General features: G+C 54.1%; 44 protein-coding genes, 2 tRNA genes, 2 pseudogenes and 1 riboswitch (1 of these 49 cut by a window edge). Of the genes and pseudogenes, 36 read left to right on the forward strand and 12 right to left on the reverse strand.

The features are described from left to right. Positions 1-202 carry the 5' portion of a hypothetical protein gene (locus AC6CHM_RS11330; RefSeq protein WP_115052056.1) on the reverse strand. It extends 125 nt beyond the left edge of the window, so the window shows 202 of its 327 coding nt (coding positions 1-202); its start codon is at positions 200-202; its stop codon lies beyond the left edge, outside the window. A 232-nt stretch (positions 203-434) separates the two neighbouring features. Here AC6CHM_RS11330 and AC6CHM_RS11335 point away from each other — a divergent pair, with 232 nt between their 5' ends. The 3 genes from AC6CHM_RS11335 (at position 435) to AC6CHM_RS11345 (ending at position 4,656) form a co-directional block, all read left to right on the forward strand. After that, positions 435-1,358 (forward strand): hypothetical protein, encoded by a 924-nt coding sequence (locus AC6CHM_RS11335; protein WP_498173211.1) that lies wholly within the window; start codon positions 435-437, stop codon positions 1,356-1,358. 79 nt (positions 1,359-1,437) lie between these two features. Beyond that, a complete protein-coding gene (locus AC6CHM_RS11340) occupies positions 1,438-3,717 on the forward strand; it encodes a phosphocholine-specific phospholipase C (protein WP_498173212.1) in 2,280 nt (759 codons plus the stop codon). Between the two features lie 117 nt (positions 3,718-3,834). Further along, complete coding sequence (locus AC6CHM_RS11345) at positions 3,835-4,656, forward strand: DUF1499 domain-containing protein (protein ID WP_498173213.1); 822 nt, start codon at positions 3,835-3,837, stop codon at positions 4,654-4,656. 98 nt (positions 4,657-4,754) lie between these two features. Here AC6CHM_RS11345 and AC6CHM_RS11350 read toward each other — a convergent pair whose 3' ends face one another. Continuing rightward, positions 4,755-5,657 carry an MBL fold metallo-hydrolase gene (locus AC6CHM_RS11350; protein WP_498173214.1) on the reverse strand — a complete coding sequence of 301 codons (903 nt, stop codon included), beginning with the start codon at positions 5,655-5,657 and terminating at the stop codon, positions 4,755-4,757. A 95-nt stretch (positions 5,658-5,752) separates the two neighbouring features. Between AC6CHM_RS11350 and AC6CHM_RS11355 the strand changes: the two genes are divergently transcribed. The 8 genes and pseudogenes from AC6CHM_RS11355 (at position 5,753) to uraH (ending at position 13,351) form a co-directional block, all read left to right on the forward strand. Continuing rightward, a complete protein-coding gene (locus tag AC6CHM_RS11355) occupies positions 5,753-6,340 on the forward strand; it encodes a biotin transporter BioY (protein WP_115052049.1) in 588 nt (195 codons plus the stop codon). Between the two features lie 6 nt (positions 6,341-6,346). Continuing rightward, a pseudogene (gene puuE, locus AC6CHM_RS11360) lies at positions 6,347-7,249 on the forward strand (allantoinase PuuE); the annotation flags it as partial. Continuing rightward, positions 7,233-7,733: an ureidoglycolate lyase gene (locus AC6CHM_RS11365; protein ID WP_498173215.1), complete on the forward strand. Its 501-nt coding sequence runs from the start codon at positions 7,233-7,235 to the stop codon at positions 7,731-7,733. The pseudogene puuE and the gene AC6CHM_RS11365, both read left to right, overlap by 17 nt. Positions 7,734-8,025: 292 nt before the next feature. Next, positions 8,026-8,325, forward strand: coding sequence for a GIY-YIG nuclease family protein (locus tag AC6CHM_RS11370; protein WP_498173217.1), 300 nt, complete (start codon positions 8,026-8,028; stop codon positions 8,323-8,325). Between the two features lie 245 nt (positions 8,326-8,570). After that, positions 8,571-9,986, forward strand: a complete 1,416-nt coding sequence (gene xdhA / locus AC6CHM_RS11375; protein WP_498173218.1) for a xanthine dehydrogenase small subunit — start codon at positions 8,571-8,573, stop codon at positions 9,984-9,986. Further along, positions 9,983-12,301 carry a xanthine dehydrogenase molybdopterin binding subunit gene (gene xdhB / locus AC6CHM_RS11380; RefSeq protein ID WP_498173219.1) on the forward strand — a complete coding sequence of 773 codons (2,319 nt, stop codon included), beginning with the start codon at positions 9,983-9,985 and terminating at the stop codon, positions 12,299-12,301. Before xdhA ends, xdhB begins: the two co-directional genes overlap by 4 nt. 161 nt (positions 12,302-12,462) lie before the next feature. After that, positions 12,463-12,981, forward strand: a complete 519-nt coding sequence (gene uraD, locus AC6CHM_RS11385; RefSeq protein WP_162802431.1) for a 2-oxo-4-hydroxy-4-carboxy-5-ureidoimidazoline decarboxylase — start codon at positions 12,463-12,465, stop codon at positions 12,979-12,981. Positions 12,982-12,994: 13 nt separating this feature from the next. Further along, a complete protein-coding gene (gene uraH, locus AC6CHM_RS11390; protein ID WP_307283436.1) occupies positions 12,995-13,351 on the forward strand; it encodes a hydroxyisourate hydrolase in 357 nt (118 codons plus the stop codon). A gap of 165 nt (positions 13,352-13,516) precedes the next feature. Here the strand turns inward: uraH and AC6CHM_RS11395 are convergent, their stop codons facing one another. Beyond that, the gene (locus tag AC6CHM_RS11395) at positions 13,517-14,701 is read right to left on the reverse strand and encodes a DUF2793 domain-containing protein (RefSeq protein ID WP_498173221.1); all 1,185 of its coding nucleotides are present in this window, start codon (positions 14,699-14,701) and stop codon (positions 13,517-13,519) included. A 175-nt stretch (positions 14,702-14,876) separates the two neighbouring features. Here AC6CHM_RS11395 and AC6CHM_RS11400 point away from each other — a divergent pair, with 175 nt between their 5' ends. Then, entirely contained in the window at positions 14,877-16,712 is a 1,836-nt protein-coding gene (locus AC6CHM_RS11400; protein WP_498173309.1) for a polysaccharide biosynthesis protein, read from the forward strand. A gap of 12 nt (positions 16,713-16,724) precedes the next feature. Here AC6CHM_RS11400 and AC6CHM_RS11405 read toward each other — a convergent pair whose 3' ends face one another. Further along, complete coding sequence (locus tag AC6CHM_RS11405; RefSeq protein WP_498173223.1) at positions 16,725-17,720, reverse strand: MraY family glycosyltransferase; 996 nt, start codon at positions 17,718-17,720, stop codon at positions 16,725-16,727. A 166-nt stretch (positions 17,721-17,886) separates the two neighbouring features. Here AC6CHM_RS11405 and AC6CHM_RS11410 point away from each other — a divergent pair. Both AC6CHM_RS11410 and AC6CHM_RS11415 read left to right on the forward strand, forming a co-directional pair. Further along, positions 17,887-17,961 (forward strand) — tRNA-Gln (locus AC6CHM_RS11410). A 91-nt stretch (positions 17,962-18,052) separates the two neighbouring features. Beyond that, a pseudogene (locus AC6CHM_RS11415) lies at positions 18,053-18,178 on the forward strand (helix-turn-helix domain-containing protein); the annotation flags it as partial. Positions 18,179-18,215: 37 nt separating this feature from the next. Here AC6CHM_RS11415 and AC6CHM_RS11420 read toward each other — a convergent pair. Further along, the gene (locus AC6CHM_RS11420) at positions 18,216-19,013 is read right to left on the reverse strand and encodes a glycosyltransferase family 32 protein (protein ID WP_336440796.1); all 798 of its coding nucleotides are present in this window, start codon (positions 19,011-19,013) and stop codon (positions 18,216-18,218) included. A gap of 348 nt (positions 19,014-19,361) precedes the next feature. Here AC6CHM_RS11420 and cysD point away from each other — a divergent pair, with 348 nt between their 5' ends. The 3 genes from cysD to cysQ are packed head-to-tail and all read left to right on the forward strand — an operon-like array spanning position 19,362 to position 23,047. Continuing rightward, complete coding sequence (cysD, locus tag AC6CHM_RS11425; protein ID WP_498173311.1) at positions 19,362-20,267, forward strand: sulfate adenylyltransferase subunit CysD; 906 nt, start codon at positions 19,362-19,364, stop codon at positions 20,265-20,267. After that, the gene (gene cysN, locus AC6CHM_RS11430) at positions 20,267-22,216 is read left to right on the forward strand and encodes a sulfate adenylyltransferase subunit CysN (protein ID WP_337353715.1); all 1,950 of its coding nucleotides are present in this window, start codon (positions 20,267-20,269) and stop codon (positions 22,214-22,216) included. Before cysD ends, cysN begins: the two co-directional genes overlap by 1 nt. A 12-nt stretch (positions 22,217-22,228) precedes the next feature. After that, a complete protein-coding gene (cysQ, locus tag AC6CHM_RS11435; protein WP_115052028.1) occupies positions 22,229-23,047 on the forward strand; it encodes a 3'(2'),5'-bisphosphate nucleotidase CysQ in 819 nt (272 codons plus the stop codon). 131 nt (positions 23,048-23,178) lie between these two features. On the opposite strand, the gene AC6CHM_RS11440 is transcribed toward cysQ, so the two are convergent. From AC6CHM_RS11440 to AC6CHM_RS11450, 3 genes are read right to left on the reverse strand one after another with little or no spacing between them, the layout of a single operon-like run. After that, the gene (locus tag AC6CHM_RS11440) at positions 23,179-24,192 is read right to left on the reverse strand and encodes a FecCD family ABC transporter permease (RefSeq protein WP_498173225.1); all 1,014 of its coding nucleotides are present in this window, start codon (positions 24,190-24,192) and stop codon (positions 23,179-23,181) included. After that, positions 24,193-25,140 (reverse strand): ABC transporter substrate-binding protein, encoded by a 948-nt coding sequence (locus AC6CHM_RS11445; RefSeq protein WP_498173227.1) that lies wholly within the window; start codon positions 25,138-25,140, stop codon positions 24,193-24,195. Next, positions 25,140-25,946 carry an ABC transporter ATP-binding protein gene (locus tag AC6CHM_RS11450; protein ID WP_498173229.1) on the reverse strand — a complete coding sequence of 269 codons (807 nt, stop codon included), beginning with the start codon at positions 25,944-25,946 and terminating at the stop codon, positions 25,140-25,142. The genes AC6CHM_RS11445 and AC6CHM_RS11450 overlap by 1 nt, the downstream gene beginning before the upstream one ends. Before the next feature lie 270 nt (positions 25,947-26,216). After that, positions 26,217-26,430: riboswitch (cobalamin riboswitch) on the reverse strand. Between the two features lie 542 nt (positions 26,431-26,972). On the opposite strand from AC6CHM_RS11450, the gene AC6CHM_RS11455 reads away from it, so the two are divergent. The 9 genes from AC6CHM_RS11455 to AC6CHM_RS11495 all read left to right on the forward strand — a co-directional run bounded on the left by AC6CHM_RS11455 (position 26,973) and on the right by AC6CHM_RS11495 (position 40,226). Then, positions 26,973-30,308 carry a transglutaminase family protein gene (locus AC6CHM_RS11455; protein ID WP_498173231.1) on the forward strand — a complete coding sequence of 1,112 codons (3,336 nt, stop codon included), beginning with the start codon at positions 26,973-26,975 and terminating at the stop codon, positions 30,306-30,308. A gap of 166 nt (positions 30,309-30,474) precedes the next feature. Then, a complete protein-coding gene (locus tag AC6CHM_RS11460; protein WP_498173312.1) occupies positions 30,475-32,889 on the forward strand; it encodes a circularly permuted type 2 ATP-grasp protein in 2,415 nt (804 codons plus the stop codon). A gap of 15 nt (positions 32,890-32,904) precedes the next feature. Further along, on the forward strand, positions 32,905-33,783 hold the full coding sequence (locus AC6CHM_RS11465; protein WP_115052019.1) for a transglutaminase family protein: 879 nt from the start codon (positions 32,905-32,907) through the stop codon (positions 33,781-33,783). A 168-nt stretch (positions 33,784-33,951) separates the two neighbouring features. Continuing rightward, positions 33,952-35,070 carry a pyridoxamine--pyruvate transaminase gene (gene ppaT / locus AC6CHM_RS11470; RefSeq protein ID WP_498173232.1) on the forward strand — a complete coding sequence of 373 codons (1,119 nt, stop codon included), beginning with the start codon at positions 33,952-33,954 and terminating at the stop codon, positions 35,068-35,070. Positions 35,071-35,082: 12 nt separating this feature from the next. Beyond that, the gene (locus AC6CHM_RS11475) at positions 35,083-36,696 is read left to right on the forward strand and encodes an ABC transporter substrate-binding protein (RefSeq protein ID WP_498173233.1); all 1,614 of its coding nucleotides are present in this window, start codon (positions 35,083-35,085) and stop codon (positions 36,694-36,696) included. Between the two features lie 191 nt (positions 36,697-36,887). After that, positions 36,888-37,868 carry an ABC transporter permease gene (locus AC6CHM_RS11480; RefSeq protein ID WP_498173235.1) on the forward strand — a complete coding sequence of 327 codons (981 nt, stop codon included), beginning with the start codon at positions 36,888-36,890 and terminating at the stop codon, positions 37,866-37,868. Continuing rightward, positions 37,865-38,659, forward strand: a complete 795-nt coding sequence (locus tag AC6CHM_RS11485; RefSeq protein WP_336440808.1) for an ABC transporter permease — start codon at positions 37,865-37,867, stop codon at positions 38,657-38,659. The genes AC6CHM_RS11480 and AC6CHM_RS11485 overlap by 4 nt, the downstream gene beginning before the upstream one ends. Next, a complete protein-coding gene (locus tag AC6CHM_RS11490; protein ID WP_354346761.1) occupies positions 38,656-39,450 on the forward strand; it encodes an ABC transporter ATP-binding protein in 795 nt (264 codons plus the stop codon). Before AC6CHM_RS11485 ends, AC6CHM_RS11490 begins: the two co-directional genes overlap by 4 nt. After that, entirely contained in the window at positions 39,447-40,226 is a 780-nt protein-coding gene (locus tag AC6CHM_RS11495; protein ID WP_307283492.1) for an ABC transporter ATP-binding protein, read from the forward strand. Before AC6CHM_RS11490 ends, AC6CHM_RS11495 begins: the two co-directional genes overlap by 4 nt. 6 nt (positions 40,227-40,232) lie before the next feature. Here AC6CHM_RS11495 and AC6CHM_RS11500 read toward each other — a convergent pair whose 3' ends face one another. Both AC6CHM_RS11500 and AC6CHM_RS11505 read right to left on the reverse strand, forming a co-directional pair. Continuing rightward, positions 40,233-40,595, reverse strand: a complete 363-nt coding sequence (locus AC6CHM_RS11500) for a DUF427 domain-containing protein (protein WP_498173237.1) — start codon at positions 40,593-40,595, stop codon at positions 40,233-40,235. A gap of 79 nt (positions 40,596-40,674) precedes the next feature. Further along, positions 40,675-41,868 (reverse strand): ROK family protein, encoded by a 1,194-nt coding sequence (locus AC6CHM_RS11505; RefSeq protein ID WP_498173238.1) that lies wholly within the window; start codon positions 41,866-41,868, stop codon positions 40,675-40,677. Between the two features lie 116 nt (positions 41,869-41,984). Here AC6CHM_RS11505 and AC6CHM_RS11510 point away from each other — a divergent pair, with 116 nt between their 5' ends. From AC6CHM_RS11510 to AC6CHM_RS11550, 9 genes are all read left to right on the forward strand, one after another. Next, positions 41,985-42,722, forward strand: a complete 738-nt coding sequence (locus AC6CHM_RS11510; RefSeq protein ID WP_115052008.1) for a glucosamine-6-phosphate deaminase — start codon at positions 41,985-41,987, stop codon at positions 42,720-42,722. Beyond that, positions 42,719-43,735, forward strand: coding sequence for an N-acetylglucosamine-6-phosphate deacetylase (locus AC6CHM_RS11515; protein WP_307283499.1), 1,017 nt, complete (start codon positions 42,719-42,721; stop codon positions 43,733-43,735). Before AC6CHM_RS11510 ends, AC6CHM_RS11515 begins: the two co-directional genes overlap by 4 nt. Positions 43,736-43,766: 31 nt before the next feature. Next, positions 43,767-44,963, forward strand: a complete 1,197-nt coding sequence (locus AC6CHM_RS11520; RefSeq protein WP_370878813.1) for an extracellular solute-binding protein — start codon at positions 43,767-43,769, stop codon at positions 44,961-44,963. 217 nt (positions 44,964-45,180) lie between these two features. Continuing rightward, positions 45,181-45,267 (forward strand): potassium-transporting ATPase subunit F, encoded by an 87-nt coding sequence (locus AC6CHM_RS11525; RefSeq protein WP_115052002.1) that lies wholly within the window; start codon positions 45,181-45,183, stop codon positions 45,265-45,267. Between the two features lie 171 nt (positions 45,268-45,438). Continuing rightward, positions 45,439-47,148, forward strand: coding sequence for a potassium-transporting ATPase subunit KdpA (gene kdpA, locus AC6CHM_RS11530; protein WP_498173240.1), 1,710 nt, complete (start codon positions 45,439-45,441; stop codon positions 47,146-47,148). An 11-nt stretch (positions 47,149-47,159) separates the two neighbouring features. Then, the gene (kdpB, locus tag AC6CHM_RS11535; protein ID WP_498173241.1) at positions 47,160-49,208 is read left to right on the forward strand and encodes a potassium-transporting ATPase subunit KdpB; all 2,049 of its coding nucleotides are present in this window, start codon (positions 47,160-47,162) and stop codon (positions 49,206-49,208) included. An 11-nt stretch (positions 49,209-49,219) separates the two neighbouring features. Continuing rightward, on the forward strand, positions 49,220-49,789 hold the full coding sequence (kdpC, locus tag AC6CHM_RS11540) for a potassium-transporting ATPase subunit KdpC (protein ID WP_115051996.1): 570 nt from the start codon (positions 49,220-49,222) through the stop codon (positions 49,787-49,789). Between the two features lie 13 nt (positions 49,790-49,802). Next, a complete protein-coding gene (locus AC6CHM_RS11545; RefSeq protein WP_336440817.1) occupies positions 49,803-52,493 on the forward strand; it encodes a DUF4118 domain-containing protein in 2,691 nt (896 codons plus the stop codon). Next, positions 52,490-53,176: a response regulator gene (locus tag AC6CHM_RS11550; RefSeq protein ID WP_115051992.1), complete on the forward strand. Its 687-nt coding sequence runs from the start codon at positions 52,490-52,492 to the stop codon at positions 53,174-53,176. The genes AC6CHM_RS11545 and AC6CHM_RS11550 overlap by 4 nt, the downstream gene beginning before the upstream one ends. Before the next feature lie 298 nt (positions 53,177-53,474). Here the strand turns inward: AC6CHM_RS11550 and AC6CHM_RS11555 are convergent. Beyond that, positions 53,475-53,551 (reverse strand) — tRNA-Pro (locus AC6CHM_RS11555). 188 nt (positions 53,552-53,739) lie between these two features. Here AC6CHM_RS11555 and AC6CHM_RS11560 point away from each other — a divergent pair. Next, positions 53,740-55,986, forward strand: coding sequence for an AGE family epimerase/isomerase (locus AC6CHM_RS11560; RefSeq protein ID WP_337353728.1), 2,247 nt, complete (start codon positions 53,740-53,742; stop codon positions 55,984-55,986). Positions 55,987-56,062: 76 nt separating this feature from the next. Here the strand turns inward: AC6CHM_RS11560 and betB are convergent, their stop codons facing one another. Further along, the gene (gene betB, locus AC6CHM_RS11565; RefSeq protein WP_115051988.1) at positions 56,063-57,526 is read right to left on the reverse strand and encodes a betaine-aldehyde dehydrogenase; all 1,464 of its coding nucleotides are present in this window, start codon (positions 57,524-57,526) and stop codon (positions 56,063-56,065) included. Between the last annotated feature and the right edge of the window lie 145 nt (positions 57,527-57,671).

Genomic DNA, 57,671 nt, shown 5'->3' on the forward strand with positions numbered 1-57,671 from the left:
TTGCCGCCACGCGCTGATAATCGCTGTTTTCGGGCGCCCTGATATTGAAGATCAGCTTTCCATCAACCAAATCCACGGCCTTTTGCAAGGCGCCTTCAAAACCATCGGCAACGATATCCTGCGCGCCAAGCGCCAATTCAACTTCTACAACTTCAAGCGAAACCGCTTTGCCAGCTTCAGGCATCATATCCGGCCTCGTCATGTTATCTTCTGTCAGCGGTGTGTCTCCGCGCTCTGTTTCTGCCAAATCACTTGATTCGATGATGGCAGGAGTGTGCCATCTGATACACTCATAAAATGTAAACGGCTTAAATCAGTCGAGTTTCTTGCCCCTAAATCTGTAGCGGAACTGTCATCAGAATTTTATACAGGCCGTTTAGACGACGATTCATATTACGACGCATAATTTGATTTATTTGTTTCAGGAGTGAGCTTTGAAATATCGTTTTTGTCTATTATTGCTTCTCATGCTGGTTGCAGCGTGCAACGACTCCGGGTCAAAGTCCGACACATCGGCATCAACTTTCAGTAGAGAAATCAATGAGCTGAAAGCAAAGAACGAAAATCTCGAGAATGATAAAGCTGTATTGGCAAAGCAAGCTGACGACCTTGAACAAGCGCGTGCGAGCACCGCAGTCGAGATAAATGTGCTCAAGAGCAAGCTGAAAAAGCTGACAGATGAGTTGGCGAACTATGGAAATCTTGAGAGTGACAAGGCTGCCTTGGCCAAGCAAGTCAGCGATCTTGAAAAAACGCGTGCTGATCTTGAAAAGGCGCGTGACGGCAATGCCACCGACATGAGGGCTCTCAAGAGCAAGCTGAAAGAGCTGTCGGACGAGCTGGTGAAGCCGGGTGAAGACAGCCCGGACCTTCTAAAGCAGGTGAAAGAGATCAAAGCATCGCTGGTTAGTCTGGAAAGCAAGAAAACAGAACTTGATGGCTTGTTGGGTGAGGTAGCGTTGGAGCTTGCAAAGGTCAAGGACACGGCTGAAGCGGATAAGGCTGCCTTGGCGAAACAAGTCAGCGATCTTGAAAAAGCGCGTGCTGATCTTGAAAAGGCGCATGACGGCAATGTTACCGAGATGAAGGCTCACAAGAGCAAGCTGAAAGAGCTGTCGGACGAGCTGGCGAAGCCCGGTGAAGACAGTCCGGACCTTCTAAAGCAGGTGAAAGAGATCAAAGCATCGCTGGTTAGTCTGGAAAGCAAAAGAGCAGAACTTGATGGTTTATTGGGTGAAACAGCATTGGAGCTTGCAAAGGTCAAGGACAAGGCTGCTGCAGACAAAGCTGCGCTTTTAACGGCAGTGTCAGTGCTTAAACTTGAAAACGACTACATGAGAGAAGACCTTTGCGAATAATCCACGAGGTGGGACTGCTTTGCGCGATGATTTGAAGGCGCAACGGGTAGAATTTTATTTTTGATTTCAGGATAGAATAATGGATAGACGCGATTTTATTAAAATGCTTGGTTTGGCTGGTTCAAGTGCAGCAGCCTATTCGGCATGCTCGGCCTATATGAGCGAGGCCTTGGCCGGTTCGACCGTGGTCGCAGATTTGCTTAATGCAGTTCCGGACTGTGCAAAGGGTTCGCTGGCCGATATTGAGCATGTGGTTATCCTGATGCAGGAAAACCGCTCTTTTGATCATTATTTCGGGACATTGCGCGGAGTTCGCGGGTTTGGCGATCCGCGGCCAATGAAACAAAAAAATGGTGAGCCAATCTGGCATCAATCTCAAAAAACCGAGTCTGCGCCCAAGGTGAAGCCCTATCGCTTGCCACAAGGTACAAGTGCTGACACAGACGCGGGAGATGTTTTCTTGCAGGATCCACCGCATGGTTTCAATGATGGTATTGCTGCCTGGAACTTTGGCCTTAGCGATAAATGGATTCCCAATAAAAGAATCGTCAGCATGGCGCATTATGTCGAGCCGGATATTCCACTTTATTTCCGGCTCGCAAAAGCATTCACAGTTTGCGATGCCTATTTTTGCTCCGTTAACAGCTCAACGGATCCCAACCGCTCATATTTCTGGACGGGAACAAGTCATAGCAAAGCCACTAATAGTTCTTTCAGCGGGCTTAGAGTTTCCGATGATTCTCCCCTGCGACCAAGTTGGAAAACCTATCCTGAGCGGCTTGAAGAGCTTCAGATAGATTGGAAATTTTATCAGGACGGGCTGACCTGGACCCGTGATCCGTTTGCAGGCAATTATGGTGACAACACGCTTGAATACTTCAGGCAGTACCGGGGCACAAACAAGTCGTTGGAAGAGCGGTCTGTCATCAACATCAAGAGTCAAACAGTCAATTCAGTGCTGCGGAGCGAGGCGGATAAGCCATCCCGTTTCGAGCAGGACGTCATCGATGACAAGCTGCCTGCAATTTCGTGGATCGTGCCGCCGGAAGCCTTCAGTGAACATCCAAAATACCCCCCGCACTTTGGTGAATACTATTTGAGTGAAGTTTTGCGCGCGCTGCTGGCGAATAAGGCAGTCTGGCACAAGACAGCGCTGATTATAAATTACGATGAAAATGGCGGGTTTTTCGACCATGTACTGCCTCCAGCGCCACCGATGAATAGTAGTGCCGGTGTGGTTTCTCCCGGTATAAAATTAACAACTACCGGCGAGCAGGGCGATCTGAATTCGGAAGGCTCCAATGGCAAGCCTATGGGCCTGGGACCACGCGTTCCAATGATTATCGTATCGCCATGGACTTCGGGTGGTCGCGTCTGTTCCGAGACGTTTGATCACACATCGGTCCTTCAGTTTTTGGAAGCATGGCTTAAGGCGAAAGGTGTCCAGGCTCCGACAGACTTCGACATGATCTCTTCGTGGCGAAAGGCCATTACCGGCGATCTGACCAGCGTGTTTGATTTTGATCGCACCAAAGTCAAGCCCATGGAAAAACTGATAAATGCGATCCAGCCGACCAAAATCTATACGAAAGAGGAACGAGAAATCGCACAAGGCACAAGTGCATACATACCGTCGATAAAGGACGTGATGGCTGATCCCGATGCAACCAGACCCGTTTCGGTAAAGCAGGATAAGACACAATGTGATCTCTTGCCTGTCGGCTACGATTTTCAGACTTTATGCAGCTTTACCAACAACTCGCCGCCGAAACTGAAAATCACATTCAGGAACCGTGGCCGGCTGGGCGCATCATTCACCATTCTTTCCTATGACCGGAGTGATGGCGGCTGGTTTGACACTGTCGAAGGAATCAAACTAGGCGGTGCACCGATCGACATTTCCGACGTCTGGAATATGAATATTAGTAAAGAAAGTGGGTGGTCGAACAACCAGTATTCCTATGCAGTCCATGGTCCTAACGGTTATCTGGCCGAGTTCCGTGGTGAATTGGGCAGTGTCAGCGACAATCAGATTGCTCACCTTGTCGATGTCAAAACTTCTTTGGACGGCCGGACAATCGAGTTTATTTTCGGTGAATGGCCAACGGCAAGCGGAAGGCTGAAAGTGGTCAACGCCTATACCGGCGAAGAAAAAACAGTCGAAACTGGTACGAAAACTGTTTCATTCTCCACCAAGGATGGTTGGTATGACATATCCTTTGTCGATGCCTTGAGTTCCTCAATCTATCTGCGGCGCTATGCGGGTCATGCTGAGAACGGCAAGATCAGCAAGACCGATCCCGCAATCGGCTTAGCATATGATGAGACGAAGCGAATTTATGTTCCCGTAATCGTTTGATTTGATTATGGTCGGACTTTCACCACCAAAGGAGATGGAAGTCCGGCTTCATATGCTTGTGTCCACGCACAAATGCGATTAGCTGTTTTCCTGTCATTGATGGAATTTCAGGGAATCATGCGACCGCAACACTCAGGCCAATGGCGTCGCCGCCATTCGATTTCAGCAAAATGGTCCGTTCGCATTGCGTTTTTGAGCCTCATACTTTTTGTCGTTTCGGGCCTCGGCCACCGCTTTGAGCAAATCGAGACACCCGAATTTCTCTGGCTTCTAGCTATTGTAGCAGGGCTGGCATGCCTGGCATTGCTGCTGGCACTCAAGGGTTTCACCAGCCTGTGGCGGCGCGGCGATATTGGCTTCACCCGGTCATTCTGGGGCACATTGATCGCGCTGCTGGTGCTGATACCCTTCATGACAACGATTTATCAAGTCATGGTTCTACCGGCAATTTATGATGTTTCGACCGATTTAACCGATCCACCCGCTTTGTTGGAAACGGGCCGCCGTTCAGTCAATATGAATCCCGTCATCAATGATCCGGATAGTCGCGGGCTGCAGGCGAAGGCCTATCCTGAAGTCACGGGACGCCGCTATGAGGGTTCGCCCGACAGGATTCTCACGGCGGTCAAAACGGTTATCGCCAATAATGGCTGGGTAATTATCAGCCAAAAAGGCGAGCCAGGTGAGACTGAGGAGATTCTGGTTGATGTCGTGGCACGGACCTGGCTTTTGGGCTTTACCAGCGATGTAGTGATCCGCCTTAGCGATGAAGGTGAAACGACCTATGTCGATATGCGCTCCGTTTCGCGTTATGGAACCCATGATCTTGGTGAAAATGCTGACCGGATTGCGGCTTTCATGACGGCTCTCGATATGGAAGTGCAGGGTGTGCAGCCCGAGGAAGAAACGACAGAAGTCCCGCCCGCCGACGCTTCCTAAAAGCAATTCCAGCAAAAGTGTGCAGCGGTTTTGCGTCCGGAATTGCGTAAAGGCAAAGGCTTGGTGCGCCGTTTTGATTCGACCAAAACGCAAAGGCTCTAGGCCCAGTAAACACCGTCGATCGCGGGATTGCCTTCGGTTTGCACAAGACCACGCGTAACCATGTCTTCCAGATGGGCCAGTACCGATAGGGCTGCAGCGCCATGCAGGCGCGGATCCGTGTCGCGGTAGATTGCCTTTACCATGGCGGCAATCGTACGGTCTCCGGCGCGAATCCTTTCCAGAATGGCACGTTCCCGCATTTTTCGATGGCCGCGCAGACCACGCACGAAAGCCTTGGGTTTTGTGACCGCCCCACCATGGCCGGGCAGATAGACACGCGAATCCAGTTCCAGCATCACATCAAGCGACGCCATATAATCGGACATGGAACCGTCCGGCGGTGCGACAATGGAGGTGGACCACGCCATGATGTGGTCGGCCGAGAACAGTATTCCGGTTTCTTCCAGTGCGAAAACCGCGTGATTGGCCGTATGGCCCGGCGTGTGAATGGTGCGCAAAGCCCAGCCGTCGCCATTGATGACCGTATCATTTGCCGCAATAATATCCGGGACGAATTCCGTATCCGCGCTGGCATCGAGCAGATTGACTTCACCAATATGCAGTGGGCGGGCTGCACGATGCGGACCTTCCGCCACAAGCACAGCGCCAAGCTCGTCTTTCAGAACCGAGGCGAGCGGGGAATGATCGCGGTGCGTATGGCTGACAAAAATATGGCTGACAGGGCGTCCGGCAATAGCACGCAGCAAAGTTGCCTTGTGGGCATCATCAAGCGGACCTGGGTCAATCAGCGCCAGCGTATCCTTGCCGATCAGATAGGAATTGGTGCCGTAAAAGGTGAAGGGGCTCGGATTGTTCACCGTGATTCGCTGAATCTGCGGGGCAACATCCACGGCCTCGCCATAATGCGGCGCGAATTTAATATCGAAACTCAGGGACATTGATGTGGGCTGACCTTTATGCGCCTATTGCAGTGCGGGATGAAGCTTAATATACCTCTTCAAGAAGTGGCGAAAGCCAATATGGAGGATAGACCATGATCACTGCAAAAACCCGCTCTCTCGCCGAAACGTTCCAGCCGGAAGGCCAATTGGCCAAAGCCGTGTGGTTTGTCACGCTTGCTCTCGTTGGCTCGGCCCTGATGGCGCTTTCAGCCAAGACGAAAGTGGACATGGTCTTCGTCAACGTGACGATGCAGACATTTGCCGTGTTTGCGATCTCCGCCGCCTATGGCTCGCGTCTCGCCGTGGCAACCATGGCGCTTTATTTGCTTGAAGGCGCTCTCGGCATGCCCGTATTCACCGGAACACCGGAAAAGGGCATTGGTCTTGCCTATATGGTTGGACCAACTGGCGGTTATCTCTTGTCTTACCTCGCAGCTGCATGGATTGTCGGACGCGCAGCCGATAAGGGCTTTGCCCGCAACGCGATTTCCATCGGCCTGTCGATGCTCGTTGCCGAAGTCATTATTCTCACCATGGGCTTCCTATGGATGGCATATTTGTTCGGTTTCGAGAAGGCTTTCGCTTATGGCGTTGGCGTATTCATCATCGGCGATGTTCTGAAGCTGGCGCTGGCAGCACTCGGAGTTCCTGCCCTCGGATCATTGCTCAAGCGTCGTTGATCTCACTTGGTTGATTATCCGCGCAATCTGATCGGCTATGGCCGTAACACGCCCGACCCGAAATGGCCGGGCGGGGCCAAGCTGGTCGTGCAATTTGTGGTGAATTACGAGGAGGGCGGCGAAAGCTGCATCCTCGATCAGGACCCCGCATCCGAAAACCTTCTGTCTGAGATCGTTGGCGCGCAATCATGGCCGGGCCAGCGCAATCTCAATATGGAATCCATCTACGAATATGGATCGCGCGCTGGTTTCTGGCGGCTATGGCGATTGTTCACGCGCCGCAACATGCCGGTCACGGTCTATGGCGTGACGCTCGCCATGGCGCGCAATCCAGACGCTGTTGCCGCAATGAAAGAGGCTGACTGGGAAATAGCCAGCCACGGCCTGCGCTGGCTGGAATACAAGGATTTTCCGGAGGAACGCGAACGCGAGCACATTTTGGAAGCTGTGCGCCTGCATACCGAAATTACGGGCTCGCGGCCGCTGGGGATTTATCAAGGCAAGCCGTCGGACAATACGCTGAAGATCGTCATGGAAGAGGGCGGCTTTGTCTATTCCGCCGATAGCTATGCGGACGAGCTGCCCTATTGGGTGGAAGGTCCGAAAGGCCCCCATCTCATTGTTCCCTATACGCTTGACGCCAATGATATGCGTTTTGCCACGCCGCAAGGTTTCAACTCCGGTGACCAGTTCTATTCTTATCTGAAGGACACGTTTGATGTTCTTTATAAAGAGGGACAGGAAGGAGCGGCCAAGATGATGTCCGTCGGCCTGCATTGCCGTCTGGTTGGACGTCCGGGACGCGCTGCCGCATTGGAGCGCTTTCTCGATTATGTTCAGCAACACAGCGATGTCTGGGTGGCGCGCCGCATCGATATTGCAAGGCACTGGCATGAACATCATCACCCTTGATGTTCAGCCGCTGACCAAGGCAGCATTTGGGCCATTTGGCGATGTGATTGAAGTGGCGGGCGCGGAGCTGCGCCTGATCAATGGTGGTACGACAGAACGTTATCATGACCTTGCCAAGGTTGACGTGGCCGGTGATCAGCCGCGCGTCCTGATCAATATTTTTCGCGGACAGGCTTTTACCCCTCCCATCGATATCCATATGCTGGAGCGGCATCCACTCGGCAGCCAGGCATTCTATCCATTGCAGAACAGGCCGTTTTTAGTCGTCGTGGGCGAAGATGCGGGCGGCAAACCCGCAAATCCGGTAGCATTTTTGGTGCAGGGCAACCAGGGCGTTAACTACCACCGCAATGTCTGGCACCATCCGCTGATATCGCTGGAGCAGAGCTCGGATTTCATGGTGGTGGATCGCGGCGGCGAAGGCGATAATCTTGAAGAATATTTTTGGCCGGATCGTATTTTTCGGATTGAAGCGGTTTAGCACCTGCGCACCTCATAATGCGTGGCTCGTTCTTCGAAAGGCTCAGCATAGCTCACCATGAGGGAGGTGACTGATTGCTCCTGCGCTGTGCGTGGTTCGACAAGCTCACCATGAGGGAGGTGGTTGGATTGCAAATAGTTATCTGCGACGTCCCCAAACTAGACTCCCTGCCACTCTCAACCTCCCTCATGGTGAGCTTGTCGAACCACGCACAGCGCAGATGCAACTTTGGTATAATTGCTCGACCGGTGACCGTCTGTTTATACTTTCAGTTTCAAGCATGGGAGACTGAATGGAGGCAATGGTTTATATTCTAAGATGTTCTGATGGTTCTTATTATACCGGATTAACGAAGCAAGAAATTGAAGCCCGGGTTTGGGAACATAATGCCGGAATCTGTGATGGATATACCAAACACCGCCGACCTGTAGAACTTGTTTTTACTGAAACCTATGATCGCATTCTTGATGCAATAGCACGTGAACGGCAAATCAAAGGCTGGTCACGGGTGAAGAAGCAGGCTCTCATTGCACTGAATTACGAAGGTTTGCCTGAATTGTCCAAAAATCGCCAGAAAATTCATAGCGCCTGAGTTGTGCGTGGTTCGCCCGCAAGCTCTGGTTTGCATTTGCGGTGGTGCGTTGTTCGACAAGCTCACCATGAGGGAGCTGGTTGATTGCAAGGAGCTAAATCCTGCTGCTCCGAGTTTATCTTGCAGCCCCAACCTTCCTCATGGTGAGCTTGTCGAACCACGCACTTTGTTATTACAGCTAAATCACCACCCGGTTCTGCTTACGCCCTCTTGACGCGATCACATTGGCGGATGAAGCTGATATCATGTCAAATTCCGTTCGTTTTTTTCTAAATGGTCAAATTCACGAAGCCAATGTGCGGCCCGATACCACGGTGCTGGATTGGCTGCGTAATGTGCCGCGACTGACCGGCACAAAGGAGGGCTGTGCGGAGGGTGATTGCGGTGCCTGTTCGCTGCTGATCGGTCATGTTGATGGCGATCAGGTGAAATATCACGCGGCCAATAGCTGCATCCTTGCCATGGGCCAGATCGATGGGCGCGCGCTGGTTACGGTGGAAGGGCTGAAAACCGGCGAGCTACATCCGATACAGGCGGCAATGGCGGAAAACGGTTCGTCGCAATGCGGTTTTTGTACTCCCGGAATTGTCATCTCCTTAGCCGGGCTCGCGGCGTCTAATCCGCAGGCCGATGACGAGGCCATTCATGATGCGCTGGCAGGCAATCTTTGCCGGTGTACCGGCTATCGGCCAATTGTCGAGGCGGCGCGCAAGGTGGTTGCTGCCGGAGGAGCGGCGATTGCCGGGCCGCATGTGGCTGCCTTTGCCGAGATCGAACCGCAATCAATGCTATCGGATGGCGGGGCGGTTTTTCATCAACCGGCATCCCTGAACGAACTTTTAGCACTGCGAAGCGAGAAGCCCGAAGCAATTCTGCTTGGGGGCGGCACTGATCTTGGTGTTGCGCTAGCGGATTATCATACGGACTGGAATGAGGTGATAGCGCTCGCATCGGTGCGCGAACTTCGCCAGATTCGCGAAACGGACAATCATTTGAGCTTTGGCGCTGCCGTGACCTGGGAAGAGGTGCTGGCGCGGGTAAGCGCGCATTACCCCTCATTCGCCACGCTTATTCGCCGGTTCGGGTCAACGCAAATAAGGTCCATGGGTACCATTGGCGGCAATATTGGCACGGCCAGCCCCATTGGCGATGGACCTCCGGCCTTGATTGCGCTTGGGGCAGAGATTGAACTGGCATCGCTGAGCGGACATAGATTCCTTTCGCTTGAGGATTTCTTTCTCGATTACCGCAAAACAGAATTGCGACCCAATGAAGTGATTGCTTCAATCTCCATACCCAAACCAAGAGAGGGCCAAGCATTTCGAGTCTACAAAATATCCAAACGCTACGATCAGGATATTTCGACAGTCTGCGGAGCTTTTTCAGTTTTCCGCGAAGAAGGGCAGGTCCGCAGTGCCCGCATCGCTTTTGGCGGCATGGCGGCAACGCCAATCCGGGCAATAGAGGCCGAACAGGCGCTGGTCGGAACTGTGCTTGACAGACGTGCGGCAGAGAGCTGCGCCGCTGCCATTACCGCGCGGTTCAAGCCATTGAGCGATTGGCGCGGCAGCGCTGAATATCGATTGCAGGTGGCAGCCAATCTTGTGGAGCGATTTCGGCGCGACGTAGCGGGCGAGACCGTGGAGGTCATGGCGCTATGAACATTGACCCTAAAATTGTCCAACGCAGTATTGTCGGCAAGGGTATCGCCCATGACAGCGCGGCGCGCCATGTGGCAGGTGAGGCCAATTACATTGACGATATGCCCGAACTGCCGGGAACGCTGCATGCAGCCTTTGTCCTGTCTCCAGTGGCGCATGGCAAGCTTAATGGTTTTGACGCAAGCGAAGCGTTGGCAATGCCGGGTGTTGCGGGTGTCTGGTCGGCGAAAGATGTGCCGGGCCATAATGAGGTCGGGCCGATCCATACCGGCGAGACATTGTTTGCCGAAGATATTGTCGACCATGAAGGCCGCGTGATCGCTGTTGTAGCGGCAAGCGATTTTGAAACCGCTTATCGCGCTGCCAAAAAGGTCAAGCTGGATATTGAGCCTTTGGAAGCCGTGCTTCATATTGAGGAAGCACATCGCCGCAAGAACTATGTGGTGCCGGTGCAGGAGGTCGTTGACGGCGATGTCGATGCGGCGCTGGCAAGTGCGCCGCATGTCTTTTCCGGCAAGCTCAAAATGGGCGGTCAGGACCATTTCTATCTGGAAACCCATATCGCCTATGCCATTCCGGGTGAAAATGGCGAAATGCTGGTGCATTCCTCAACGCAGCATCCGACCGAAGTGCAGCATCACGTGGCAGGCATTCTTGGCATTCACGCTAATGCCGTGGAATGCCAGGTGCGACGTATGGGGGGCGGCTTTGGCGGCAAGGAAAGCCAACCGACAATTATCGCTGGCGCTGCGGCGCTGATCTCTGCCAAGACCGGCAAGCCATGCAAGATGCGGCTCAAACGCCGTGACGATATGGCCGGAACCGGCAAGCGTCATGATTTCGTTGTCAACTGGAAGGTGGGCGTGGATGGGCGCGGGCGCATCCTTGGACTTGATGCGGAATATCTTGCGCGGGCGGGCAATCTGCCGGACCTGACGGGGCCGGTCATTACGCGGGCGCTGACCCATACGGACAATTCCTACCACATTCCCAATGCGCGCTTTGTGGGACATGCCTGCAAAACCAATACGGTTTCCAATACGGCGTTTCGTGGTTTTGGCGGACCGCAAGGGATCATCACCATTGAGGCGGTGATCGACACGATTGCGCGCGAATTAAAGCTTGATCCGAATGCGGTGCGGGCGATCAATTATTATGGCGATGGGACAGGCGATACCACGCCTTACGGCCAGAAGGTTGAGGATAATCGCCTTGTCGAGGTGACGGAGGCAGTGCTTGCCTCGGCGGACTGGCAGCAGCGACGGGCCGAAATCGATGCGCATAATGCCGCCAATCCAATTATCCGGCGCGGGCTGGCAATGATGCCGGTGAAGTTCGGTATTTCATTCAATTTGACCTCGCTCAATCAGGCGGGCGCGCTGGTGCATGTCTATCTGGACGGTTCGATTTTCCTGAACCATGGTGGCACGGAAATGGGGCAGGGCCTGTTCGTCAAAGTGGCGCAAGTCGTGGCGGAAGTGTTTCAGGTTGATCTCGACATGGTGCGAATTTCCTCCACTGCGACGGGCAAGGTGCCAAACACCAGCGCGACAGCGGCATCTACGGGGTCTGATCTCAATGGCATGGCAGCCTTCAAGGCGGCGACCGCGATCAAGGCCCGTTTGACTACTGTTGCCGCCGAACATTTCGACGTTGAGGAAGAGGTGATCATCTACCGCGAGGGCCGGGTTCACGCGGATAATAGATCCGTTTCCTTCGGCGAGCTGGCAAAAATGGCCTGGGCGAAACGGGTGCAGCTTTCGGAGGCGGGGCACTATGCGACGCCTAAAATCCACTGGGATGGCAAGACCATGAAGGGCAGGCCATTCTTTTATTTCAGCTATGGCGCGGCGGTGGCGGAGGTGGCGATTGACACGCTGACCGGCGAGACACGCTGCCTGCGCGCCGATATTTTGCAGGATGTGGGTTCGCCGCTCAATCCGGCAATTGATCTTGGCCAGATCGAAGGCGCCTTCGTGCAGGGCATGGGCTGGGTAACTTGCGAGGAGCTTTGGTGGGACAAGACGGGGCGATTGAGGACTGTTGGCCCATCAACCTACAAAATACCCGGCTCACGCGATGTGCCGCCCATTTTCAATGTCCGCATTCTCGATAATATGCCGAACCGCGAGGAAACGGTGTTCCGCTCAAAAGCCATTGGCGAGCCGCCTTTAATGCTTGGAATTTCCATCTGGCTGGCAATCCGCGATGCCATCGCTTCCATAGCCGGATCTGTGCCGCAACTGGATAGTCCGGCAACGCCCGAAGCCGTATTGAGGGCGGTCAACCAAAGCTCCCCCTCCGGCTCTCGATAAGCAAAACCCGGCTTGATAGGCGTTTCCTATAACGACTGTATATCTGAACGAGGTGTGGACAATTCAGTCAAGGCAGATTTGAGCATTCGTTTTTAACCTTGATCGCAATAGCATCATGCCTCAGCTTGTTGAACCATGCCTGGTTGGATCGGCAACAGCAGATGAATTGGATCACAATGACGCTTGATGAACTGAACGAAGCAAGCACTCAGAAATTCATTGAGGCGCTGGGCAGCATCTTCGAACATTCGCCTTGGGTGCCGGAAGGGGTCGCAGATATGCGCCCCTTTGCAAATGTCGACCAATTGCATGGCGCCATGCTGGCTGTTGTCGCGAAGGCAGGACAAATGGCGCAGCTCGGATTGATCCGCGCTCATCCGGACCTTGCCGGAAAAGCCGCGCGCCAGGGCAGGCTAACGACAAGTTCAACATCCGAACAAAAGGGTGCAGGTCTTGACCGGTTGACCGATGAAGAATTCGATGAGTTTCACGCCCTGAACAATGCCTATCAGAGCAGATTCGGGTTTCCCTTCATTCTTGCAGTGCGCGGCCACGACAAGCATTCCATCATGGCAGCCTTCCGCCAGCGGCTTGAGAACAATTCGGGCGAGGAGGTTCTGGAAGCGTTGCGGCAGATCGGGCAGATCGCGCGTTTTCGTCTTGATGATCTGATTTCATGAGAAGGGGCTCTTGATGGGCAAGCTATCGACACATGTTCTGAACACGGCTGACGGACGACCCGCTGAGGGCGTGCGCCTGACGCTGCATCGTATAAACGCTGCCGGCGGGCGACACCTGCTTGCCACCGCAATGACCAATGCCGATGGCAGGACTGACGCGCCTTTACTATCGACGGCGGACATGGTGGCCGGGCAGTATGAGCTGACATTTCATGTGGGCGACTATTTCAAGGGAAAAGACGTAGCTTTGCCCGAACCTGCATTTCTTGACGACATTCCAATACGTTTCGCAATTTCCGATGTGCAGGGCAATTATCATGTGCCGCTGCTGGTGACGCCGTGGTCGTATTCGACTTATCGGGGGAGTTAGGGGTTGAAAGCTATGGTGCCGTGGTTCGACAAGCTCACCATGAGGAATGTGGGTGAGCTGCAAGATGTCTGTTCTGAGATGTTTTAGGCGTTGTGCGTGGTTCTCCCTCCTGAGCTTGTCGAAGGGCGAACCACGCACAGCGCTGTTGCTGCTCACCACCAGTGCCTATCCATAAACCCCCGTCACGGTGAAACTGCGTTTCTCGTCTCCTTTGAAATAAACCAGATTGCTTGATGAAACGGGGGAGGACTCATGGCAGGCGATGGTGATATCCCCCGTCGAACCTGCATTGAGCAGGACGCCATCCTGCGGGAACACTGCGCTCAATGCCTTCTGCATGAGCGGAGAGATATCAATGGCAATATCGTTCCGGAGCGGATCGGTAATCTGAATCACGTCATTCTTGAGCCATTGCTTGATGTGTTCCGGATTGGAAACCTGCAACTGATCGGCAGTCGTATCCCATTTCACCCAAGCTGATTGCGCGGGGGAGCGGGTGATATTCCAGACGCGAATCATGGATATACCGCGCATACTTGTTGCAAAAATCGCCGCTGCGCCACCTTTGTTCAGGTTTAAAAGATTGGCTGACACCGAAGCGATTGTTGCGCTGGACGGGACCATTGGCGCTTCAAAAATTGTGGGCGTACCAGCCCAGGCGGGAACAAGCGTCATTCCGGACTGCTTTTTGCCGGTTGTTGGATGGGCAATGCCCGCAGGAAAACAGGCAAGACCCGTGGTGCTATCGGCCACCATCACATCGAACCATTTCGAGCCATCGGCGCTGGCCTTGATGCGGAAGTCACGGCCCCACATGGTTCCCATTTCAGCACGGCCCTGATAGTTCGACTGGAACAGCAGAGAGGCTGTCTGATTGTCACCAGCCTTGTTGATCTTCAATTGATGTCCGGCCCCGGCATGATCGAACAGCGCGGCAGGGCTTTTAACTGATAGCCTGTTTGTATCATCCGCTGTTGCCTCAATCCCGAGACGGGATACCGGGTTGGTGCTGATTTCGTTCTTGATCCATTTTTTCTGGTGAAAAACGACGAAGCTTTTCTCATCTTCAATCCAGACATTCCAACCTTCCAAGGCGGAGAAAAAGGCCCAGGCGCCATCCTGCCAAGCTGCAATTTGTCCCTCGCGACCGTTCCAGAGGCCTTTTGCTGGCGTGTTGATAATGTAACGGTCGCCCTCCTGGCTCTCCTCGGGCGGTAAAGAAGTGCTCCTGTTGATCGCCGATAGCTGTACGAGCGCGTCGAGTGCTCTTATCGCTTCATTATGAGTCACATGCTTCTGCGCTTGCGAGGGAGCGATATAAGGAAGCTTGAGGTTGGTCGTCTGTTCCATTCGGTAATCCTTTTTCCATGCACCAAAGTGCAGGACTCTAAAGCCGAATGAGAGCTGTTGGATAAGTTGCAGGCACTTAACACAAAGATTGCAATTATAATGGCCTATGCTACTGCTCTGGCAATTGCGAATACCGAGGAATAAAGATTTGGAAACATTCCGGCAAAGCATCTCCATGATGCCGCGTCGTTACAAGCAGTCCCTGCTTGTCATTTTCGACATGGTTGCACTGACATTTGCGGTTTGGCTTAGCTATTTGCTGAGGTTCAGTGTAGTTTTTATGCCAAACGGCGAACAGATCATGCTCATGATCTCTGCTCCTCTCATCGCATTGCCCATATTCATCCGCTTCGGCCTGTACCGCGCTGTCATCCGCTATCTGCCCGACAAGGCGATCTGGACGATGATTCAAGCGGTGACCATCTCGGTCATTATCTGGGTCTGTCTGGCATTCCTCACGCAGATGACGGGTGCCGCAGGTGTCCCGCGTGCCATACCCTTCCTTTATTGGGTTCTGGGGGTTGCAATCATTTGTGGCAGCCGTTTTGCCGCCAAATGGCTTCTATGGAGCCCCTTAGGCGAAAAATTTCTGGAACGCCAATGCGTTATCTTTGGTGCTGGTGATGCAGGGCGGCAATTGGCCAATGCCTTGCGCTCGCAAAAGGACGTATTTGTCGCCGGTTTCATCGACGATGATAAAAGCTTGCAGGGCATGGATATCCTCGGAATACGTGTTTATCCACCGGCGAAAATTGAATATCTCGTTGAGAATTTCGGCATCAAGGAGATGATCGTCACGACCTCCGCGCTTACCGGAATCGAGCGGCGCAGACTTGTCGGCCGTCTCAAGGCGCTCGATGTGAAAGTGCGCATTCTTCCGGCAATTTCCGATCTTACCGCAGGAAAGTATATTGTCAGCAATCTGCGCGATATTGATATTGACGATCTGCTTGGCCGCTCGCCGGTTCCCGCTGATCCTGAACTGCTCGACAAGACCGTGGAAGGCCGTGTCGTGCTCGTCACGGGTGCCGGCGGTTCCATCGGTTCTGAGCTTTGCCGCACGATTGTGAAGCTTGCACCCGCGAAACTTGTCATATTCGATGTCAATGAACACAGTATCTACCAATTGCAGCGCGAGCTGAATGCAATCAGCGATTGCGTCGTTGTACCGGTGCTCGGATCAATCAGCGATGCGATCCTGATCCGCAGGGTTCTGGCTGAGCATAGGGTAGAAAATGTATATCACTGCGCTGCCTACAAGCATGTGCCGCTTGTAGAAGAAAACACTGTCGAAGGTGCACGCAACAACGTCATCGGCACGGAGGTTCTGGCCAGAAATTCGTGCGAAGCAGGTGTTCGTAATTTCGTGCTTATTTCTTCTGACAAAGCGGTGCGGCCCTCCAACGTGATGGGGGCCACAAAGCGCTGGGCGGAATTGATTGTTCGCTATTACGGTAATCAGGCGCAGGCGGAAAATACCGGCCAGGTGTTCGCTTCCGTCCGCTTTGGCAATGTCATCGGATCGAGCGGATCGGTTGTACCATTGTTCCGCGAGCAGATTTCAGGCGGCGGGCCTATCACGCTGACTCATGATGATATGACCCGTTATTTCATGTCGGTGCGCGAAGCTGCGGAACTCATCATCCAGGCCGGTGCTCTCTCGAGTGGCGGCGATATCTTGATGCTTGAAATGGGCGAAGCCGTACGCATCCGCGATCTGGCCGAAAACATGGTTCTTCTTGCAGGCTTGTCCGTCAAAGACGCTGATAATCCCGATGGAGATATCGAGATTGTCACCGTCGGTATTCGCGATGGCGAGAAGCTGCACGAGGAACTGTTCTACGATCCGCAAGGTGTTTCGGCGACGCGTCACCCAAAAATTTTGCGGGCACAGCGCCGCGTTAACGGGCTGGATCATCTGCCCGGCTCAATTGATGAGTTGCGCAGCCTGATAGAAAAGCAGGATGCGGAGGGCATCAGGAAATTGCTGTATACGATCGCAGCTTCCTGAAGATCGCCTCGATTACGGTTTGCCTGACCTTAGCCGTCTGAGCAGCAGGGTCACGGCAGCAAGCGCTATGATGATGGCAAGCACTTGGCGCCAGCCTGACTGCATGGTGAATAGTGCACAGGCTGCCAAGATGAAGTTGAGCGCCACCACGCTCAAAATGATCAGCCAGACAGACCACCCCGAACGTTTGGCAATTTGATAGGCGTGCTTTGAGTGGGCATTGAGAATATTTTCGCCCGCGGCCAATCGCATAAACAGGGTTGATGTTGCATCGGCGATGAAGAAAAGCGGCAATATCAGCCCGGCCCAAATCGTCATTTCGCGAGCGACCATGAAGAAAGTGATGCCGCTGAGCAGGCCGATTGGAAGACTGCCCGAATCGCCCAGAAATATCGTTGCTTTCGGGCGATTGAAAAAGAAAAATCCGGCCAATCCACCCGCAATGGACATAGCGAGACTGCCAGTTCCGAAGTTCACCAGACCAAATAAAGAGAAACCGGCAATCAGGGCTAGCGGGACGCCAAGTCCTGCAACAACCATCAGGTCTATACCATCCATAAAATTGGTAATGTTGATGAAATAGACCAGAGCCGCGACCAGCAAGGCCCGCTCCACCAGAAACGGCAATAAATCCGGCAGCAGGCGGAAATTATCGCCCAATCCATAAACAGCAATCACGGACGCAATCAATTGTGCCGCCAGACGTATGGATTCAGGCAGATGATGACGGTCGTCCAGGAAGCCGACGATCCATAAAACTGTGGCTCCAAGGCTGGCCGATATAAGGAAATGCAACGGAAGGCCTGCCTCAGCCCCAAAAACCCAAAGCGAAACCAGTATGGCAGGAACAAGGGCAAGACCGCCGAGCTGGCGCGCCGGTTGGGTGTGATTCGATCGATCAGTAATTGTTGCGCCCAGAAAATTTGACGGCAGCATCCGCATGGCAGCCCAGAGCAGAATTGCGCTCGCTATGGCGACGGATAAAAATGGAATTATGATAATGGTCAATGCTGATCCCCGGTCATATGTGCAATACAGCACCCTTGTCATGAAAATAATGCCGAAACAATTGTGGGATGAGACAAACTGGCCGATCATTCACGTTGCACAAGCTGAAACCAACGGTTATAAGCCGCGCTGTCGCATGAGGATTTCGCATCCGATGCAGACATGTTGGGGCGTCGCCAAGTGGTAAGGCAACGGTTTTTGATACCGTCATTCGGAGGTTCGAACCCTCCCGCCCCAGCCAAACCATAATTGTGAATTTCAGCAGCACCTTTTGATTGATCTCCAGTTCGAGATCAGATTTTAGCGCACGCATATTTTATGTATTTGAGGTCGCCAGCTATCTGAATACCAGCGAATCAACCATCCAAAAGTGGGAAAGCGGTGCGAAGCGGCCCAGCGGCATGGCCCTGAAACTGCTGGCGGTGGTGCAAAAGCATTGCCTGCAAGTTTTAAGCTGAGGGGGAGCAAATTGGCTCCTGAGCTCCAGAACAATATTCACAAAAGATGCTGCACGCGCTCAACCGCCCAATGATAGAAACTGCCTTCGAGCGGTGGTTCGTTTGATGGGCCCTTCTTGTGGATATGGAAGCCAATGAAATCAGGATGCTTCAACGGTTCCAGGCCAAAGGCCGGATCGTAAATGCGTAGCGCATCCCGTCCCGTCCAATAATAGAAGTTTTCTTTTGGGGCGCCATCTTTGAAAAACCCATAGCGCTTAGCCAGCCGGGAAATGCCGTCATTGGCGAAAACAGTAATGCCCACCATTGCTGGCGAAACCTTTTGGCCGGTTAGCCGAAACCATGCCGGGCGCAGGACACGGCGGCGAAAACCCAGCCAAGGCGGCACGATCCGCGTGCTTTCCAGATAGGCGTCGAATTCCCTGATAACCGGATTGTCCGGCGGCAGATACATGGCCGAAACACCTAGGCGGGTGAAGTTTTCGCGGGCCAGATAAGGACGATCGGGCGAGGGGTGGAATTGTTTGGTCAGATAGATATCGGTGTCGAGCCACAGGCCTTGCTGTTTTTTCATCAAGGTGACGCGAAACAGATCGCTGAACTGGCCTATGACACGCGTATATTTGGGGATATCGGGAAAGTCGGGATCAAGCCGGAAAAAATAGTCCTTGCTCAATATCTCGGAAGCATCGTGCAACTCGATGGATTTTGGCAGGTTCTCGATCTCTTCGAAAGCATAGAGTTTGACCCGTTGACCGGTCATGGCCATCGAAGCGAGGCAGACACGATCGACTTCGCGCAATCGCGGCCCATACCAGAATGTGCAAATATCCATGCGAACGGCCCCTTTATCATCTGCTCATCTAGGGCGGGGCGCTGCATTCGTCAATTACGCGCTCTGCAATTGCAGATCGATTCCCAAAGGATTTATTTTCTAGGGATGGGTTGTTTTAAAACATGCTGACGGCGCGCAATTGGAAGAGTGGAAATATGTTCTGATAATCAACGGATCGAGGCAACAAATTGGCGCGGATTTGGGTTGGCCTGAGAAACTATCCTTTCCCTAAGGCAGGGCGCTACACTATGTTTGCGGTCGCTGACCAAACGTGTTGAACTGCGTTTGGGATCAGGCGATATTTGTTACAGGTATGATGCCTGGCGACATGAGTGGGTAATGACTTTCATGACCAAGAATTTGACGCATTTGCAGCGTCTTGAAGCCGAAGCGATCCATATTTTTCGTGAGGTTGCCGCTACATTTGCCAATCCGGTGATGATGTACTCCATCGGCAAAGATTCATCCGTTATGCTGCATCTGGCGATGAAGGCCTTTTATCCCGCCAAGCCGCCCTTTCCGTTTCTCCATGTGGATAGTACGTGGAAATTCAAGGAGATGATCGCGTTTCGTGATTCAGAGGCTGATCGTCTCGGATTTGATCTGCGCGTTCACAGCAATCAGGAAGGCATTGAGCAGGGCATCAGTCCTTTCGTGCATGGATCAAACACGCATACCCATATCATGAAGACCGTCGCCCTGCGTCAGGCTCTCGATAAATACGGATTTGACGCAGCCTTTGGCGGTGCACGGCGCGACGAGGAAAAGGCCCGCGCCAAGGAGCGTATTTTCTCATTTCGCAATGCACAGCATTCCTGGGACCCGAAAAACCAGCGTCCTGAAATGTGGAAAATTTACAATACGCGCGTTGCCAAAGGCGAGTCGATCCGTGTGTTTCCTATCTCCAACTGGACCGAACTGGATGTCTGGCAATATATCATGCAGGAGAATATCCCGATTGTTCCGCTGTATTTTGCCGCCAAGCGCCCCGTTGTCGAGCGTGACGGAATGCTGATCATGCGCGATGATGAGCGCATGCAGCTCTTGCCGGGCGAGGTATTGCAGGAGAAAAGGGTGCGCTTTCGCACGCTTGGCTGTTACCCGCTGACGGGCGCAGTTGAATCCGAAGCGGCAACGCTTCCCGAAATTGTCAGCGAAATGCTGATCTCGCGGACGTCAGAGCGCCAAGGGCGCATGATTGACCGGGACGAGGCCGGTTCGATGGAAAAGAAAAAGCGTGAGGGCTATTTCTGATGAGTAAGCTGGCCCATATCGAAACTTCGGTTGCACAATCCGCAGCTGAGGAAATCAGCGCTTACATGGCAGAGCAGGAAAAGAAGTCGCTGTTGCGGTTCCTGACCTGCGGCTCTGTCGATGACGGCAAGTCAACGCTCATCGGCCGGCTTTTATACGACACCAAGCTGATCTTCGAGGACCAGCTTGCAGCGCTGCAAAATGACAGCCGCAAACATGGCACCAATGGCGAAGATATCGACTTTGCTCTCCTTGTCGATGGGCTTGAGGCCGAGCGCGAGCAGGGCATCACAATCGACGTTGCCTATCGCTTCTTCTCGACGCCAAAGCGTAAGTTCATCGTTGCAGATACGCCCGGCCATGAACAATATACGCGCAATATGGCAACAGGCGCCTCCACGGCAGACCTGGCTATTGTGCTTGTCGATGCGCGGCAAGGGATTTTGCGTCAAACAAGGCGGCATAGTTTCATCGCGTCCCTGCTTGGTATCCGCAACATCGTGCTTGCGGTCAACAAGATCGATCTGGTTGATTATTCGCAGGACGTATTCGAGACGATTGTCAAACAATATCAGGAGTTTGCAAGCGAACTCGGATTCAAAACCATACAGGCAATTCCGCTATCCGCTCGCTTTGGCGATAATGTAATCGGCCCATCGGAAAATTTGGGCTGGTATGAAGGCCCGTCGCTTCTGCAACATCTGGAAAATGTGGCTCTGGATGATGCCGATGCAACACGTCCGTTCCGTTTTCCTGTTCAGTTCGTCAATCGCCCCAACCTCGATTTTCGCGGATTTTCAGGCACCATAGCTTCCGGCACAGTCTCGCCGGGTGATGAGATTGTGGTGGCCAAATCCGGCAAAGTTTCGCGCGTGAAACGAATTGCGACGTGGGACGGCGACCTTGACCAAGCGGGAGAAGGGCAGGCCGTCACCATTGTGCTGGAGGACGAGGTCGAGGTTTCCCGTGGCAATATGCTGGTCTCGCCGGATAATCGCCCCGAAGTGGCCGATCAGTTTGCCGCGCATCTCGTCTGGTTTTCCGAAGCGCCATTGATCCCCGGACGCTCTTACATTTTGCGTACCGAGACCGATCAGGTAACGGCAACCATCACTGATCTGAAATATCGAGTCGATATCAATAGTTTCGCGCAGGAAGCGGCCAAATCGCTTGATCTGAACGAGGTTGGTGTCGTCAATATTTCGACGCAGGAGGCGATTGCTTTCGATGGATATAAATCCAACCGCTCGACCGGTTCCTTTATTCTGATAGACCGGCTGACCAATGCGACGGTCGGTGCGGGTATGATCGATTTTGCCCTGCGCCGCGCCTCCAATGTCCATTGGCAGGCACTTGATGTCGACAAGGCATCGCGCGCAAACCAGAAGGATCAAAAACCTGCGGTCGTCTGGTTTACCGGCCTGTCGGGCTCTGGAAAATCGACAGTCGCCAACCTTGTCGAAAAGCGTCTGGCTGCACTTGGCAAGCACACCTATATTCTTGACGGTGACAATGTCCGCCACGGTCTTAACCGTGACCTCGGATTTACCGAAGAAGATCGCGTGGAGAATATCCGCCGCGTTGGTGAAGTTGCCAAGCTGATGGTTGATGCGGGTTTGATTGTGCTGGTCTCGTTCATCTCGCCATTTGTCGCCGAGCGGCGCATGGTCCGCGAATTGCTTGGCGATGGCGAGTTCATGGAAGTTTACGTTGATACGCCGTTTGAGGAATGCGCGCGGCGAGATCCAAAGGGTCTTTATGCGAAGGCCCTGCGCGGTGAAATCAAGAATTTCACCGGTGTGGATTCGCCTTATGAAGTGCCGGAGAATCCGGAGCTTCATCTGAAAACCGTGGGACGGACAACCGAAGAGCTTGCCTCGGAAGTGGAAAAGCTGCTCACTGATCGCGGAATCATCTTCAATTTCGATCATAGTTCGTGGTCGATCTAGGCAGGGCTGAACGTGACAGTAAATCCAGTACCTACAACGATCGACTACGCATCGTTGCTATCCATATTCGAGAAAACCGCGATTGCAGCCGGCCTCGAAATCCTGCGCATCTACGAAGAAGGTTGCGACGTCGCGCTTAAGGACGATAAGTCGCCAGTCACTGCTGCGGATCATGCGGCTGAAGCAATTATCCTGGAAGCATTGCGCCGGGCAACGCCGCATATACCCATTGTTGCGGAAGAGGAAATTTCCGGCGGACATGTGCCGGGGGATCTCGGCGACCGGTTTTATCTCGTCGATCCGCTGGACGGAACGCGCGAGTTTGTTAATCGCAATGGCGACTTCACAGTCAATATTGCTCTTATCGAATATGGTATTCCGGTCTTGGGCGTTGTCTATGCTCCGGTTCGTGGCTGGCTGTTTACAGGTGGCCCGGATGGCGCGAGGGAAATAACGCTGGATCATGAGGGCAGCATTGTTTCGGCACGGCAAATTTCCTGCCGCAAGGCACCGCAGCAGATGATCGCCGTTGCCAGCCGCTCTCATCGTACGCCGGAAACCGATGCGCATCTGGAAGATTTTGATATTGAAGAATGTGTTTCTGTTGGATCGTCGATCAAATTCGGCCTGTTGGCACGGGGCGAGGCGGATATTTATCCACGCCTGAGCCGGACGATGGAATGGGATACGGCTGCCGGGGATGCAGTGCTTCGCGCCGCTGGTGGAACGACGCTGACGCTGGATGGCAAGTTGCTGAGCTATGGTCGCCGCAATCAGGCGGATGATGCTGATTTTGCCAATCCCGGATTCGTCGCTCGGGGCAGACTATAGCCAGTTTTCAGCTTTAAGACCTGGAACCCGGCTGAAATCCTTTAGATTGTTTGTCACGAGAATAGTGCCTCTCGCACAGGCATATGCCTTAACAAATGCCATTTGGCTTTGGTCTGCAGTAAATTATCATCTCATCCTTTGCGCAGCAGCAAGGTGACGACGAAGAACGCACCGATGGAGCTGGTGACGACGCCAATCGGCAATTCCTGCGGCGCGAGCAGCAGTCTTGCGACGAGGTCGCTTGAAAGGAGCAGTATGCTTCCGAAAAGCGCGCAAGTTACAATCAGTCCGGCATGGAGCTGGCCGGAAAAACGCCGCGCAATATGGGGAATCATCAACCCGACAAAGCCGATAACGCCCGATACTGAAACAAAGATCGCGGTTGAAAAGGCACAAACAATAAACACGATATTCCGAGTTCGATTGACCCTGACGCCGAGGCTTTCCGCGGTGTTTTCGCCCGCCAAAAACGCATCAAGATTGCGGTGGTTATAAAGCGCGAAGACGAGGATCGAGGCGAGGCCAATCAATGCCAGCGGCAGATTATCCCAACGCGCAATTCCCAGTCCTCCAAGCGTCCAGAACAATACCGAATGGGCGGCGCGTTGATCGCCGGAAAACACCATATAATTGGCAAGCGCCGTGAAGATGAAGGATACGGCAAGGCCAGCAAGGATCATGCGCTCGGGACCTTGACCTTGTACGCGGCGCACCAGCAGCAGAACGATAATAGCTGCGAGCATGCCACCGCTGAACGCAGCAATGGGCAGGGTCCATACGCCGAAGCGATCGCCGAAAAGACTTATAACCGATACCGCGCCAGCAGCAGCCCCCGAGGAAAGACCAAACAGGAAGGGGTCGGCGAGATCGTTGCGGGTAACGGTCTGCAACATTGCGCCAATGATGCCAAGGCCAGCACCGACGCACAGGCCGAGGATGGCGCGGGGCAAACGCAGGTCGACAATAATTCTTTCTATGGGCACAGTCGTGGCCAGATCGCTGAGCCCTGCAAAATGCGCCAAGGCATTCAACACGTCGCCAAGCGCGATAAATGTTGAGCCATAGGCAATGGAAAGGAGCCCAAGCACGATGACCAGCACCGTGCTTGCCGCTAAAGTCAGTTTTGTTCCCGCCGGAAAATGCACTCAGAATGCTTCCGGATGCATTGCCTTGGCAATCTTTTCGATGGCTTCGATATTCGCAGGACCCGGCGTAAGTTCCGCATAACGAAGGGCGACAAAGCGCTCATTCTTTACTGCATCGGTTTCCTTCATGGCCGGATGGCTCTTCAGGAAATCGAGAAGCTTCTTATATCCAACATCATCCTGATAATCGAGGAGTACGAGAAACTGCGGATTGCGTGATGCAACAGTTTCCCAAGAGGTGGTGGCCCAGCTGGATTCCAGGTCATCCATGATGTTGACGCCGCCAGCTTCGCTGATCATCGCTGAAGGGATGGCGAACTTTCCAGCGGTGAATGGTTTGTCTTCACCGGAATCATAAAGGAACACGCGGTTACCGCTGTTGGTGCCGACCTTCTTTTTGATCTGTGCCAATTGGGTCTTCCAGCCGGAAATCAGTTTCTCAGCTTCTGCTTCCTTGTCGAAAATTTTGCCCAGCTTTTCGATGTCGCCATAGAGAAGTTCCATGGAAGCGGCAGGGCGGTTTTTATCGAGATGGACGCAGCTCTCGGTCAGTTCGAGGGTTTTGATTCCATAGGGCGCAAGTGTATCGGGGGTAACTTCGCCGCCGATGCGCATGCCGTAATTCCATCCGGCAAAGAAGAAATCAGGCTGCACGGCGATAATATTCTCGAGTGTCGGATTTTTTGGTGCAAGTTCCGGAATGGAACCCTGCTGCTTGATGAAGGCATCATCGAGCTTGTACCAGCCGGTGATTCCGGTCACGCCAACCATTGAAGATTGCAGGCCAAGCGCGAAAGCCATTTCGCTCATGTTGATATCGTTGACGACGACACGTTTGGGAGCGGCGTCGAAGGTCAAAGGTTTGCCGCAACTATCGACGGTTACAGGGAAAGCAAAGGCAGGCGCAGACAGAAGAGTAAATGCGAGGGCAAAAAGGGATTTTTTCATCAAATGCTCCGTGAATGAGAATGGGCGTCATGGATCGGTTCGGGTGCTTCAAACACCATAAGGTCGCGCTGGCGGGATGGGTGCCTGAGGCGCAGCACATCAAGGTCAAATACATCGCTGACAATGCGCGGGGTCAGCGTTTCGTCGGGCGTGCCTGACGCTACAAGCTGAGCGCTGTGCATGACTGCTACATGGGTTGCAAAGGGCGCAACAAGCGGCAAATCATGCAGAACGGCAATGGTCGTGACATTAAGTCCGGCAACGAGCAGGAGCAGTTCGCTGCGCGCCTTTGGATCGAGGTGATTGGTCGGTTCATCAAGAAACAGGATGGCCGGTTGCTGGGCGAGGGCGCGCGCCAATTGCATGCGCTGCCGTTCGCCGCCTGACAATGAACCCAATGCACGACGGCGGAAATGGCTGATCCGCGCGCGCTCCATGGAATCTTCGACGATTTCCCGGTCGACCGTGCGTGTGAAGACGCCCAGATGGGGAATGCGGCCAAGAGATACATAATCCTCGACAAGAAGCTGTTGATCGGGGGCATCGGCCTGGCCGACAAAGGCAAATTGCCGGGCCCGCTCAAGCGGCGACATTGTACCGATAATTTTGCCGTTGAAGCTTATTCCGCCGGACGTCGGTGGCAGCAGCCCGGCCAGCATGCGCAGCAAGGTGGATTTTCCAGCGCCATTCGGCCCGATAATAGCGAGCCTTGCGCCACATCTTATGCCGACCGACGCAGCATCAACCAAAATATGGGTTCCGGTTTTATAGCTCACGGCTGTTGCATCAAGCTGTATATGGCTCACGGGCGCGCTCCCATGCCGTGGAAATATTCTGAGGACTTCGACATGGGTAGGAGATAGCGTAATGTTATAACAATCGTCAATGCCGATTGTTTGAGAGGGTAGATAATATGATGCTGGGTCGAAGTGACGATGCGCGAAACGTTCATACCTGCCAACTTTCAAGGGGAGGACAGAGAACGCAGACGATGAACCGGAAGCTATTCAAAGCATTCGGGTGCCGCTAATGCGGACAGAGGTCATCGCATCGCTCCCGGCACACCCCGTCCGGTTCGAATTTCAATTATGATGGCAGGTCTCCTGGCTCACGGGTCTTGGCAAAGCCTTACCTTCCCGATCTTGCGATCAGTGGCATCATCAGGCGTCGCTCACCGCTTACAGTTGCGGGGGCAGCCACGGTTTCGGTCCCTTTTGGGTACGCCTCACCGTGTTCCCTTTTCATCTCCAGCATTGTCTAGCCGGAGAAACCATCACGATGATTAGTAGTTGAACCGAAGTGAAAATGAAATGGGGTAAAAGAGATAGCACTTGGAAAAAATAGAAGAATGCTATGTTTCCCTCAGGAGTGAGAGGGAGGCTTTCGCCCACCTCCCGTTTTCTGGTTTAATGAATGGAGATCCGGATAGTGAGTGTCCAGCTCGTCCGGGTCTTTTTCAATTCCAGGGTGATAATCAGCAGCTACCCTTTGTTGGCATTGAGTTTCTGCGTGGTTCGACGGGGCTCACCATGAGGAATGTGGTTTGATTGCACATTGGTCGATAACCTTGCAGGAAGTAACTTCCTGCAAATAATAACCTCCCTCATGGTGAGCCCCGTCGAACCACGCAGCAAGCCTAATGCAAATTATGTTACCCCTCTCTTGGATTTGGTTGTGTCGTCCATTTTGCCAGCCCGTTTAAGGTGCAGATTCAGTACGTGCTAAAATAAATGGCAGAATAAGTTTTTTAAGCGTGAACAAGCCGATGGAGTAGGCTAGGCTTCGCATGTAGCCTTTGGCGACATCGATGTTTTATTGAATTTTGGGGCGACATGGCAATTCACGCAGCAGTCTATCACCTGACTCACTATAAATATGATCGCCCCATCATGCTCGGGCCGCAGATCATCCGCCTTCAACCAGCTCCGCACTCGAGAACCAAAGTGCTGAGCCACTCGTTGAAGGTCAGTCCGTCCAACCATTTCGTCAATTTGCAGCAGGACCCTTACGGTAATTTTCTGGCCCGTTTTGTCTTTCCTGAGCCCGTCACGGAGCTCAAGATCGAAGTCGATCTCATTGCCGATATGACCGTCTATAATCCGTTTGATTTCTTCGTCGAACCTGCCGGGGAAATCTGGCCCTTCGCTTACCCTGAAGATATACGCGACGATCTTTCCTTATATATGAAGCCGGAGCCGATTGGGCCGCTTCTGTCGGATTTTCTGGCAACGATTGATCGCTCAAGCACCAATACAGTCAATTTCGTCGTGGACCTTAATGCACGCATCCAGCGCGAGATTGGTTATGTTATCCGCATGGAAACCGGTGTCCAAGAACCGGAAACCACGTTGAATGTCCGTACAGGTTCGTGCCGTGATACCAGCTGGCTTCTCGTCCAGACCTTGCGTCATCTTGGCTTGGCGGCGCGTTTTGTTTCCGGCTACCTTATCCAGTTAAAGCCCGATCTGGTGGCGCTGGATGGGCCTGCCGGGACAACGACGGATTTTACTGATCTACATGCCTGGTGCGAGGTCTACTTGCCGGGTGCCGGTTGGATTGGCCTTGATCCGACATCGGGGTTGCTGACTGGCGAAAGTCATGTCCCGCTGGCCGCAACACCTCATTATCGCAATGCTGCACCGATTTCAGGCATGGCTGAACCGGCCAATGTCGAATTCGGTTTTGACATGCGGGTAACGCGCGTCTCGGAGCATCCACGCATTACCAAGCCATTTTCCGATGAATCGTGGGACGCGCTCGATGCGCTTGGCAACAAAGTCGATGCGCTGCTCAAGGAACGGGATGTTCGCCTGACCATGGGCGGCGAGCCGACATTCGTTTCAATTGACGATTTTGAATCCGGCGAATGGAACACCGATGCCGTTGGCCCAACCAAGCGGGAAAAAGCTGACAAGCTGATCCGGCGCTTGCGTGATCGTTTCGCGCCGGGCGGATTTCTGCATTACGGGCAGGGAAAATGGTATCCGGGGGAGAGCCTGCCGCGCTGGACGTTCTCACTCTATTGGCGAAAAGACGGCCAGCCCATCTGGGTCAATCCTGATCTTATCGCCGCGGAAAACAGCAAGGCGGATGTCAAACCGGACGATGCCGGCAAACTGCTGGTGGAGATGGCTGGCGAATTGGGCGTTGAAGACGATATGGTTGCCGCCGCCTATGAGGACCCCGCAGAATGGATCGTCAAAGAAGGCAATTTGCCGGAGAATGTTGACCCCTCAAACTCCATGCTGAAAGACCCGGAAGAGCGCAGCCGCATGGCGCGTGTTTTCGAACGGGGACTAACAGAGCCAACAGGATTTGTATTGCCGGTGCAGCGCTGGAACAGCCAGGCCGCGCAAGGTCCGCGCTGGCGCAGTGAAAAATGGACTACGCGGCGCGGCAAGCTCTTTCTGGTTCCGGGCGACTCTCCTGTCGGTTACCGCCTGCCGCTGGGCGCTCTGCCACATGTGCCGCCTTCCGAGTTTCCCTTCATCGTGCCGGTTGACCCTTCCGTAGAGCGGGGTCCTTTGCCGGATTCGCCGGCATTAACCGGCATTGATGTGAGAGACGAGCCGCAAGCGGTTGCTTCGTTCACCGCCGCTGAAGGCAATGCCCAAGAGCGTGTGGAGCAGGAACTGGGAGAGATTGGCGGCGCGGTGCGTACAGCCATTTCGGTTGAACCGCGCGATGGCCGGTTGAGCGTGTTCATGCCGCCGGTTGAGGCGCTTGAGGACTATCTTGAACTTGTCGGGGCGGCGGAAGCTGCTGCCGCCAAACTCGGCTTGCCGGTTCATATCGAAGGTTACGGACCGCCGCAGGACCCGCGCATCAGCGTGATACGCGTTGCTCCCGACCCTGGCGTGATTGAAGTAAATATCCATCCGGCTTCGAACTGGCGCGAATGCGTGGCAACAACCGAGACGATTTATGAGGAAGCTCGCCAGACAAGGCTTGGCGCTGATAAATTCATGATTGACGGGCGGCATACGGGCACTGGCGGCGGCAATCATGTGGTGGTTGGCGGCGAAACACCCAATGACAGCCCGTTTTTGCGCCGTCCGGATCTTCTGAAAAGTCTGGTTTTGCATTGGCAGAGACATCCATCCTTGTCCTATCTGTTTTCAGGCATGTTCGTTGGCCCGACCAGTCAGGCGCCGCGTTTTGATGAGGCGCGGCACGACAGTCTTTACGAACTGGAAATCGCCATGGCGCAGGTGCCTCTGCCAGGGCGTGGAACACCGCCTTTGCCTTGGCTGGTGGACAGGCTGTTCCGCAACCTTTTAGTGGATGTGACAGGCAATACGCATCGTTCGGAAATTTGCATCGACAAGCTTTTCTCGCCAGATGGTCCAACCGGGCGGCTTGGCCTCGTCGAATTTCGCGGTTTCGAAATGCCGCCCAATGCCCGCATGAGTCTCGCACAACAATTGCTGGTTCGGGCATTGATTGCCCGCTTCTGGAACAACCCGATCGAAGGCAGCTTCGTGCGTTGGGGTACGACATTGCATGACCGCTTCATGCTGCCGGCTTTCGTCTGGGCGGACTTTCTCGATGTGCTGGCCGACCTGCGTCAGAACGGATTTGATTTCCGGCCGGAATGGTTTGAGGCGCAATTGGAGTTCCGCTTTCCCTTCTGCGGTGAAATCGTCAATGAAGGCGTCAGACTGGAATTGCGGCAAGCGCTTGAGCCTTGGCATGTGATGGGCGAACAGGGCGCTATTGGTGGCACGGTGCGTTTTGTTGACAGCTCTGTCGAGCGTTTGCAGGTGAGGGTCGAAGGCTATAATGCCGCGCGTTACAGCGTTGCCTGCAATGGCCGCGAAGTGCCGCTGAAAATGACTGAGACCAATGGTGTTGCTGTTGCAGGCGTTCGCTACAAGGCTTGGCAGCCGCGCTCTGGCCTGCATCCGATGATCCCGGTCAACGCCCCGCTGGTATTTGACATTTATGATCAATGGTCGGGACGGGCTATCGCAGGCTGCACCTATCATGTCGCCCATCCGGGCGGACGCAGCTACGACACATTCCCGGTTAACTCCAATGAAGCGGAGGCGCGCAGGCTCGCGCGGTTCGAGCCCCGCGGCCACACGGCTGGAGCCTATGAGCTGCGAAAAGAACAGGCATCGCCGGAATTCCCGATGACGCTGGATTTAAGAAGGCCGCGTGGTTGAGTTGTGCGTGGTTCGACAAGCTCACCATGAGTAAGGTGGTTTGGCTTCATAGGTAGCTGTGAGATCGTAGAACTACTCAATGCAATCCTCAACCTTCCTCATGGTGAGCTTGTCGAACCACGCACAATAAGTATGCAGCGGATATGAAACACCCTATAGATTGATGATGTCGCAAGTGAATAAAACCAAGGCACCCATAATTCCCAGCCTGCTGGCGGGCTACAAGCCCTTGCCGGGAATTGCCGACGAAATGATTGATCCTGCGGGTGCCGTTCGGCCCGGCTGGGAAACGCTGCTGCATGCGCTGGATGAAATCGGCCCGGAAAAATTGGCGACACGTTTTGCGCGCGCCAATCAATATCTGCTGGATGCTGGCGTATTCTACCGCATCTATGACGAGACGGGCACGCAGGAACGCCAATGGCCGCTTGCCCATATTCCCCTGCTTATCAATCAGGAAGATTGGGATACGATTACCGCTGGTTTGACCCAGCGCGCCGATCTGCTTGAAGATATCGTTTCCGACATTTATGGCGAAGGAAAGCTTGTACGCGATGGCGTGCTGCCGCCTGACCTGATTGCATCGAACCCGGAATTTCTGCACCCGGTGGCCGGTATAAAACCGGCAAGCGGACGCTTCCTGCATTTTTGTGCTTTTGAATTGGGTCGCGCTCCAAATGGCCAATGGTGGGTGCTGGGCGACCGGACACAGGCACCGTCGGGCGCAGGATTTGCGCTGGAAAATCGTGTGGCAACCACCCGCGCTCTGTCCGATATTTCCGCCTCAATGAATGTGCATCGGCTGGCGGGCTTCTTCAAGGATTTCCGTGACTCCATGCAGTCGCTGGTCACCGATCCGCAGGCCCGTGCTGCGATCCTGACGCCGGGCCCCAACAATGAAACATATTTCGAGCACGCCTATATCGCCCGCTATCTTGGCTTCATGCTGCTTGAAGGCGACGACCTGACGGTTGCCAAGGGCAAGGTGATGGTGCGTACCGTTTCAGGACTGAAGCCGGTTGATGTGCTTTGGCGCCGAATGGATGGTGCCTATATGGACCCGCTCGAGCTTAAATCAGATTCGTGGATCGGTACGCCGGGCATGGTGGGTGCCCTGCGCAGACGCTCTGTCTCGCTGGTCAATGCGATTGGTTCGGGCATTCTTGAAACCCGCGCCTTGCTGGCTTTCCTACCAGCCATTTCAAAAGCCCTGCATGAGCGGGATCTGGCGCTGCCAAGCATAGCGACGTGGTGGTGCGGGCAGGAAAAAGAGCGCAAGCATGTCATGGACCGGTTTGACCAGATGATGGTGGGCCCGGCTCTTTCAACACGTTTGCCATTTGAAGACGAGCAGGCAACTGTGCTGGGATCAAATCTTGATCCTGAAGCACGCAGCGAACTGTTTGCCCGATTGCAGAATGACGGGCGCGGGCTGGTCGGTCAGGAAGCTGTCAAGCTTTCGACGACCCCCGTCTATGTCGATGGCAAGCTGGAACCCAGACCCTTTGTGCTGCGTGTCTTTGCGGCGCGTCACAAGGATGGCTGGAGCTTTATGCCAGGTGGTTTTGCGCGCGTCGGCTTTACGCTCGATACGGCGGCAATTGCCATGCAGCGCGGCGGGCAGGCGGCGGATGTCTGGATCACCAGCAAGGGGCCGGTTGCAAAGGACACGCTGCTTCCCCGCGAAGATGATGTTTTCCAGCGCAATGTGCCGGGAACCCTTCCTGCGCGTGCTGCTGAAAACCTGCTATGGATGGGCCGTTATATTGAGCGCGCCGAAGGAACCGCACGCATACTGCGCGCCTGTCATGCGCGCTTTGCCGAGGCACCCAATCAGGAATTGCCGCTTCTGACCGAAATGCGCGCCTACCTCAAACCACTTGGCGTTGATTTGGATCAGGCGGTTCCCAAGGGCTTGCAACGATCAATCGACGGCGCGATGCTTTCGGCTGGACGCATTCGCGACCGGTTTTCGCCCGATGGCTGGCTGGCACTGCACGATCTGTCAAAGACCGTGCACCGCTTTTCCGATGTGGTGTCACCCGGCGATGACACCACCCGCGCCATGACGATTATCCTGCGCAAGCTTGCCGGATTTTCCGGTCTCGTCCACGAAAACATGTACCGGTTTACCGGCTGGCGCTTTCTCGAAATTGGCCGCAGGATTGAGCGCGGCATCCAGATGGCAAGCATGCTTGCCCGCCTTGCCCGGCATGATGCCGCGGAAGGCTCGCTGGAAATGCTGTTGGAGATCGGCGATAGCGTGATGACGCATCGCCGGCAGTATAGTGTTTATTCCGGGCGGATCAGCATTCTGGATCTTCTGGCGCTGGACCCGCTCAATCCGCGTTCGATCATCTTTCAGCTTGACGCGCTGAAAACGGAATTCAGCTTGCTGCCAACGCGTGAGATGGGCCGGAATAAACCGGCGGGCATGCAAATGTTCTCCAAGGATGTGTTGCGATTGCACACGCAACTGGCCATTTCAGAACCGCATGAATTGATGCCGGAAACACTTCACAAGGTCGCCTATGATATTGGTGCTTTGGCCGATGCAATTTCCGAGACGTATTTTGCGTGAGCGAGTCCAGAACTGATGCTGTATAATATCCGCCTTCATCTCCACTATGATTATGCGCGGTCAGCGGCTGCAGGGCGGCATCATGTGCGGGTCATGCCGCAGACATTGCCGGGTGTTCAGCGTGTTATTGCATCCAGTCTGTCATTCGATCCCGTATCGGCAGAGCGCTCGGAGTTCATCGATTTCTTCTCCAATTCGGTTACGTCCATCGTTTATCGCAATCCGCACGAGACGCTTGACGTAAACATGACCGCGCGCGTCAATGTCATGCGCCCTCCGGTCATGCTTGATGTTTCACCCGATATTGCAGGGCTGAGGAAAGAAATTCGCAGTGTGTGGTCGATAGCGGCTGACGCGCCGCATCATTTTCTCGCTTCAAGCAAATATGCGGCCATTGATCCGGATATTACTGCCTATGCTGCGTTGAGCCTCACCAGTACCCGAACCGTTACGGAAGCGGTGAGCGATTTGAACCGTCGAATCCACGCGGATTTCAAATATGATGGTGCAGCCACGGATGTGCGCACGAATGCTCGTCAGGCCTTCGATCTCAAGGCTGGTGTATGCCAGGATTTCAGCCATGTGATGATCGCGGGCTTGCGAGGGTTGGGCATTCCGGCTGGCTATGTCAGCGGCTTCCTGCGAACCATACCGGCGCCGGGCAAGGAACGGCTTGAAGGCGCTGACGCCATGCATGCATGGGTACGTGCCTGGTGTGGACGGGAAGCGGGCTGGCTGGAATTTGATCCGACCAACAATATGGCTGCCAGCAATGATCATATTACGATCGGCTGCGGCCGTGACTATGCCGATGTTTCGCCCATTGTCGGTGTTTTGAAGACAAGCGGCTCGCAGGAGGGCAAACAATCGGTGGATGTCATCCCGCTGGAATAGCCAAGCGAGTTATAATGTTTTTGCGAAAACATTATAACTCTGGTTTTCACAACAGATTTGCATCCGTGACAAGATTATTGGAATGGTTTTTCTTGGGTTTCGGTAGGCTGCGGAATATGGTTCATATTCTGAGCCGTCAGCGTTCAAAATGCGGGATGAAATTCCAAAGTGCTATTGCCTCTTTCTGTTCCACCATTGATGCTGACAACGGGACCCGTGCCGGTTTACCCGGAAGTGCTCAAGGCGCTGGGTGCGCCCGTTCTTTATGATTACCATCCAACCTTTCAAGAGTTCTATGCGGCTGTTGTCGAGAAGCTGCGGCTTGCGTTTCGAACCGATATAGCGCCGGTAATCATGCAAGGAGAAGCAATCCTTGGCATTGAGGCCGGCGCTGCTGCTCTGATTGCCAAGGATGACGTGGTTCTTAATCTTGTATCCGGCGTTTATGGCAAGGGATTTGAAGGTTGGGCGGCAAGATATGGCAAGGAAGTGATTGAACTGGCGGTTCCCTTCGATGAGGTTATCGACCCGCAAGCCGTGAGGGATGCTTTTCGCCAAAGGCCCGATATTTCCGTGGTTTCACTGTGCCATCACGATACGCCATCCGGCACGCTCAATCCGCTTTATGAAATCGGCGCGATAGCTGCCGAGCATGGCGCTTATCTTATTGTGGATGCGGTATCGTCCTTTGGCGGCATGGACGCGCACCCGCAGAGTGCTCATGCAGATATTTTCATCACTTCACCATCCAAATGTCTGGGTAGTACGCCCGGTCTTAGCTTGATCAGTGTGAGCAAGCGGGGGTGGGAAAAAATTGAGCGCAATAGCGATGCTCCGCGTGGATCATTTCTCAGTCTTGCCGCGTGGAAAGATGCTTCAATACCCGGCAGGACTTTCCCCGTGACGCCCTCAATTGCCGAAATTTATGCATTGGATGCCGCGCTCGACCGATATGCCAAAGAGGGGCCGGAAAACGTCTGGGCGCGTCACGCCGAAACGGCTGCCATCGCCCGCAAGCGGTTGCTTGAACTGGGCATTGCGCTATGGCCGAAACGAGAGGCATGGTGCGCGCCCACGGCGACGGTTTTCAGTCTGCCGGAGGGCTTTACCGATGTGGAACTGCGCGACCGGCTTTTGAATGAGTACGGTATATTGCTCTCGCTCGGGCGCGGCGACACATCAGGAAAAGTTTTGCGCATTGCACATATGGGTGCATCTGCGCAACCCGACTTTGCTCGCAAGACAATCGAAGCATTAAGCTCCATTCTGTCCCGATCCATTGATTGAAGGATTCCAACAATGTCCCGCATCCTGTTGAATCGTCGTAACTTTCTCCAGATGAGCGCCAGCGCTGGCGCTCTAATGCTGACGCCGCAACTGGCCTTCGCGCAGGATGCGCCTGTCAAGGGTGGTCGGCTTGTGGTTGCAGGCGATAGCGAGCCTGCCAATCTCAATCCGGCCATCGTCGCATCAAATGGTGTTTTCTTCGTCGCCAGCAAGGTAATCGAACCTTTGGCTGAACAATCCTACGAGGGAAAGGACGGGCTTGATCCGCGGCTCGCTACGTCCTGGGAAGGATCTGCAGATGGGCTGTCGGTGACGTTCAAATTGCGGGAAGGGGTGACCTGGCATGATGGCAAGCCTTTCACCTCGGCGGACGTTGCTTTTTCTGCCCTCGAGGTCTGGAAGAAACTGCAAAATCTCGGGCGCGTCGTGTTCAAGAATTTGGCGGCCGTTGATACGCCGGACGAACATACTGCGATCTTCAGGTTCTCGGAGCCCACGCCTTTCCAGCTTATCCGCAATGCGCTACCCGTCGTAACATCAGTTATACCGAAGCATGTTTATGAAGGCACGGATATTGCCAAGAACCCGGCCAATCAGAAGCTGGTCGGAACCGGCCCGTTCAAGTTTGGCGAATACAAGCCGGGTGAGTATTTCCTGCTGAAGCGCAATGACGCCTATTGGGAAAAGAATGAGCCGCTGCTTGACGAGATCGTCTATCAGTTTCTTCCTGACAGGGCGGCAGCCGGAAATGCGCTGGAGGCAGAGGAAATTCAACTGGCGGCATTTTCGGCAGTTCCCCTTGCTGATCTTGGCCGTATCTCAAAATCTTCAGGCCTGAAGGTCTATGCGAACGGCTATGAGGGCCTGACTTATCAGTTGATTGTCGAGATCAATCATCGGCGCAAGGAATTGGCGGATGTGAAAGTGCGCCAAGCCATTGCGCATGCCATTGATCACGATTTTGTCGTGAAGACCATTTTCCTCGGGTTTGCCAAATCATCGACAGGACCCGTTCCTGCCTATGACCAGACCTTTTACGAGCCGGGAACGGCGACCTATGCTTTTGATCCGGCAAAGGCTGAAGCTTTGCTGGACGAGGCTGGCTATAAGCGCGGCAGCGATGGCAACCGCTTTAAATTGAAACTGCTTCCAGCGCCATTCTTCAACGAAACCAAGCAGTTCGGCGATTACCTTCGTCAGGCTCTGGGTAAGATCGGCATTGATGCGGTGGTTGTCAGCAATGATACGCCTGCGCACCTGAAGGCGGTCTATACTGATCATGATTTCGATATCACGGTCGCAACGCCGGTCTATCGTTCTGATCCGGCAATTTCAACGACGATCCTTTTTGAAAGCGGTTTGCCTTCCGGCGTGCCATTCTCCAATCAGTATGGCTATGCCAATACGGAAATCGACAAGCTTATCAAAAGCGCAGCTTCCGAGCTTGATGGCGCGAAGCGGGCTGGCCTGTACAAAGAGCTTCAAAAGAAAGTGGCGGACGACCTGCCGCTGATCAATGTGGCGGAGTTTTCATTCATTACAGTGGCGAGGGACACGGTGCGGAATGTATCGGATAATCCGCGCTGGGCGGTATCGAACTGGTCGAATGTCTGGTTGGCAAAATAACTTCGAGTTTTGATTATATAGTTGCATTACTGTTATGCGTGGTTCGACAAGTTCACCATGAGGAAAGTGGTTTGGCTGCATCATCGCAGTCGGAGTGCGCTCCGATTTGCAATGCTACCACTTCCCTCATGGTGAGCTTGTCAAACCACGCATAAGTTTGGAGCAACCAGATAATTCTTGAAGGATACCCTTTGCCGCCTCTTGCCTCATTTTTCCTGAAACGCTTGCTCACTGCGCTGCCGGTTTTGTTCATCGTGCTGGTGGGCAGTTTTCTGCTGCTTGAGGCAGCTTCAGGCGATGCGGTGGATGCCTATATAGCCCGTTCCGGCGCCATGGATGCCGAGCAAATAACGCAGCTACGCACGGAGTGGGGCCTGGATAAAGGGCCGCTCTATCGTTTTGGGGCCTATATATCAACGCTCGCCCATGGGGACCTTGGGTGGTCAACAGCATTTGAGCGCCCGGTAACATTAGTCATCGTGGAAAGGCTGCCCGTCACATTGCTCTTGATGAGCATCGCGACAGGCCTGGCATTTTTCTTAGGGTCATTGCTGGGGGTGGTGGCGGGTGCCCGGCCTGGATCGTTGCGCGACAGGATATTGTCGACGGGTTCCCTGGCACTTTATGCCGTACCGGGATTCTGGCTGGGGTTGGTTTTGATCGTGGTCTTTGCGGTTGATCTGCGCTGGCTGCCAATTGGCGGAATTGAGAGCATTGCTTCCGGCAAAACCGGCCTTGCACGACTAGGCGACATTGCGGTGCATCTCATTTTGCCCGTTTGCGCGCTGGCGATGGTCTATCTCGCGCTTTACCTCCGCTTGATGCGCGATCGCATGGCGGAGATCTGGCGCGATCCCTTTGTGAAAGGCCTTGAGGCGAGGGGGTTGAGCCGCCGCCGTATCGTCTGGCGTCACGTTGCCCGCAATGCGGTCTTGCCGGCGATAACGATGCTTGGTTGGCAATCGGCTGCTATGCTCGGTGGCAGCGTCGTGGTTGAAAGCGTTTTCAACATTCCCGGTTTTGGCCGGTTGGCAGCGGAAGCTGTGGCGCGCCGCGATACGCCTTTATTGCTCGGAGTCCTGCTGTGTAGCGCCATTACCGTGATTATCGCCAATCTGCTCGTTGATCTCGCCTATGGCAAACTTGATCCGCGCGTGAGGATCGGGCGATGAGTTCGTTCCGGATCGGCGCTGCCCTGCTTTTGCTGCTCGTGCTGATGGCATTGTTCGCGCCGGTGATTGCGCCGGGTGACCCGCTGGCAATCAGCGGGCAAGCTATGCTGCGCCCTTTTGAATCGGAGGCGCATCTGCTTGGCACCGACAGGCTTGGACGGGATGTCTTTGCAGGGCTGGTGCATGGAACGCGCACGACGTTGCTTGTGGCATTCTTTTCTGCCGCAGCCGCCCTCATCATTGGCAGCATTGTTGGAACCATTTCCGGTTTTCTCGGCGGAATTACCGATATTGTGCTGATGCGGATCACCGAAGCGTTTCAAACCGTGCCGGGATTTCTATTGGCGCTTGCCACGATCAGCGTTACCGGGCCAAGCGTGCCCACCCTTGTTCTGGCCATCAGCCTTGGCAACTGGACGCAAGCCGCCCGGGTCACGCGCGCCGAAGTCCTATCATTGCGTGAACGCGATTTCGTAGCGGCTGCGCGGACACTCGGCATGCGCCCGTTCGAGATTGCCTTCAGGGAAATACTCCCCAATGCATTCGGGCCGACAGCATCGCTAGCAGCTATTTCCGTTGCTACTGCGATCCTCATTGAAGCAGCCTTGTCCTTTCTCGGATTCGGCGATCCGAACCGGGTGACCTGGGGCAGCATGATTGCAGAAGGCCGCACAGTTTTACGAGCGGCTCCCTACCTCTCAATCGTGCCCGGTATCGCGCTGGTTGTCACTGTTCTGAGTGTTCATCTGATCGGGCGCGGGCTTTCTCGCACGGAAAGGTTGCAGCCATGACAGATAGTTACCTGAATGTGCGGAATCTGAATGTGAGCTATGGCAGCACAACAGCGCTCAAAGATGTCTCGCTGCAATTGGAAAAGGGTGGGAGGCTGGCATTGATCGGCATGAGCGGGTCGGGCAAGTCGACTTTGGCCATGGCTGTCGCTGGTCTTTTGCCAAAACAAGCACGTATCGATGGTACAATTGACTTTGCAGGTCACCGCCCGAAACTTGGCAGTGAAATTGGTGTCTTGTTTCAGGATGCCAGCGGCAGCCTCGATCCGGTTATGAAGGTTGGAGATCAGATCGCCGAAGTTGTGGCGACGCATCTTGGCATGAGCTGGATAGCCGCGCGGGTGCGTGCCGCCGAATTGCTGGACCGGGTAAAAATTCCAAAGGCATTATCGCGTCTCAACAGCTATCCGCATGAATTCTCGGGCGGTCAGAAACAACGTATCGCTTTGGCAGCGGCGCTTGCGGGAAATCCTTCAATTTTGATCGCGGATGAGCCGACCAGCGCATTGGACACGGTTATCCAGCGGCACATTGTCGATCTGCTGGATGAGTTGGTCAAAGATGGCGGCTTGACGCTATTGTTCGTGACCCATGACATTGCCCTTGCATCGGAGCGGGCTGACGAAATTGCTGTGCTCTATCAGGGAGAACTAGTGGAGACTGGGGCGGCGAGCCAATTGCTGAGGGAGCCGAAGCACCCCTATACCAAGGCATTGATTGACACCTATATTTCGCTGGACCGGCCACGCAGCACCCGCCTTCCGGAATTGAACATGGCGGATTTGCCATGATGGATGGCTCATCATCTCCCCTTATGGAGCTAAGGAATGTCGCCAAGCGTTTTGGCGACCGCAGCCATGACGGATTGAAGAATATCAATATCTCGCTCATGCACGGCGAAACCTTGGCTATTGCTGGCAGCTCGGGTTCGGGCAAAACGACATTGGCCCGGCTGGTGATGCGGTTAACGCGGCCTGACGAGGGAAGCATTCACCTCTTGGGGCAGGACATAACGCATATGGGCGGCGGCGCCTTGCGCCGCATGAGGCCACGATTCCAGATGGTGTTTCAGGATCCTTTGGCGGCATTCAATCCGCGAGCAAATGTGAAGCGCATTTTGGAAGACCCACTGCGCATTCATGGCTTTGCGAGCAAGAGTGAATATGGCGATATTCTCGCCCAGACGCTGGAAAGAGTTGGGCTCGGCACGCAATATCTGCAACGTCTGCCCTTGGAACTTTCCGGCGGCCAGCGCCAACGGGTTGCCATTGCGCGCGCAATCCTCACCAAGCCTCAACTGATCGTGCTGGATGAGCCGGTATCAGCGCTTGATGTGTCGGTGCGTGCTCAAATCCTCAATCTATTATTGGACCTTCAAGCGGAAACCCGCGTTTCTTACCTGTTTATTTCCCATGATCTGGCTGTGGTCCGCGCTTTCGCGAACCGCATGATTGTCATGGAAGAGGGCCGTATTGCCGAAGAGGGCTATACGGAAGAGGTGCTGGCAAATCCACAAGCCAATGCGACACAAGTATTGATAGATGCAGTGCCGCGCTTGGTGATTTAACCCCGATCAGGACAGAACCTGCCGGGCCTTCACGCCTTCAAATGTTACCTTGCGGGGGTCGAATGCGCCGTGTCCTGCAATCTGAGCCACCTCGGCCTTGGGTTCTTCATAAGCCCACATAGCATCATTGGCAGCTTCACCCTGACCGGTTATCCGCCAATAGGAGGCGTCCCCCTTAAAAGGGCAGTGCGTTCGCGTCTGCGTTTTTTCGAAATGGACGAAGTAGATGTCGTCGAAGGGGATATAGAGCACCGGTTCATGCCCGGCTTCACGCAGCTCCAGAGCCCTGTCTGTGGATGCTATAACGACATCAAGAAATCGCACTGTCACTGGGTCGGGAAACGCATGTATGGTGATGGGCAGGCCCATTGGGAAACTCCTTTGCAGAGGATTTCAAAGAACAATAGCTGGTAAGAGATTTTGTTCCGCACCCGGCCATGAACATGCCTTATGCGGCGCGCTTGTTTTGCCTGATGAATGTTTCCAGTCCTGCATTCAACAGCGGCAGACACGCACCATGAATAACATAGTCTTGACTGAACTTGTCGGCGATCAAGGTTGGCAATTCCAGCGAACCGATAAGCCCCTCCGTCTTGAATGCGCTTGTGAATGCCTGCCACACATCCTCATTGGCTACAAACGGGCCCGTTACGATAACACGTGAGGGAAACAGGAGGCGGCATACATTTGTCAGCGAGCGTGCCATGAGTTTTATGGCTTCCGTCACTTCAGGAACATCGACCAGGGGCAGGCCTGCCAATTGCCCGGCCAGCAACTCCTCTTCCTCCGAAAGGTCAGGCCATAATTCTCGCAGGCGCGGTAGAAGAGCCCATAAAGCGGCTCCCGTTTCCAGGCATCCATGATTACCGCAATCGCATTCGCGCTCGCTCAAGGCGTTAAAACGCCAATGGCCAATCTCTCCGAATGGACCGCCATTTTGCAGGAATGGCTGACCAGCGATACTGCAGGAAAGACCAATGCCCCATCCCCAGTGCATCAGCAGCGTATTGCCGCTGCGATAGGCCGATTCCTGCGTCGTTCGAGCGTCAAGTTCTGCATCAAGGTGTCTGCAAACAGTTGCAACGGGTGTCGCCGAAGCAAGCGCGCTGCCAATGTCGAGATTGCGCACTTTTGGCCAGCGGGAGGTTATGAGCCATGTTCGGGCTTTGACATCGACAACGCCGGGCACGGCAACGGAAGTGCCCATATGAATCATCCCAGCCGGACATTGTGCAATCAGCCACTTGACCAGCTGGCGCATTGCATCAGCCATGACGGCATTATCCGCATCGGCGGGGATTTCTACAGCCCTGTGTTCAAGGGTTGTGCCACCGAGATCCAGAAGAAACCCGAGCAAAGTGCGGCTGGAAATGTGGATGACAGAGGCACCCAGACGCTGAAAATTCAGACCTATTTCTACTGGTGGACGACCCCGGCCCATCTTCGTTCCCGGCCGCTCTTTAACCAGACCACGCTCCGTCAGATCGCTCACCACATGAGAGGTGGCTGTCGATGTCATTTTCAACTGGTCGGCGACGCTGGCTCGCGAATGTGGGCCTGGGCCGGAAAGCAGGGCCGAGACGCGCGCGCAATCGCGTTGGTGCGCGTCGTCATATGCGGTTTCGTCAATCGTCAAAAACATGGAGTTTCTGCCCGTTTCTATTTTTGAACTTCAATATTCGAAAATACCTTGCTGTGTCATATAAAGCTGTGCTTACTATGAGAGCAAGCCGATGACACGTCCACAAGGGATAAAATATGATCGATATAAGACAATTAGCCGACAAGGCTGTTTTGGGTGAAGCGGCAGCCAAACTGGGTGCAGAAGCAATCCGCGCAGCAATTGCAGCCAAAGGCAAAGCGTCCATTATCGTGGCCACAGGTGCCAGCCAGTTCGAGGTCTTGCAGAATCTGGTGGCTGCTGAAGGTATCGATTGGTCCAAGGTGACGGCATTTCATCTCGATGAATATGTTGGAATGGACATTGCCCACCCGGCAAGTTTCCGAAAGTTTCTGCAGGAGCGATTCGTCGATCCTCTGGGCGGTGTCGTTGCATTTCATCCAATTAATGCCGAGGTCGATGCACCAGCAGAAGCCGAGCGCATGAGCGCCTTGATTGCCGACCATGACATTGATGTTTGCTTTGCTGGAATCGGCGAGAATTGCCATCTTGCCTTCAATGATCCGCCTGCCGATTTTGAGACGGACCAGCCCTATATTGTTGTGACGCTTGATGAAGCCTGCCGCAAACAGCAAATGGGGGAGGGATGGTTTCCGACCCTTGAGGCTGTGCCTGAAAAAGCCATTTCCATGAGCATCAAACAGATTTTGAAGAGCAAACTCATCATCCTGTCCGTGCCGGACGAACGTAAGGCGCAGGCGGTGAAGGATGCAGTGGAAGGCAAGATTGATCCGGTGCACCCGGCGTCCATTGTGCAGAAGCACCCTCATACCGTGCTCTTCCTTGATCCCGCATCGGCATCGAAACTTTCATGATTACAAAAGGCCTTGTCGATATTCAGGTAAATGGCTTTGCCGGGGTTGATTTCAACGATCCCGGCATTACGCCTGAGACATTGGACCTTGCTCTTGAAGCCATGTTGGCTTCGGGAGTTACGACCTGCCTGCCTACGATAATCACTGCACACCGGGATGAGCTTGAAGTCCGTTTCATGGCATTGGACAGGGCTGTGCGAGAAAGCCGCCTTGGGCCGCTCATGTGTCCCGGCTATCACCTTGAAGGTCCATTTCTCAATCCTGCCGATGGTTTTTCCGGATGCCATCCAGCCAATGCCATGACGGCAGCCGATCCTGCGCTTGTCACTGCATTACAGGAAATAATCGAGCGGCCAATTCTGCTGGTGACTGTCGCGCCTGAAATTCATGGCGGGCTCGAGTTTATAAAAGCGATGCGTGCCAGCAACAGGCTCGTTTCCATTGGTCATTCGTCAGCCGACAATCATATTATCGCGGCGGCGGCAGATGCAGGTGCGGGGCTTTCCACTCATCTGGGTAATGGCTTGCCGCAAATATTGCCCAAGCTCGACAATCCGCTATTCGCACAGCTGGCAGAGGACCGTTTGCTCGCAACCTTCATTGCCGACGGCATTCATATGCCGCCTTATGTGTTGAAAAGCCTGATCCGAGCCAAAGGATTTGAGCGCTCGGCGTTGGTTACTGACGCCGTTGCCGCCGCTGCTGCCCCTGCTGGAACCTATCCATTTGCCGGTATGCAGGTTGATCGGTCGGAAGACGGTGTGGTCAGCCAGAGCGATTCTTCGGGCTTGGCCGGGTCTTCGCTTTGCCTGGACGATGCGGTGCGCAATCTTGTGCGCTGGAACATCGCCACCTTTGAACAGGCCGTGGAAATGGCTTCGACCAGGCTGCTGCAAGCGCTTGCTCCGGTATTGGAGGCGCATGGGGTGAGCTTGGCGTTAAGCGAACTTGAATGGTCTCAATCCATGAATGTGACGCGGGTTCGTATCGGCAACGAAGAACGGTTTTTCTGATAATCGATCCAAAAACAAAAAGGGGAATGGAATGACACACGACTTCTTTCGATTGAATCGCCGCACAGTGCTGGGTGGCATGGCGGCCACTGTTGTCACAGGCATTACCGGAGCACGGGCGGCCGCACCAGCGCTGCCTGCATCGCCGGTTGTCATCACCGTTATGGATGTTGGCGGTGCGCTGGCTTTGAGTCAGCCGGCCTTTGAGGAATATGCAAAGACTTATCCTGAGCGCGCATCGCGTATCATTTTCGCCAAAGCCCCGGTCACTGAACTTGCCGGAAAACTAAAGGCACAACAAAGCGCCAATCGCGTTGATATTGACCTTGTGTTGACCGGAAGTGACGGGCTTGCCGCGGGTCTTGTCAATCAAACCTGGATGAAAATTCTACCCGATTTCTCTTCGACATTTCCAAACCTTGAAGAGAATTACGAACCTGCTGCATTAAATCTTTTGAAGGCGCAGGGCGATGGCTATGGTGTTGTCATCAATTATTATCCGTCCGGACCTTTGCTCGAATATGATCCGGAGCGCGTGAAGAAAGTTCCCACGACCGCCGAGGAACTCCTTGCCTATGCCAAGGAAAATCCAGGCCGCTTCATGTATGCCCGTCCGACAAATTCAGGCCCGGGCCGCACATTCATGATGGGATTGCCCTATCTCCTAGGCGATAAGGATCCTTCCGATCCGGTGGATGGCTGGGAGAAAACCTGGGCTTATCTGGCCGAGATCGGTCAATATATCGATTATTATCCGGCAGGAACCGGCGTGACGATGAAGGAATTCGGCGAGGGTTCGCGCGATATCATCATCAGCACAACCGGCTGGGACATAAATCCGCGTGCTCTTGGCATTGTCCCGGAAACCGCAAAGATCGGCACACTCAAGGGCTTCCATTGGGTTTCTGATGCTTTCTTCATGTGTGTTCCCAAGGGAATAGCTGAGGATAAGGTTGCAGTCGTGCTCGACCTGATGGCGTTTCTGCTAACACCAAAAGCACAGGCTTATTCCTATGATGAGGGATATCTCTATCCCGGACCTGCGGTGAAAAACGTGCCTTTATCCATGGCTCCGCAACGCAGCCAGGATGTTATCAAGGAATTCGGGCGGCCGGAATATGCTGACCTTATTGCCAATAATCCAATCGAACTGCCCTTGAAGCCTGACAAGATGGTCATTGCATTCAGGAAGTGGGATGAACTTGTGGGCGCGAAAAAGTCCAAGTAACGTTGAGGACAACGGGAATGTCATCGCATTCCCGTTGTCATTTTCCTTATGTTTTCCTTATGTGCAGCATCTCTATTCACAATCGATAACTGACGCCGATAAGCGCATGTTGGGTCCAGCTAAACCAAATGGATAACTGACATGCTGGACTTTATCTTCGTTGCGCTCGGTTGCGGTATCTTGCTCCTTCTGGGCCTCTACGCACAGGCATTAAGCCGTGTTTGAGCTTATTCTCGGCCTTGGCGTTGCTGCCGGCCTTTGCGCTTATTTGGTCGTGACCCTTGTTGCGCCCGAGCGCTTCTAGCGGCTTGAAAATCGTTCAGGGTGGCCTGCAAATGGCAGGGTTCTGCGATCCGGTGCTCACCTACAAAGAAGTACGCTCCGCTCCGGTTCTCAAACCCTACCATTTTCGGCTCACCCTGAACGATTGTCAGGCTTTCGCTGAATTCCCCATTTTCCATTTCGGAGACTACCAATGACACTTGTCGGATGGCTGCAAATCAGCCTGACGCTGCTCGCCGTTCTTTTGGCGATCAAGCCGCTTGGTCTTTATATGAGCCATGTTTTTGCCGGGGAAAGAACGTTTCTTTCGCCGGTGCTCAATCCTGTTGAACGGGCATTTTATGCTGTTGCCGGAATAGACAAAAGTCGCGAGCAGAACTGGATTTCCTATGCATTCGGTGTTCTGCTTTTCAGCACTGCGGGCTTCCTGGTTCTCTATGGCATATTGAGACTACAGGACATCTTGCCGCTCAATCCGCAGGGATTTGCTGGTGTTGCACCTGACCTCGCCTTCAACACGGCGGTCAGCTTCATCACCAACACCAACTGGCAGTCCTATGGCGGTGAAACCACGATGAGTCATTTTAGCCAGATGGCAGGACTCACCGTGCAGAACTTCCTTTCTGCTGCAACTGGGATGGCGATCGCTGTTGCCTTGTCTCGGGCATTCGTGCGTTCAAACATGACCACGCTTGGCAATTTCTGGGTCGATATGACCAGAGCGACGCTTTATGTGCTGCTGCCACTGGCCGTCATTGTTGCACTGCTCTTTATCGCGCTCGGCATGCCCCAAACGCTTGATGGTTCATTTACAGCCACAACGCTGGAAGGCGCAAAGCAGATCATTTCAACAGGGCCGGTCGCCAGCCAGGAAGCTATCAAACAGCTTGGCACCAATGGCGGTGGTTTCTTCAACGTCAATGCCGCACATCCGTTTGAAAACCCGAACGCCTTTTCGAACTATCTCGGCGTGTTCTCGATGCTCGTCGTGTCATCGGCAATGGTCTACGCATTCGGGCAGATTGCCGGCAATCGCCGTCAGGCATGGGCGCTGCTGTCAGCAATGGCGATCCTGCTCATCATCGGCATTGGTGCGGTCTACTGGGCGGAAACAAGCGGCAATCCTATCCTGACCCAACTGGGAGTGGCCCCCTTGCAAGGGAACATGGAAGGCAAGGAAATTCGCTTTGGTCAGGCAGGCACCGCCCTTTACGCCGCCGTGACAACCGGCCTTTCCAATGGCGGCGTGAATTCGATGCACGCATCGCTGACGCCCCTTGGCGGTCTTATTCCGATGTTCCTTATCCAGCTTGGCGAAGTATTGCCGGGTGGTGTCGGTTCCGGGCTTTACGGCATGGTGATCTTTGCAATTCTCACAGTGTTCGTTGCAGGGCTGATGGTTGGCCGCACCCCCGAATTTCTCGGCAAGAAGATTGAGTCGAGAGAGATGAAATTTGCGATGCTGGCCGTTCTTGTACTGCCGCTGGCAATCCTCGGCTTTACTGCAATCTCTGCAATATTGCCCGTAGGTCTTGCCGGACTGCTTAATAAGGGTCCGCACGGTCTGTCGGAAATCCTTTATGCTTACTCTTCCGCTGCGGGCAACAACGGCTCTGCCTTCGCCGGCCTGACGGCTAACTCGATCTGGTACAATACGACACTTGGCATTGCCATGCTGCTAGGCCGCTTTGCCTATATCGTGCCGGTTCTTGCAATTGCGGGATCACTTGTCGGTAAGCAGAAGGTTCCAGCTTCCGCAGGAACATTCCCAACCGATGGCCCGCTCTTCGTTGGTCTGCTCATCGGTATCATCATCATTCTCGGCGGTTTGCAGTATTTTCCTGCTCTCGCCCTTGGTCCCATCGTCGAGCATTTCCTGATGCTCTCCGGTCAGACGTTCTAAGGATCAGCAAAATGTCTTCAAAGGCAAAATCAATATCCATGTTCGACAGTGCCATTCTGGTTCAGGCACTGAAAGGATCATTCATCAAGCTCAATCCGATGAAGCTGGTGCATAATCCGGTCATCTTCACCACCGAAGTCGTCGCTGCAATGGTGACGCTTCTCTGGCTGCGCGACATGATAAGCGGAAGCGGAACACCATTATTTTCCGGGCAGATTGCCGCCTGGCTTTGGTTCACCGTTATTTTCGCAACCTTCTCGGAAGCAATCGCCGAAGGACGCGGCAAGGCGCAGGCGGACAGTCTGAAGCGCACGAAATCGGACCTTGTGGCCAAACGGCTGAAGTCTGCCAATGGCAAGGATTATGATGTCGTGCCCGCCACAAGCCTTAAAGTCGGCGACCTTGTCTATATCGAGGTCAATGATCTTGTGCCCGGCGATGGTGAAATCATTGAAGGTGTGGCTTCGGTGAACGAAAGTGCCATCACTGGCGAGTCGGCACCTGTTATCCGCGAGTCCGGCGGTGACCGATCAGCGGTAACAGGCGGCACGCAGGTTTTATCCGACTGGCTCATTGTGCGTATTACAACCAAGCCAGGCGAAACCTTCGTTGATCGAATGATCGCACTGATCGAAGGCGCGGAGAGGCAGAAGACACCAAATGAAATAGCCTTGTCGATCCTGCTGTCCGGTCTGACACTTGTGTTTCTTATCGCAGTTGTGACTGTTTCAGGCCTTGCTGCTTATTCCGGCACGATCATGACTGTTACCGTGCTTGCAGCGCTTTTCGTAACGCTCATTCCGACGACAATCGGCGGCCTGCTTTCTGCGATCGGCATTGCCGGCATGGATCGGCTTATCGGCTTCAATGTCATAGCAACATCGGGTCGGGCTGTTGAAGCAGCGGGCGATGTGGATACTCTTTTGCTCGACAAGACCGGCACGATTACCTTCGGCAATCGTATGGCTACGGAGTTCATCCCGGTTGACGGAACTCCAGAAGAAGAGCTTGCAAGTGCAGCACTTCAAGCCTCGCTTTCCGATGAAACAGCAGAGGGCCGCTCCATCGTGGCTTTGGCTCAAGCCGATTACGGCCTCTCCAACACAGTATTGGATGGCAAGCAGGCAACGTTCATACCTTTTGCCGCCCAGACACGTATTTCCGGGGTGGATATTGGCAAGGACCAAATCCGCAAAGGCGCGATAGACTCCATCCTGAACGTGGCCGGGCTTACAAAAGACACCGCCCCACAAAGTTTCCAGAAGGCGGTTGATTCCATCGCTCGCGTAGGCGGAACACCTCTTGGTGTGACATATAATGGAAAACTGCTTGGCGTGATCCATCTGAAGGATGTTGTCAAACCGGATATCAAGGAGCGCTTTGCCGCCTTGCGTGCCATGGGCATCAGGACGGTCATGGTCACGGGCGATAATCCTGTCACTGCCGCCGCGATCGCGTCTGAAGCGGGCGTTGACGACTTCATGGCGGAAGCCACCCCTGAACAGAAGCTTGCCTATATCCGCAAGGAACAACAGGGCGGGCGGCTTATCGCCATGTGCGGCGACGGCACCAATGATGCGCCTGCACTTGCGCAGGCTGATGTCGGGGTTGCGATGCAGTCTGGTACGCAGGCTGCGCGTGAAGCCGGTAATATGGTCGATCTCGATTCAAGTCCGACCAAGCTGATTGAGATTGTCGAAATCGGCAAGCAGATCCTGATGACGCGGGGTTCGTTGACAACGTTTTCAATTGCCAATGACGTAGCCAAATACTTTGCGATCATTCCGGCGCTGTTCGTTGTAACCTATCCGCAGCTTGGCGCACTCAACATCATGGGGTTGAGCTCGCCGCAATCGGCAATCCTTTCGGCTGTCATCTTCAATGCCTTGATCATTATCGCGCTTATACCGCTGGCTCTGAAAGGTGTCTCATACAAGCCAGTCGGCGCATCTGCTCTCTTGCGGCGTAATCTTCTGGTTTACGGGCTCGGCGGGCTGCTGGTGCCGTTTGTCGGCATCAAGGCGATTGACGTGATCGTCGCTGCACTTAATCTCGTTTAAAGGAAATTGCGATGCTAAACCAACTTCGACCGGCAATCGTACTCACGCTCAGTCTAACAATTGTAACGGGTCTGCTTTACCCACTTGCAATGACCGGGATCGGCCAGACTCTGTTTGCGACACAGGCAAATTCAAGCCAGATAAAGCGCGGCGATACTATTGTCGGCTCCAGTCTGATCGGCCAGAATTTTACCAGCGATATCTATTTCTGGCCGCGCCCATCCGCCACCAGCCCCGATCCTTATAATGCTGCTGCCTCAAGCGGTTCAAACCTTGGCCCAACATCGGCAGCACTGGTTGAGCGGGTAAAAACATCGGTCGAATCCTTCAAGTCAGCCGGTGTAACGACGGCCATTCCAGCCGATGCAGTGACCAGTTCCGCATCGGGGATCGATCCGGATATCTCGGTAGACTACGCAATGCTGCAAGTGGCGCGTGTTGCTCAGGCCCGTGGTTTGGACCCGGAAGCAGTTTCTCAACAGGTCAAAGCCAATACGCGGCAAGCTGTGCTTGGTATATTCGGTGAAGTTGGGGTAAACGTTCTGGCGCTGAACCTGGCACTCGATGATCTGAAGAAATAAACCCGAGGCATTTATGGCCGAATATGGTCACCGACCTGATCCTGATAAATTGTTGGAGCTTGCCGCGCGTGAAAAGCGCGGCAAGCTTACTGTATTTCTTGGTGCGGCTCCTGGCGTCGGCAAAACCTATACGATGCTCCAGCGTGCGCGTAGGCTCAAGGAAGATGGCGTCGATATTGTCATCGGCCTTGCCGAGACGCACGGACGGAGCGAAACCGCAGAATTGCTCGAAGGACTTGAAGTTCTTCCGCGCAAACAGATCGACTATCGCGGTCGCCCGCTGGAAGAATTCGATCTGGATGCAGCTCTGGCGCGTAAGCCAACCGTGCTTGTTCTCGACGAGATCGCACATACAAACGCACCCGGCAGCCGTCATCCGAAACGGCATCAGGATATTGAAGAGCTGATCTGGCATGGCATTGATGTCTGGACGGCGATGAACGTCCAGCATCTGGAAAGCCTGTCTGATCTGGTGACAAATATCACCGGCGTGAAAGTGCGGGAGACCGTGCCCGATATCGTCATCAAGCGGGCCGATGATGTGCTGCTGGTCGATCTTTCACCTATTGAACTCATCGCGCGTTTAAAAGAAGGAAAGATATATCTCCCCGGCAATGCGGAACGTGCTGCCGAAGGATTTTTCAAGCCTGAAAACTTGACTGCGCTGCGCGAACTGGCGCTACGCCGTACCGCTGATCGCGTTGACGACCAGATGATTGATCTGTTGCGGCAAAATGCGATCGAGGGGCCATGGGCGTCGGGAGAGCGATTGCTGGTCTGTGTCGGGCCTGACAGTCTGTCGGAAAAGGTTGTACGCACGGCGAGCCGTCTTGCTTCAGGGCTCAATGCGCGCTGGCTGGTTGTTTCATTGACCAATGCAAGTACGGCAGGCATGGATGTTGCCGCCAACCAGCGCATCGACAAGATTTTGGATATGGCCGAAAGGCTTGGCGCTGAAACCCGCCGTGTCATCGCCCGGGATTTTGTCGAAGAAATCTATCGATTGTCCCGGCGCGAAAATATCACGCAGGTTGTGCTGGGACGCCCAAGAGGCAAGGCCTTCTCCAATCCCTTCCGGCGCTCCTTGCCCGATGAGGTCATGAAGCGCCTTACCGATGTCGGCGTGCACATCGTCACGGGCAGTGAGGAAGATACGGCCTATGTCGCGCCGCCTCCGCAACGACGCTCAAGAATTGAATTGGCAAAATCCATTGCCATTCCGGTTCTGGCCACAGGTGCGACCACCCTGCTCGGACTTGGCGCGAGCAATATTGTCCATCTGCAGAACCTGTCGATGCTCTATCTGGTTGCCGTCATTCTCTCGGCAATGTCGAGCGGACGCTTTGCAGCCATCATTGCGGCTTGCCTGTCTTTCGTCCTGTACAATTATTTCTTCATTGAACCGATCCACAATTTGAGCATTGCCAAGCCGCACCAGCTATTCTCGCTCATCATTTTCCTCGCAGTGGCACTGATGATTGGCGATCTTGCCGGGCGTCTGCGTGATCAAGTTGCCCGCTCACGCAATCAGGCGAAAAGCACGCAGGCGCTTTACGAGTTCTCGCGGAAACTTTCCGGCACAGCGCGGCTTGACGATGTTCTGGTGGCCGGTGCGACGCATCTTCACGCGACGCTGGAAACCGGCGTGGTGATCCTTTTGCCTGAAGATGATGAACTACTCCTTCAGGCCGCCTGGCCGCCCGATATGGCTCTCGACAGTACGGATATGACAGCCGCACGTTGGGCTTTCGATAAGAATGAGCGTGCCGGGCACGATACGGCAACGCTGCCGCAGATTTCATGGCAATTTCTGCCCATCGTCACGTCACACGGCGTTGCCGGCGTAACCGGCATTTCCATGGCGGATCATTCAGGCTCACTGAGTGAAAACGAAGATCGTAAGCTGATGGCCATTCTGGACCAGACTGCCATCGCTATCGACCGCGCTTTGCTGATGCGCGAAAACGCCAAGACAGCGGCGCTGCAGGAAAGCGAAAAGCTCCATACAGCTCTGTTCTCGTCACTGTCACATGATTTGAAAACGCCGCTTGCTTCCATTACCGGCGCAGTGACAACACTGCGGCAACTCGGCGGAAAAATGAAGCAAAGCAGCCGCGATGACCTATTGCTTTCCATTGAGGAGGAAGCGGGCCGTCTTACCCGGTTTGTGTCCAACCTTTTCGACATGACGCGTATTGAAGCTGGAACGCTGAAAGTCAAAAGTAGTCCGGTTGACGCTGCGGACGTCATTGTTTCGGCGATTGAGCGAATGAAACGGCTCAAGCCCGGGATCGCAATCGATACAAGCATTGCCACGGACCTTGCAGTTGTCAGCGGCGATTCCGGATTGCTCGGCCAAGTTCTGTTTAACTTGCTAGACAATGCAGCAAAATATGGCGGGGACAGCCCGATTGCGGTCTATGCCAAGAACGATGCGGGGCGGGTCGTCATCAGTGTGACTGATCAAGGAAAAGGTATTCCTGAAAAAGATCTCGATCGTATTTTCGAAAAGTTCTACCGGCGCGTAAAAAGTGATGGCCGGGCAGCAGGGACGGGGCTTGGACTTTCCATCGCCCGTGGATTTGTCGAGACAATGGGCGGAACAATCAAGGCGGAAAGCCCGGCCATTCGCAAGCGTGGTACGCGGTTTGTCATCAGTCTTCCAACATTTGAAAAAGCGGGAGGCGAGACAGCAAGCCGATGAACGAGAACCGCATTCTGATTGTCGATGACGAGCCGCAAATACAGCGGTTCCTGCATCCAGCGCTGACGGCGTCCGGCTACGATGTCATGACGGCAGCAACGGCGGCTGATGCAGAGCGGATGATCGCGACCAGCGCGCCGGATCTCGTCATTCTGGATCTTGGTCTCCCGGACAAGGACGGCAAGGAAGTCATTCGGACTGTCAGAGCCTTTTCCGAAGTGCCGATTATTGTTTTATCGGCGCGCGATCGGGAGGCGGAAAAAATTGCGGCGCTTGATCTTGGGGCAAATGATTACGTCGAAAAGCCCTTTGGAATTGGCGAACTTTTAGCCCGCGTCCGCACAGCCTTGCGGCAGAAGGCGGCGGGTGCCAGCGTGCCGTCGATATTTGAAAGCAATGGCCTCGTTGTCGATATGGTCAAGCGCGCGGTTACGCTCCATGGGGAAGAGGTTCATCTGACGCGCAAAGAATATCAGTTGCTGGTGCATCTGGTTTTGCACCCGGGTCTGGTTGTTACGCACCGCCAGCTGCTGGCGTCAGTTTGGGGCGCGGCGCATCTTGAGGATTTGCATTATCTGCGCGTGTTCGTAGGGCAATTGCGCGCCAAGATTGAGCAGGATCCCAATCAACCGCATTTCATTCGTACCGAGCCCGGTGTGGGCTACAGGTTCATTGCAAACTGAAGACGCTTATTCCATGCCGCGACAGCGTGTTGCTGCAACTTTCAGCTTAAGGTAATCAGGCAACATGTCGATATCGTATTGGGTAATAGCTGTATTCTACCTTGGACACTTCTGGCCTGTTACTCTGACAGTGATCCTGATTTTTCTGCTTATAGCTAAGTTCGGTACGCGGAACACTGGCTGGCGGGTTTTCTGGAGCGTGTTGGCAATTTCATTGATCGCCCCGCTTTTACTCTGGCTCTACGTCTCGTTCCAAGCGTGATCTGGGCTAAGACGTCAAAGATTTCATTCGATTTTCTGGTCGGAGTGAGAGGATTCGAACCTCCGACCCCGTCGTCCCGAACGACGTGCGCTACCAGGCTGCGCTACACTCCGCGACCAGTAAGGGCGGTATATAACGCCGTCACTAAAGCGCTGCAAGATGGTTCAGAAGCACTTTTTTAATTATAGAAGCGCGAAATTCGTGAGGCGTGATTAGTTAAGACTTTAGTTCTGTGATCATTAGGATAAGTCTTGTATTCGTTGACCAAGAAGTTCTGAAATGCTGAAATAACGGGGCATAAATGACAATCGAAAAAGCAACAATCATCAGCTTTGTTATGAGCGGCGGTGTAGGTTCAAGGCTTTGGCCATTGTCGCGCGAAGATTTTCCCAAGCAGTTTCACAATTTGTCGGGTCAGGGCTCCATGCTGCTGCGCACAATCAAGCGCATGGCGGCACGCAGCGACACGACAGTTCCCGTTTATTTGTTGGCATCGGAGCGTCATTCGGACCGCATCAATCAGGATCTGGCGGGAACGGATCTGGCGGGCGGGCGTCCCATTCTTGAACCAATGGGGCGTAACACAGCCTCCGCAGTGGTGCTGGCGACAGAAATAACCTTGCGCGAACATGGCGATGAGCTTGTGCTTGTGGTGCCGTCCGATCATGAAATAACAACCGATCGCGATTTCTGGAACACTGTTGAAGCCGGTGTCGAGGCGGCCAAGGCGGGACGCATTGTTGTGTTCGGTATCAAGCCGGATCGCCCGGAAACCGGATTCGGTTATATTGAAGTGGCTCCTGAGACGACACAGACACGCGATGTCGTACGCTTTGTTGAAAAACCGAACGAGGAGACTGCAACGAAATATCTTGCGTCGGGAAACTTCCTTTGGAACGCTGGTATCTTTCTTTTCCGCGCCAGCGTGATGCGCGACGCTTTCCGGCAACATGCAGCGGAGATTTGGGACAAGGCTGTTGCAGCCTTGAATGAGGCGAGCACCAATATATCGGGCACTTATTTGCCGCATGATCTTTATGCCGCCGTACCGTCGATATCCGTCGATTACGCAATCATGGAACACGCGAAAGATATCGCATTGGTACCAGCAAAGTTTCGCTGGAATGATCTTGGCTCCTGGCAATCTCTGCTGGAAGTGGGATCGGTTGACGGCAATGGCAATGTGCTGGTCGGCGATGTCGTGGCCATTGATTGCGAGCACAGCTATTTGCGCAGCGAAGGCCGCTTGCTCTCGGCCGTCGGCTTGCGCGATACGGCTGTCGTAGCAACCGCCGATGCGACCTTCGTTGCTCCGGTCAATGAGAGTCAAAATGTCAGGAAAATCGTCGAACAGCTTGAAAAAACTGGCCGATTGGAAACCAAATTCACGCCTTCACAAGACCGGTTGCCGCAAGTTGGCGCTTATGGAAACCGGGTGAGACATTGGCTTTTTGACGAAACATTGCCGCTTTGGTCAACGGTGGGCGTCGATACGCGCCATGGCGGCTTTCATGAAGCAATGTCGTTTGACGCAATTCCTATCAACAAGACCAAGCGCATGCGGACGATGGCGCGGCAGATATATGCCTTTGCCGTGGCCAAGGAAATGGGCTGGGATGGACCGGCGCATGACCTTATCGAGCACGGGCTGAGTTTCATTACCAAAGGGCGCACGGATCGGGGCGGCTGGGTCAAGACATTCAATCCGGATGGCAGCATTCTTGATGCCTCGGAGGACACTTATGACCAATCCTTCGTTCTCCTGGCGCTGGCCCATGCGCATAAGGCAGGGCATCCGCAAGCATTGAGGCTGGCGACGGAAACCTTCGCGTTCATCGACGAATATCTCGCAGATTCGCGCATGACCGGATTTTTGGAAATGCCTGACGATAAGGGGCTGCGGCGTTCCAACCCGCATATGCACCTGCTTGAAGCTTTCCTTGCCTGGTATAGTGCAACCGGCAATCGCGATTATCTGCAACGGGCCGCGCGTATCGTCGATCTTTTCCGTCATCACATGTTCGATTCGGAAACATGGACGCTTGGCGAGTATTTCAGCAATGACTGGGACCGAGCACCGGGCGAGCAGGGCGAGTGGACCGAGCCGGGCCATCACTTTGAATGGGCACATTTGCTCTCGGCCTTCGCTGCATCTTCGGGCCAAAAGGATGCAATCCGTTATGCCCGCAAGCTCTACGCCTCAGCCATTGCCAATGGCCTGAACCGTTCGACGGAACTTGCCTATGGTGCGGTCTCACGGCATGGCCTGCCACTTGACACCAACTCTCGCAGCTGGCCGCAAACGGAAGCCGTTAAGGCCGCTATCGCGCTTGACGGAAATGGCGGGCCCGATCTGAAACCTGAAGTGGAGGCCCGTGTTGGACGGCTCTTCCGCTGGCATATTGAGCCTGCGCCGAAGGGGTTGTGGATTGATCTTATTGATCAGAAAGGGCGAGCCAAAGCCGAAGAGGTTCCAGCTTCGATCTTCTATCATCTGGTCAGCGCCCTGACGCAATATGTCGACTATGTTGGGAAGCGCCCTCAGTAAGTTAAACGCTCACTTCGCCGTCATCCTCGATCAAGCCCGAGGATGACGGCGAGGTTAGTAGTTCTCGCAACGATCCTCAGTAAGGGCTTTCCACATTTCCGGTCTCGACATAGACCGACTTGATCTGGCTATAGTGATACAGTGCTGCCAGGCCATTTTCGCGTCCGACGCCTGATTGCTTGAAGCCGCCAAAGGGCATTTCCACCGGCGCCAGATTATAGGTATTGATCCAGCAGGTACCGGCTTTGATTTGGCTTATCACTCGATGGGCACGGGAAAGGTCCTTGGTGAAAACGCCAGCGGAAAGGCCAAATTCCGAGTCATTTGCACGGGCAATGACCTCTTCTTCCTCAGTGAAGTCCAGCACCGTCATAACCGGGCCGAATATTTCTTCACGCGCGATGATCATATTATCAGTCACATTGGTGAAAATGGTCGGCTCGACGAAGCAGCCGCCCTCAAAACCCTGCATCTGAGGCACGCCGCCACCAAAATGCAATGTCGCCCCTTCAGCTTTGCCCTTTTCAATATAGGATACGACCTTGTCGCGCTGTGCAGCATTAACAAGCGGGCCGAGATGAATTTCCGGATCAAGCGGATCACCAAGGCGGATAGCTTTTGTTCGTGTGGTGAGACGGTCGAGAAATTGATCCTTGATGCCGCTTTGCACGAAAACGCGGGTGCCGTTGGAACAAACCTGTCCTGTTGAATAGAAATTGCCCAAGAGCGCGCCGCCGACAGCGTTTTCGACATCTGCATCGTTAAAGATGATCAAGGGAGACTTGCCACCGAGTTCCATTGTGGCGTGTTTCATATGCGAGCCAGCCTGTGCGAGCACACGTTTGCCTGTCGGTACCGAGCCGGTAAGGGAGACTTTCGCCACCAGCGGATGATCAACCAGTTGTGAACCAACATCGCCGAAGCCCTGGACGACGTTGAACAGACCATCTGGCAAGCCTGCTTCCTTGTAAATCTCGGCAAGCGCCAAGGCCGAAAGCGGCGTATTTTCCGATGGCTTGAAAATCATGGCATTGCCCGCAGCCAAGGCTGGGGCGGATTTCCAACCTGCACCCTGAATCGGGTAATTCCATGCCCCAATGCCAACGCATACGCCCAGTGCCTCGCGGCGTGTATAGGCGTAGGACCCGCCGAGCTCGATCATCTCGCCATTGAAACCAGCAATGATGCCCCCGTAAAACTCCAGCGCATCAGCAGCAGATGCAGGGTCAGCAACCAGCGTTTCCTGAATGGCCTTGCCGGTGTCCAAGGTTTCAAGATGCGCAATTTCTGCATTGCGTTCCCGGAGGATGTCGGCGGCGCGGCGAAGGATACGGCCACGCTCAACAGGTTTTAAAGCAGCCCATGCGGGCTGGGCAGCGGCAGCGGCTTGTACCGCCTGTTCGATGAGCGCTGGCGTTGCTCCATACAGTTTGGCAATGATTTCGCCGGTGGCCGGATAGATCACGTCGAGCGGCTTGCCTTCCTTGTCTTCTACAAAGCGGCCATTGATGAAATGCGATGCCTTTGGCTGCGCGCGCATGATGTTCTCCTTGAATTAAAAAGTAGCATAGGCGTTATGCGTGGTTCGACAAGCTCACCATGAGGAAGGTGGATGATGGCACCAGCAAAACTCGGCGGCGCCTTGCAAAGTATCAACCTTCCTCATGGTGAGCTTGTCGAACCAC

This window comes from Phyllobacterium sp. GQ127 (assembly GCF_059758635.1).

Excerpts from the sequence above, each read along its gene's own strand:
- AC6CHM_RS11340 (WP_498173212.1), top strand. The coding sequence starts at position 1,438 with ATGGATAGACGCGATTTTATTAAAATGCTTGGTTTGGCTGGTTCAAGT.
- AC6CHM_RS11345 (WP_498173213.1), top strand. The coding sequence starts at position 3,835 with ATGCGACCGCAACACTCAGGCCAATGGCGTCGCCGCCATTCGATTTCA.
- AC6CHM_RS11350 (WP_498173214.1), bottom strand. The coding sequence starts at position 5,657 with ATGTCCCTGAGTTTCGATATTAAATTCGCGCCGCATTATGGCGAGGCC.
- AC6CHM_RS11355 (WP_115052049.1), top strand. The coding sequence starts at position 5,753 with ATGATCACTGCAAAAACCCGCTCTCTCGCCGAAACGTTCCAGCCGGAA.
- AC6CHM_RS11365 (WP_498173215.1), top strand. The coding sequence starts at position 7,233 with ATGAACATCATCACCCTTGATGTTCAGCCGCTGACCAAGGCAGCATTT.
- AC6CHM_RS11370 (WP_498173217.1), top strand. The coding sequence starts at position 8,026 with ATGGAGGCAATGGTTTATATTCTAAGATGTTCTGATGGTTCTTATTAT.
- xdhA (WP_498173218.1), top strand. The coding sequence starts at position 8,571 with ATGTCAAATTCCGTTCGTTTTTTTCTAAATGGTCAAATTCACGAAGCC.
- xdhB (WP_498173219.1), top strand. The coding sequence starts at position 9,983 with ATGAACATTGACCCTAAAATTGTCCAACGCAGTATTGTCGGCAAGGGT.
- uraD (WP_162802431.1), top strand. The coding sequence starts at position 12,463 with ATGAATTGGATCACAATGACGCTTGATGAACTGAACGAAGCAAGCACT.
- uraH (WP_307283436.1), top strand. The coding sequence starts at position 12,995 with ATGGGCAAGCTATCGACACATGTTCTGAACACGGCTGACGGACGACCC.
- AC6CHM_RS11395 (WP_498173221.1), bottom strand. The coding sequence starts at position 14,701 with ATGGAACAGACGACCAACCTCAAGCTTCCTTATATCGCTCCCTCGCAA.
- AC6CHM_RS11400 (WP_498173309.1), top strand. The coding sequence starts at position 14,877 with ATGATGCCGCGTCGTTACAAGCAGTCCCTGCTTGTCATTTTCGACATG.
- AC6CHM_RS11420 (WP_336440796.1), bottom strand. The coding sequence starts at position 19,013 with ATGGATATTTGCACATTCTGGTATGGGCCGCGATTGCGCGAAGTCGAT.
- cysD (WP_498173311.1), top strand. The coding sequence starts at position 19,362 with ATGACCAAGAATTTGACGCATTTGCAGCGTCTTGAAGCCGAAGCGATC.
- cysN (WP_337353715.1), top strand. The coding sequence starts at position 20,267 with ATGAGTAAGCTGGCCCATATCGAAACTTCGGTTGCACAATCCGCAGCT.
- AC6CHM_RS11445 (WP_498173227.1), bottom strand. The coding sequence starts at position 25,140 with ATGAAAAAATCCCTTTTTGCCCTCGCATTTACTCTTCTGTCTGCGCCT.
- AC6CHM_RS11455 (WP_498173231.1), top strand. The coding sequence starts at position 26,973 with ATGGCAATTCACGCAGCAGTCTATCACCTGACTCACTATAAATATGAT.
- AC6CHM_RS11460 (WP_498173312.1), top strand. The coding sequence starts at position 30,475 with ATGTCGCAAGTGAATAAAACCAAGGCACCCATAATTCCCAGCCTGCTG.
- AC6CHM_RS11465 (WP_115052019.1), top strand. The coding sequence starts at position 32,905 with ATGCTGTATAATATCCGCCTTCATCTCCACTATGATTATGCGCGGTCA.
- AC6CHM_RS11475 (WP_498173233.1), top strand. The coding sequence starts at position 35,083 with ATGTCCCGCATCCTGTTGAATCGTCGTAACTTTCTCCAGATGAGCGCC.
- AC6CHM_RS11485 (WP_336440808.1), top strand. The coding sequence starts at position 37,865 with ATGAGTTCGTTCCGGATCGGCGCTGCCCTGCTTTTGCTGCTCGTGCTG.
- AC6CHM_RS11490 (WP_354346761.1), top strand. The coding sequence starts at position 38,656 with ATGACAGATAGTTACCTGAATGTGCGGAATCTGAATGTGAGCTATGGC.
- AC6CHM_RS11495 (WP_307283492.1), top strand. The coding sequence starts at position 39,447 with ATGATGGATGGCTCATCATCTCCCCTTATGGAGCTAAGGAATGTCGCC.
- AC6CHM_RS11500 (WP_498173237.1), bottom strand. The coding sequence starts at position 40,595 with ATGGGCCTGCCCATCACCATACATGCGTTTCCCGACCCAGTGACAGTG.
- AC6CHM_RS11505 (WP_498173238.1), bottom strand. The coding sequence starts at position 41,868 with ATGTTTTTGACGATTGACGAAACCGCATATGACGACGCGCACCAACGC.
- AC6CHM_RS11510 (WP_115052008.1), top strand. The coding sequence starts at position 41,985 with ATGATCGATATAAGACAATTAGCCGACAAGGCTGTTTTGGGTGAAGCG.
- AC6CHM_RS11515 (WP_307283499.1), top strand. The coding sequence starts at position 42,719 with ATGATTACAAAAGGCCTTGTCGATATTCAGGTAAATGGCTTTGCCGGG.
- AC6CHM_RS11520 (WP_370878813.1), top strand. The coding sequence starts at position 43,767 with ATGACACACGACTTCTTTCGATTGAATCGCCGCACAGTGCTGGGTGGC.
- kdpA (WP_498173240.1), top strand. The coding sequence starts at position 45,439 with ATGACACTTGTCGGATGGCTGCAAATCAGCCTGACGCTGCTCGCCGTT.
- kdpB (WP_498173241.1), top strand. The coding sequence starts at position 47,160 with ATGTCTTCAAAGGCAAAATCAATATCCATGTTCGACAGTGCCATTCTG.
- kdpC (WP_115051996.1), top strand. The coding sequence starts at position 49,220 with ATGCTAAACCAACTTCGACCGGCAATCGTACTCACGCTCAGTCTAACA.
- AC6CHM_RS11545 (WP_336440817.1), top strand. The coding sequence starts at position 49,803 with ATGGCCGAATATGGTCACCGACCTGATCCTGATAAATTGTTGGAGCTT.
- AC6CHM_RS11550 (WP_115051992.1), top strand. The coding sequence starts at position 52,490 with ATGAACGAGAACCGCATTCTGATTGTCGATGACGAGCCGCAAATACAG.
- AC6CHM_RS11560 (WP_337353728.1), top strand. The coding sequence starts at position 53,740 with ATGACAATCGAAAAAGCAACAATCATCAGCTTTGTTATGAGCGGCGGT.
- betB (WP_115051988.1), bottom strand. The coding sequence starts at position 57,526 with ATGCGCGCGCAGCCAAAGGCATCGCATTTCATCAATGGCCGCTTTGTA.